Raw genomic sequence first — 57,671 nt, 5'->3', positions numbered from 1 at the left:
CCCATGCAACGATCTTTAACGTTCAGAGCTTTGGTCTGTTTGAGTAGCCTGGCCCCGGCCTCAATGCTATACGCGGCACCGGATCCCCAGGTCGAAATCCTAAAACAAGAACTCATGGAGTTGAAACAGCGTTACGAAGCACAGCAGAACGCGTTGATGGTACTCGAGCAACGCGTTCGTCAAGTCGAAGAAGCACCTGCGACACCGGCTCCCAAACGCCTGACCAAATCCCCCGCCGAACCCGCCAGGGGTGGCCAGGCGGTAGCCGCCGGTGCGCCCGGAACCACCGGAAGCTCATACGGCCAATCGCTCAAGGACGATTCGGAGCCTGCGCAAAGCGTTTCCAACCTGTATGACGAAGCCAGCGGCTTCTTCGGGGGCGGCAAGTTCAGCGTCGAAACCGGCCTGACCTACACGCACTACGATACCCGCGCCTTAACGCTCAACGGATTCCTTGCACTGGACTCGATTTTTCTCGGTAACATCAACCTCGACCGCATCAAGGCCGACAACTGGACCCTGGACCTGACCGCCCGTTACAACGTGGCACAGCGCTGGCAGTTCGACATCAACGTCCCCGTTGTCTATCGCGAATCGACGTATTCCTCCGGTGGCGCTGGTGGCGCAGGCCCGGTGACGTCTGACGCAACCGTTACTCGCGACCCAACCATCGGCGATGTGAACGTTGGCGTGGCCTACAAGTTTCTGGATGAGTCGGCCAACCTGCCCGACGCGGTCGCTACTCTGCGCGTCAAGGCACCGACCGGCAAGGACCCCTACGGCATCAAGCTGGTCGAAGATCCGAACAACGACAACCTCGCGGTACCCGAGGACTTGCCTACCGGTAATGGTGTCTGGTCGATCACCCCGGGTCTTTCGCTGGTCAAGACCTTCGACCCTGCCGTGCTGTTCGGCAGCTTGTCCTACACCTACAACCTGCAGGACTCTTTCAGCGACATCAGCCCTCAGGTCGGTTCCAAGGTGAAAGGGGACGTGAAGCTGGGCGATTCATGGCAGGTCGGCGCCGGTATTGCCTTCGCCTTGAACGAGAAGATGAGTATGTCGTTCTCATTCACCGATCAGTTCGCCCGCAAGAGCAAGATCAGGCCGGACGGTGGTGATTGGCAGTCGATTTCCAACAGTGATTACAACTCGGCCAACTTCAACATCGGCATGACCCTGGCCGCCTCCGATAACCTGACGATCGTTCCCAACCTGGCCATCGGCCTGACCGACGACTCGCCAGACTTCTCCTTCAGCCTGAAATTCCCCTACTACTTCTGATCCACAACAACAAAGCCCCGCTGCGACTTCAATCCCAGCGGGGCTTTTGTGTGTGGAGCATTAAATCTGCCTCTAACGGATCTGATGTTTGTGCAGCAAACGGTAGAAGGTCGGCCTGGATATCCCCAGCACTTTGGCGGCAATGCTCAAATTATCGCTGTGACGGTTGAGTACATCGCACAAGGCTTGGCGTTCAGCGCGGGTCTTGTAGTCTTCGAGCGTGCCCATCGGCGCAGGAATGACGTGCTGGCTGATCAGCCCAAGGTCTCGCGCTTCGATCTGCCTGCCTTCAGCCAGTACCAGCCCACGACGTACCCGGTTGGCCAGCTCGCGAACATTGCCCGGCCAGTCATGCTTGCCCATGGCAATCAAGGCATCGTCGCTGAAGCTGCGAGGGCGGCGGCCGGTTTCATGGCTGTAGAAGTGGGAAAAATGGTTGGCCAACATCGATAAGTCACCATGGCGCTCACGCAGTGGCGCGGTGACGACTTGCAATACGTTAAGGCGGTAGTACAAATCCTCACGAAAGCTTTTTTTCTCGACTGCCGCTTCAAGATCGACGTGAGTGGCCGCCAACACCCGCACGTCCACCGGTATCGGCTGGCTGCCGCCGACATGCTCGATGTGTTTTTCCTGCAGGAAACGCAGTAGATTGGCTTGCAACTCCAGTGGCAGGTCACCGATCTCATCGAGAAACAGTGTGCCGCCATTCGCCGCTTCGATTCGACCGACCTTGCGTTGGTGGGCGCCGGTAAAGGCGCCTTTCTCGTGGCCGAACAGTTCGGACTGGATCAAGTGTTCGGGAATTGCCCCGCAATTGATCGCCACGAACGGTTTGCTGTGACGCTGGGATTGTCGATGGAGCGTGCGGGCGACCAGTTCTTTACCGGTACCGCTTTCACCACGAATCAATACCGGAGACTCCGTGGGCGCCAGCTTGCTCAGTAATTTGCGCAGCTCGCGTATCGGCTTGCTGTCGCCAAGCAGCTCGTGCTCAGGCTGATCGATATGAATCGTGCCCTGCCCACGCAGGCGCGCCATGCCGAACGCCCGGCCCAGCGTGACTTGCACCCGGGAGACGTCAAACGGCAAGGTATGAAAGTCAAAAAACCATTCGCACACAAAATCCCCGACATTTTGCAGGCGCAGGACTTCCTGGTTGAGCACGGCGATCCATTCGGTACCGCTGCGGCTGATCAGTTCTTTGACGGCTTCCGGGCGTTCCAGATGAAAAGGTTGTAATCGCAGGAGGCCAACGTCGCACGTCCGGTCGCCGGCGTTTTCCAGGGAACAGCTGTCAACATCCCAGCCCACAGAGCGAAGACCCGGCAACAGACGATGGCAGTCGTCACAGGGATCCACTACTAACAGACGTCGTAACGCAGGCGTTTCGATCATGACTGTTCCTTGACGCCAAACTTTAGGAAATATTATTAAAAACAGTCGTTTGGCGGATCTGGCTGTAACATTAGCAAGAATTTGACGCACCCTTGTACCTTTTGACTATAGGGACGTTGCATTATTAGTTATAAGAACGAGTTTGTTAGTTACCTAACGAGTTCAACCTTTCATTCAGCTTTCAGCAATCGTCCCTGCATTGAGTATATGAAAGAAAGTTGAAATTTCTTTTGATTGTGTGTGACCTGACCCCCGGTTGAGGGCATCAGTACAAGTAACCAGCCGAACGGTAAGCCCAACCGACGGCCTGTCACTTGATTGGGCATATAGAGAGAAGATCCCATGACCGCCCCGCTCCGTATCAACGAAGCTCTTTTGATTGCCGACCGCGCATTCCAACCTTTTCAATGCGTGGCCTGGGCCCCACAAGACGGCAATGGCGAACTCAGCCTGACCATCATCGACCGCACCAATACCCATATCCGCCGTGCACAGATTCCGTGCAGTGCCTACAAAGACCCGGCGCAACTTGAACTTCTGTTGGAGCAAGCTCGCGCCGAATTGAGCGAGGAAGGTTACACGCTGCAATCGTGGTCGATGCCGCACTAAGAACGCTGGCGGATGACTTAAGTGTCATCCGCCTGTCTTTTAGCGGACTCCTTCGGTAGTCACTGCGCCCCCCCTTCCAACTTGCCCGCCACGAATTACTTGGCAGGCTTTTCAGTGGTTCGAAAAGACACTGTTCTGGCACAAAGCGACCCTCCATCTGTTAGTTGTGACAGTTGTGCAATCGAGCGTTCAAGGATTGAATGTTTTGCACACGCAGTTGTCCTCCCGGCCCCCGGGTTCCGGTCAGCTCGCAAGGAGATGCGCGCATGCCCAACCAGACTGCTTTTGCCCAGCCTGCAGTTCAGTACACGACAGGGCACCTCGATAAAAGCTTCGCCTCCAATGGTAAAACCCAGGTGTATTTCGCCGGCAGTACGTCGAGCATCGCCAACGGCGTGGCGATCGATTCGAGCGGTCGCGTACTGGTGGCAGCCAAAGTCGGCACTCGAGGCGGCCATTGCTTTGGCCTGGCTCGCTTGCTTGAAGACGGCTCGGCAGACCTGGCATTCGGCGCTCATGGCAGCGTCATCGGGCAATTTCAGCGCGGCCATGAGGCCATGGCGGGTAAAGTCCTCGCATTGGCCGACGGGAACATCCTGGTCGCCGGCCTGCACTATGAAGACGCTCACCGGACGCTGCCGGCCTTGGCGCTGTTCGACGCGCAAGGTCACCCGGTCAGGGACTTTGGCGACAATGGATGCTGCGTCATACGCCTGCCGGGGAATCTGTCCCAGGGCGTGCGCGACGCCTGGCTTCCTCCCGGCGTACCGGGGGCCGAAGCTTGCGACGTCCAGGTACAGGCTGACGGCCGAATCCTGCTGCTGGCCAATCACCCTTTCGAACTGGCCGATCATGTGGGCCTGCTGATTCGCCTCACCGACACTGGCGAACTCGATACCTCCTTCAACGGCCGCGGCTTTGTCGTGGTCAGGCATTTGCTGATGAACTCCTGGCTCAGCAGCCTGATGGTGCAGCGGGACGGTCGGATCATGGTGGGCGGATCGATCAATTTCCCCGAAGAAGGCTTGCTGGCGCGCTACCTCCCCGACGGCAGCCTGGATGATCACTTCGCCGTGGATGGTTTCATGACTTTCAGTGTCCAAGGGCACAGCGCTCAGGTCAGCCAGATCGTCCAGCAGGACAATGGCGATTTGCATTGTTTTGGCAGCAGTCGCGACCCGATGCATTGCCTGGCGCTGACACTGCACTGCAACGGTCGCCCGAACACTCATTGCAACAGCGGCCAGCCACACCTGCTGAAGATCGGGCGCAGCGGCTGCCAGTGGAACGCCGCCCAACTCCAACCGGACGGTCGCGTGCTGGCGGTTGGCGCCACGATTGGCGGCGTCGAAGCCGACTTTCTGCTGGCCCGGTATTTACCCGGCGGACAACTCGATCCTGGTTTTGCCGAGGGCACTTGCTGGGTTCGCACCCGTCTGGGCCGCAGCCTGGACACCGCCACGTCAGTGGCCGTTCAGGCGGATGGAGGCATCGTCGTAGGCGGTTATTCGCTGGACGGCAACTACCGCGCGGTTGTGGTGCGCTATCTCGGTTAAGCCAACGACTTTTCCCACACTTGATCTTCCCTTCGGCTTACGGCAAGTTGCGCGCTTCTTAATACAAGGAGTAGCCGATGTCCGGTTCAATGGCCCAGGCTTTCGCGCACAACTTTCTAGGCCACTCCCCCCGCTGGTACAAGGCGAGCATTGTCGGTTTCCTGATTCTCAACGCCCTGGTGTTGTGGACGGTCGGTCCGGTGGCGGCCGGTTGGCTGCTGGTGCTGGAGTTCATCTTCACCCTGGCCATGGCGCTCAAATGTTATCCGCTGATGCCCGGCGGCTTGCTGCTGATTGAAGCGCTGCTGCTGAAAATGACCACACCCCAGGCACTCTATGACGAACTGGTGCACAACTTTCCGGTGATCCTGCTGCTGATGTTCATGGTGGCGGGCATCTACTTCATGAAAGACCTGCTGCTATTTCTGTTCTCGCGCCTGCTGCTGGGGGTTCGCTCCAAGGCCCTACTGGCCTTGATGTTCTGCTTTCTCTCGGCGTTCCTGTCGGCGTTCCTCGATGCCCTGACGGTGACGGCGGTGATCATCAGTGCCGCCGTAGGGTTTTATTCGGTGTATCACCGCGTCGCCTCGGGCAATGATCCGCGTCAGGACAGTGAGTTCAGTGACGACCAGCACCTGCCCACGCTGCACCACGACGACCTCGATCAGTTCCGTGCGTTCCTGCGCAGCCTGCTGATGCACGGCGCCGTGGGCACGGCATTGGGTGGCGTCTGCACGCTGGTCGGCGAACCGCAGAACCTGTTGATCGGCCATGAAATGGGCTGGCACTTCGCCGAGTTTTTCCTGAAGGTTGCCCCGGTGTCGCTGCCAGTGCTCGCAGCAGGCCTTGTAACCTGCGTGCTGTTGGAGAAACTGCGCTGGTTCGGTTACGGCACGCTGCTGCCGGACAACGTGCGCGTGGTGCTGGCAAACTATGCAGCCGAAGACAACGCTGAACGCACCTCGCGCCAACGCGCTGCCCTGATCGTTCAAGGGTTGGCGGCGCTGATTCTGATTGGTTGCCTGGCGTTTCACCTGGCTGAAGTCGGCCTGATCGGCTTGATGGTGATCGTGTTGATCACCGCCTTCACCGGCATCACCGACGAGCACCGCATCGGCAATGCGTTCAAGGACGCCATGCCGTTCACCGCGTTGCTGGTGGTGTTCTTCGCGGTGGTCGCGGTCATCCACGATCAGCAGCTGTTCACGCCGCTGATCCAGTGGGTGCTGGCGCTGCCGGCCGATCAGCAGCCGGGCATGTTGTTCATTGCCAACGGTTTGCTGTCGGCCATCAGCGATAACGTGTTTGTGGCGACCATTTACATCACCGAAGTGAAACAGGCATTCATCTCCGGCCACATGAGCCGCGAGCACTTTGAAACGCTGGCCATTGCGATCAATACCGGCACCAACCTGCCGAGCGTGGCGACACCTAATGGCCAGGCGGCGTTTCTGTTTTTGCTGACGTCGGCGATTGCGCCGCTGATTCGCCTGTCGTATGGGCGAATGGTGTGGATGGCGTTGCCGTACACGGTGGTGATGGGTGTGCTGGGTTGGTACGCCGTGAGTTATTGGCTGTAACCGTAGCCAATGTGGGAGCGAGCTTGCTCGCGATGAGGCCGTGTCAGTCAATATTGATGTTGAATGACACACCGCTATCGCGAGCAAGCTCGCTCCCACAGGGGTTCAGGTGAACTGGCGAGGGAGGATGTATTGCTCGATCGCCTGGGCCGCGCCGTCTTCGGTATTGGCACCTGTCACCACGTCGGCCTGGCGCTTCACCGCTTCTTCCGCCTGCCCCATGGCAATCGACAAGCCGGCGCGATGAAACATCGCGGGGTCATTGCCACCATCGCCCATCGCGGCAGTCTGCTCCAGCGGTACGCCGAGAAACTCCGCCAGTGTCGCCAATGCTGCGCCTTTATTGGCCTGCATCGCCGTCACGTCCAGATACACCGGTTGCGACCTCGAGACTTGTGCCTGGCCTTCAACTTTTGGCAGCAGCTGCGCTTCCAGCTCAATCAACAGTTGCGTGTTGTGGCTGGTGGCAACGATCTTGTCGACGCGCGTCAGATACGGCTCGAAACTCTCGACCACCACCGGCGGATAGCCGAGGCCGTGCTGCTCGCGCGGGACCATCGGCCCGTTCGGGTCCTTCAGCAACCAGTCACCGCCACTGAACACCCAGATTTCAACGTCCGGCTGATCAGCAAACAGCGCCAACGCCGTCAGCGCAGCGGTGGCCGGCAAATAATGCGCGACCAGCAAACTGCCATTCGGATGGACGATGGTGCCGCCATTGAACGCCGCCGTCGGCAGGTCGACACCGAGGGCTTCGATCTGCTGCAGCATGGCTTTCGGTGGACGCCCGGTGGCCAGGCTGAACAGCACGCCGGCCTCGCGTAACGAACGGACGGCCTCGATGGTGCGCTGACTGAGGCTGTGATCGGGCAGTAGCAACGTGCCGTCCATGTCGCTCAATAGAAAACGGATGGGTTGTGGCGTGACGTCACTCATCCGAGGCTGTGCCAGACGCGACCGTCACGGGCCAGGAGTTCATCAGCGGCCTGCGGGCCGTTCTCGCCCGCAGGATAGCGCTGCACGCTTGCGTCCTGCTGCCAGGCATCAAGGAATGGCTGCACGGCGCGCCAGCCGTTCTCGATGTTGTCGGCGCGCTGGAACAGCGTCTGATCGCCGGTCAGGCAGTCGTAGATCAGCGTTTCGTAGCCGGTGGACGGCTGCATTTCGAAGAAATCCTTGTAGGCAAAACCCAATTCGATGTTGGCCATTTTCAGGGCCGGCCCGGGCCGCTTGGCCAACAGGTCGAACCACATGCCTTCGTTGGGCTGAATCTGGATCCGCAGGTAGGTCGGTTGCAGCTCATCGACCTCGGTATCGCGGAACTGCGCGTAGGGCGCAGGCTTGAAGCAGATGACGATCTCGGTGTCACGCACGCTCATACGTTTGCCGGTGCGCAGGTAGAACGGCACGCCGACCCAACGCCAGTTGTCGATCATGACTTTGAGCGCGACGTAGGTTTCGGTGTTGCTGTCGGGCGCGACGTTGGCTTCCTCGCGATAACCGGCCAGGGGTTTGCCATCGGGTTCGCCGGCCGTGTATTGGCCACGCACCGAATTGGCCCGCGCCTCTTCCGTGGTCCACGGGCGTATCGCGCCGACCACTTTGGCTTTCTCGCCACGAACCGCATCGGCGCCAAAGGCTGCCGGCGGTTCCATCGCCACCATCGCCAGCAACTGGAACAGGTGATTGGGCACCATGTCCCGCAGGGCGCCGGTGTGTTCGTAAAAACTGCCACGGGTTTCCACGCCGACAGTTTCGGCGGCGGTGATCTGCACGTGGTCGATGTAATGGTTGTTCCAGAACGCTTCGAACAGGCTGTTGGAGAACCGGCTGATCAGAATGTTCTGCACGGTTTCCTTGCCCAGGTAGTGATCGATCCGGTAGATCTGGTTTTCCGACATGACCTTGAGCAAGCATGCGTTCAACGCTTCAGCGGTGTGCAGATCGGAGCCAAACGGCTTTTCGATCACCACCCTTCTGAAGGCTTCGGGCGTCTCTTGCAGCAAGCCGGCGGCGCCGAGGCGGCGCACCACTTCACTGATGAAACGTGGCGCGGTGGCCAGGTAAAACACCGCGTTGCCCGTGCCGCTGGCGGCGATTTTCGCCGCCAGCGCTTGATACGTGCTGTCGTCCAGGAAGTCGCCCTGGACGTAGCTGATGCCTTTGGCCAGTTTGGCCCACAGCGCCGGGTCAAGGGCTTCATCGCCCTTGCCGACTTTGGTGGCCGCTTCGGTGCGGATGAAATCTTCGAGCTTCTGCGCAAAGGCTTCGTCAGTGATGGCGTTGTGGTCAACGCCGATGATCCGCAGTCCATCGCCTAGCAGACCGTCGCGACTCAGGTTGTACAGCGCCGGCATCAGCAAGCGCTTGACCAGGTCACCATGGGCACCGAACAGAAACAGCGTGGTCGGTGGTGCGGGTTCTGCCTTGGATTTATTGCGGATCAGACGGGTCATTTTTTCGAGGTCTCCACATGGCCGCCGAAGCCGAAGCGTTGGGCCGAGAGAATTTTATCGCCAAAGGTGCCTTGGCCGCGCGAACGGTAGCGCGAGAACAGCGAGTTCGACAGCACCGGTACAGGCACCGATTGCTCCATGGCGGCTTCGATGGTCCAGCGGCCTTCACCGCTGTCAGCCACTGCACCTTCGTACCCATCGAGTTTCGGATCGCTGGCCAGTGCGTCGGCGGTCAGGTCGAGCAACCACGACGACACGACGCTGCCACGGCGCCAGACTTCGGCGATGTCGGCCACGTTCAGGTCAAAACGCTGATCTTCCGGCAAGTTGGTGCTGGCCTTGGTCTTGAGGATGTCGAAGCCTTCGGCAAAGGCCTGCATCATTCCGTACTCGATGCCGTTGTGGATCATCTTCACGAAATGGCCAGAGCCTGCAGGGCCGGCGTGGATGTAACCGCGCTCGGCGCGATCATCTTCCGACTTGCGGTCCTTGGTGCGCGGGATGTCGCCCATGCCAGGGGCCAGGCTGTCGAACAGTGGATCAAGGCGCTTCACCACCTCGGCTTCGCCACCGATCATCATGCAGTACCCGCGTTCCAGACCCCAGACGCCGCCGGATGTACCGACGTCGATGTAGTGAAGGCCTTTTTCCGACAGGGTTTTCGCCCGGCGGATGTCGTCCTTATAGAAGGTGTTGCCGCCGTCGATGATGGTGTCGCCGGCTTCGAGCAAGGTGCTCAGGGAGTCGATAGTGTCTTCGGTCGGCGCGCCGGCCGGCAGCATGACCCACACCGCACGTGGCTTGGCCAGGCCTGCGACCAGCGCCGGCAAGTCGATGACGCCGTTGGCGCCTTCTGCGGCCAGGGTGTCGACGAAGGCGGTATTGCGGTCGTAAACAACGGTGGTATGCCCGTTGAGCATCAGGCGACGCGCAATATTTCCGCCCATGCGGCCCAGTCCAATAATCCCGAGTTGCATGTGCTGATGCTCCCTACTACAAATAATGTGTGTCAAAGGTTATAGCCCAACGCGACTAATGTGGGTTAGTCCAGAGCGTTGGCGTGAAGTTTCCGGGCATTGTGCCCGATCCTGACTGATAACGTCAGAAATCGAACTCAAGACACAACGACCATGAAAAATAAAAAAGTTCCCTTCGGGGGCAAAAGAAATCAAAATTGGCGCCGATAGTAATTCAGCACCCGATGTCGGGGCGGTTTTACAGTTGATGCACGCCATTTGCGAGGTGAGCAATGGGCACAGTACAAGCAGCACGGCCAGCACAAACCCTTTACGTCACGATCCGTCGTGATGAATTGCGCCAGTTGAAAGAAGAGCGCGACCTGTTGAAGCAGGAGCTCGCGCAGCTGCGCTTACTCACACAAAGCTCTTCGGCTCAACCCTTGCCTGTCACTTCGCGCGCGCCACACGCCTGATCTCCACGCTTGATTCGGAAACAGCCCTCTGCTGTTTCCGACACCGCTTCTCCGCCTTGCCGTTTGCGGCAACTCACAAAGTTTTCACATCGAAGTGTTGATAATCAAGGTCATTATGGCCGCTCGGTATCCGCGCGGCTTCCGTTCGTCGGCAACATGGAAGGCTCCCGACGGGTCGACGTGATTTCCTTGCTGGAGCGCTGAATGACGGTGTTTAAACGCAGCACTACGACTGCGAAAGGTTTCGATTGGGCAGGGTTTCTCTGGTTGTTCCTGTTCTTCTGGTATTTTTCCGGCATTACCCAACTGCTGATCCAACTGACGGGCACCTCGGGCTTCAGCGGGTTCCGCCAGGCCTTTGTGATGAGCGCTATCTGGCTCGCGCCGATGCTGCTGTTCCCTAGACAGACACGCGTCATGGCCGCATTGATCGGCGTGGTGTTGTGGGCCTGCTCGATGGCCAGCCTCGGCTACTTCTTCATCTATCAGCAGGAATTTTCCCAGAGCGTCATCTTCATCATGTTCGAATCGAACATCAGTGAAGCGGGCGAGTACATGACCCAGTATTTCGCCTGGTGGATGGTGGCGGCGTTCCTCGCCCACACGCTGTTCTCGTATTTCCTGTGGACTCGCTTGCGCCCGGTGTACATGCCCCGCGGGCGGGCGCTGGTGGCTGCGACGGCCATTTTGGTGGCCGTGGTCGGCTACCCGCTGATCAAGCAAACCGCGCGCACCGGCAGCCTGGCCGGTGGCTTCGAGAAATTCGAAACCCGTATCGAGCCGGCGGTGCCCTGGCAGATGGCCGTGGCGTATCACCGCTACCTCGACACCCTGGCCGGCATGCAAGACATGCTCGACAGCGCGAGCAAGATCCCACCGCTCAAGAACCTCAAGGACACAATGGCCAACCAGCCAGCGACCCTGGTGCTGGTGATCGGCGAGTCCACCAACCGTCAGCGCATGAGCCTCTACGGCTACCCGCGTGAAACCACCCCGGAACTGGACAAGCTCAAGGATCAGATGGCGGTCTTCGACAACGTCATCACCCCGCGCCCTTACACCATCGAGGCGTTGCAGCAGGTACTGACGTTCGCCGACGAAGAAAACCCGGACCTTTACCTGTCCACGCCGTCCCTGGTCAGCATGATGAAACAGGCGGGGTACAAGACCTTCTGGATCACCAACCAGCAAACCATGACCAAGCGCAACACCATGCTCACCACGTTCTCCGAACAGGCCGACGAGCAGGTGTACCTGAACAACAACCGCAACCAGAACGCCGCGCAGTACGATGGCGACGTCATCGCACCGTTCAACAAAGCCCTGGCAGACGCCGCGCCGCGCAAGCTGATCGTGGTGCATTTGCTCGGTACGCACATGAGCTATCAGTACCGGTACCCGCCAAGCTTCAACAAGTTCACCGATCGCAAAGGGGTGCCGGACGGCGTGCGGGACGATCAGGTGCCGACGTACAACAGCTATGACAACGCCGTGCTGTACAACGACTTCGTGGTGTCGAGCCTGATCAAGGACTACGCCAAGTCCGATCCGAACGGCTTTCTGATGTACCTCTCGGACCACGGCGAAGACGTCTTCGACTCCGCGGGCCACAGCACGCTGGGGCGCAATGAAGCCAAACCGACGGCGCCGATGTACACCATTCCATTCATGGCCTGGGCTTCGCCGAAATGGCGTGAAACCCACGACTGGAGTTTTGCCGGTGACCTGGGGCGTCCTTACAGCAGTTCGCAGCTGATCCACACCTGGGCCGACCTGGCGGGTCTGAGTTTCGATGAACTGGACCGCAGCAAAAGCCTGGTCAGCGACAGCTTCAAACCGCGTCCGTTGATGATCGGCAACCCGTATGAGCGTCAGACTCGTCCGTTGATCGACTTCAGCCTGATGAAACCGAAAAGCACGCCGGCCGATCCGACAGTCGCGCATAAGTAATTCTGTCAGGGGCCGGTTCCGGCCCCTTTTGCTGCGTCATTCCCCTGTTTTGTCTCCGTCACATCTTAAAATGACAATAATTCTCGTTTATACCTAAATCCCCTCTCCCCCCTTCGTCTTTGAACAAACGGAATTTTTCCCTCGAAGACAAGGAGTCGGCTGCGATGTTCGCGCCTATCACCCGTTCCATGACCTTTACCCTGGGCTTGTGCAGTGCTGCCCTGAGCCCCGATCTATTGGCTGAATCCACCCCAGATCCAGCGCCAAGCCGCACCCTTGAACTGGGCGCCACCCATGTGACCGCCCAAGGATTGGGCAGCACCACCGAAAACACCGAGTCCTACACCACTGGCGCCATGAGCACCGCGACGCGGCTCAACCTGTCGATCAAGGAAACGCCACAATCGGTGTCCGTGGTCACACGTCAACAAATGGACGACTTCAAACTCGGCACGCTCTCCGAAGCCATGAGCCAGACCACCGGCGTGGTGGTTCAGCACAACGATTCGGACCGTGTCAGCTATTCGTCCCGCGGTTACTCGATCAACAATTTCCAGATCGACGGGATGCTCAACACCTTCAGCTACATGAAGTCCGATTCCGACACCATCATCTACGACCGCATCGAAGTGGTTCGCGGCGCGACCGGCCTGACCACGGGCGCCGGCGACCCTTCTGCGACGATCAACATGGTGCGCAAACGGCCGACTGCACAATGGGAAGCCCAGACCGGTGTCAGCGGCGGCAGCTATGACGATTACTACAGTTACGTCGATGTCGGCGGACCGCTGGCCTTCGACGGCCGCCTGCGCGGTCGCGGTGTGCTGGCTTATCGCGACAGCGGTTCCTACCGAGACAAGTACGCGTTGCAACGGGAAGTCGGCTACGGGATTCTCGAAGCCGACCTGACCGACGACACCGTGCTGGCCGTGGGATACGACTACCAAGACAAACAGGTGCAAGGCACCTCATGGGGCACCGTGCCCTACTGGAATGCTGACGGCAGCAAAGCCAACCTCGGACGCTCCACCAACATGGCCACGCCGTGGAGTTCGTGGCCGCTGAAGGACAAGACCGCGTTTGCCACGCTGGACCAGCAACTGGGCGCCGGTTGGCACCTCAAGGCCGCCTACACCCACCGCGAGAGTGACACCGACGGCAAGATTTACTACGGCGGTGGCGGCTTCCCCGAGGCGGACCGCAGCGGCATGTTCGCCAACGTCAGCCACATGGTCGGCACGCAAAAAATGAAGGCCTATGACTTCAACGTGTCCGGACCTTATTCGCTGTTCGGGCGTGAGCACGAAATGATGATCGGCTATGGCGAAGCCGAACGCAGCGAAGACAACCCTTACACGGTAGACGGCCCACGGTCGCCGGATTACGAGAAAGTCCCCGACTGGAAGTACATGGGCGGCATTCCAAAATTTCCGGACACCGTCACCGGCCTGAAAGGCTCCGATGAAAGCACCCGGCAAAAGGCTGGTTACCTGGCCACGCGCCTGACCCTGACCGACGACCTGCACGCGGTACTCGGCAGTCGTTATGGCAGCTGGAAAATGTCTAAAAAGGCCAATAGTTACGATGGAAATCTGCAACTGACCGCTGTCGAGGACACGAGCCAGGAGCACAACGACATGTGGACGCCCTACGCCGGGGTGCTCTACGACATCACGCCCGAATACACGGCCTACGTCAGCTACACCGACATTTTCAAGCCGCAAGAGGACCGCGACAGCAATCACAAATACCTCGAACCGGTGGTTGGCAGCAACTATGAAGTCGGACTCAAGGGCAGTCTGCTGGAAGAGCGACTCAACCTCGCCACCGCGGTGTTCTGGAGCAAGCAGGATAACGTCGCCGAACTCGACGACTCAGTGCCGCCGGACCCGGTCACCGGTGAGGAATTTTTCAAATCGGGCGGCAAAGGCAACAAGGTCCAGGGTTTCGAAGCCGAGGTCTCAGGTGAAGTGATGGCCGGCTGGAACATGACGGCCGGCTACACCTACACCCACTCGGCCAATGGCCAGAAGCAGCGCAACAACACCAACCAGCCGTTGAACATGTTCCGCTTCTCCACGGCCTATCGCTTGCCCGGTGACTGGCAGGCACTGACCGTGGGCGGCGCGGTGAACTGGCAAAGCGATGTCTACCGCGCCGCCAGACGCCCGGTCGGCCGTGGCGCCGATGGCGAGATCATCACCGCCAGCACCAACATCCGTCAGGAGGCATACACCGTGGTCAAGCTGATGTCGCGTTACGAGTTCGACAAGCACCTGTCGGCGTCGCTGAACGTCGATAACCTGTTCGACAAGAAGTATTACGACAACGTCGGCTTCTACAACGGCGTTTATTGGGGCGACCCGCGCACAGTCACCTTGAGCCTGGACTGGAAGCTCTGACGCAGTAATTCCCAAATAACGGAATCGGCGGATAATGGCCCGGCAACATTGCTTCATGGATGGAAGGCACCCGATATCCGTAGTGGGAGGCAAACCATGAAACGTACCGCGTTGATCCTCGCCAGTCTGATGATGTTCGGTTCGACCGCTGCCTTTGCCGAAGGCGGCGCCGAGCGCATGAGGTATTACTTCGAAACCCTGCATCTCAAACAACAGCAGGCTAACGGCATCGAAACCAGGACTATTGAACTGAGGGTTCCGAACGATCAAACCGCACAAGTGACCGAAACCTATCGGCCGAAATAAACGACGGCAAACGGGCGTCCTGATGGACTAATTGCCGATCAGTTACGATGCAAAACCTGTGGGAGCGAGCTTGCTCGCGATAGCGGACTGGCAGTCGATACACCTGCTGAATGTTAAACCGCTATCGCGAGCAAGCTCGCTCCCACAAGGATTGCGGCGCTCAATACCAAAACTGATCGCATTAGTCCTGATGGACGCCCTTTTTTATGCCTGTTCGGAAGGTCTCACGCGCCGAGCAACACACCGCAAATCCCGCCCAGCAGCACCAGCAACCACGGCGGGCATCGCCAGAACAGCAACGCCATCAACGCCAGGACCGCCAACAGCACATCCAGCGGACTGAGGATCGAAGTGGTCCACAATGGCTGATACAACGCAGCCAGCAACAACCCGACCACCCCCGCATTCACCCCGGCCAGCGCCGCTTGCACTCGGTCATTACCGCGCAAGCGCTGCCAGAACGGCAGGACACCGATCACCAACAGCAGCGACGGCAGGAAAATCGCCAGGACGCCCACCAGCGCACCACTCCAGCCACTGATGGACGCGCCGAGAAAAGCCGCGAACGTGAACAACGGCCCCGGCATCGCTTGCGCGGCGGCGTAACCGGCAAGAAACACGTCATTGCTCAGCAATCCCGTGCTCACCACCTGGCTTTGCAACAACGGCAACACAACGTGGCCACCGCCGAACACCAGCGCCCCCGTGCGGTAGAAGCTGTCGAACAGGCTGGTCAGCGAGTCCGGCCAGTGATGCGCGATGAGCGGCAAACCCAGCAACAGCGCCACGAACATTCCAATCGCCAGCCAGCTTGCCCGTCGACTGACCCGAATCGACAGGCCCTCCCTTTGCGCAGCATTTGTGTTGTGCAGCAACGCCAGGCCGATCACCGCCGCCACGGCCATCACCGTCAACTGCCCGCCAGTCGATGACCAGAGCAACACCCCGGCAGTCGCCACCAGCATGATGCCCACTTGCACCGGACCTCGGCATAACGTGCGGGCCATGCCCCACACGGCCTGGGCAACCACGGCGACGGCGACAATTTTCAGCCCGTGAATCAAACCGGGCGGCAACGCCCAGCCTCCGTGGGTGATGCCGAATGCCAGCAGCGAAAGGATCAGCGCCGAGGGCAAGGTAAACCCTGCCCACGCCGCCAATGCCCCCGAATAGCCGGCGCGGGACAAACCCAGCGCCATGCCCACCTGACTGCTCGCCGGGCCCGGCAAAAACTGGCACAGGGCAATCAATTCGGCGTAAGCGGCTTCGCTCAACCAGCGCCGACGCGCCACAAACTCGTCACGAAAATAGCCCAGATGGGCGACAGGACCGCCAAACGAGGTCAGCCCCAGGCGCAGGAAGATCAGGAAAATCACCCACGGTTTGTCTGTTGTCACGGGTGCCCTGCCCTGCGCGTCACCGAGGCTGTTCATGTGGCGTTAAAGGTCCTTGGTCCAGAACAGCATTTGGCCATGAGCCGGGTCGAACATGCCGGGGGCAAATCCGAACTTGCCATAAGACGCCTGCGCGACGGCATTGCCTTCGAGGACTTCCAGGGTGATCTTGCAGCAGCCGCGTTGCCGGGCTATGTCTTCTACCTTTTGCAGCATTTTCTGACTCAACCCCAGGCCGCGAAACTTCGGCATCACCGCCACATCGTGCACGTTGACCAGCGGCCGACAGGCAAACGTCGAGAAACCTTCAAAGCAATTGACCAGCCCGGCCGGCGCGCCACCGACAAACGCCAATACGCTGAACGCATGAGGACGCTTGGCCAGTTCCGCCGGCAGTTGACGCAGGATGTCTTCGGGCAATGGCTGCCCGCCGCCCATCGGGTCTTCGGCGTAGGCATTGAGCACCACACCGATCGCCTCGGCATGCAACGTGTTGGTATAGCTGGCCTGAAGCACCAGAATTTCTGCGGATTCCATTCCCATCGTCAACGTCCCATCAAGTTGTCCCTGCGCGTCGCTCGCGCCGGGAGGTCGACGGACATTATCGCGAGGCGCAATCGGCGACAACCCGAACCTGCCTCAAACGCCCCAGATCAGCGTTTCGGTCCAGCCCAATTCGGCAAAATCCTCGGCCCTCAGCTGCGATTCACCGGCGCAGAAAAACTCGTCCAGTTGCGGCGGTTTGACTGAGGTGTCGCTGAGCATGGCGTGAACCTGACCGCGATGATGAAGCTGGTGCTCGAACAGGTGCGACAGCAGGCGCAAACGGCTGTCATGTTGCGGCGTGTCCCGGGCAATGGTCACGATTCGCTCCAGGTCGGCGTCGCGCAATTGTTCGCAGTAGGCGATCAGGCGACGATCGACATGCGCTTGTTCACGTTGCAGCTCGACGGCCGCCGCGAACGGTTCGTCCTCGGTGAAAAACACATAACAATCAGGATGCGGATCGTCCCCGCGCAACTCCCGCTCCAGCGCATCCACGTAAAACCAGTCGCACGTCAGGATGTGGTTGAGGGTGGCAATGAGGCTGGGGAAGAAGCTCACTCGCGGTGCCGCCAGTTCCGCCGGGCTCAGCTGATTCCAGGCTTTGGCGAGTCGATAATTCGCCCAGGCATTCTGATACGCCATGGTCAGCAAATGATGAGACAGAGGCTGATTCATATTCGCGGCTCCCAGCCATCAGGCTTCGGCGAAACGTTGCAGCTGCATTTCCTGTAAACGGCTTAAGGTGCGGCGGAACGGGAATTCCAGATAACCCTCGGTGTACAACGCCGCCATCGGCACCTGCGCTTCGAGGTACAGCGGCACCTTGCGGTCGTAGCACTCGTCCACCAGAGCAATGAAACGCCGGACACCGTCGTCATGCACCGACAATTGCGGCAGCTCGCGATCACCGGCCACTACCCGCTCGGCACCGTCTTCCGTGCCTCGGGCGATGCGTCCTTCGCGTTTCTGTGCGCTCAGATTTGGCACTTCACTCAACAGAATAGCGCTGAACGTGTCGCACAGCGCCATGAAGTCCATGGCGGCGAACGGTTGTTCGCACAGGTCGGCGTAACGGCACCAGAGCACCGTCGAACTGGCCTGCACCACGTTAATCGAGCGGTAACCGACCGTGATCGGATCGCTGGACGTGGGCTGGCCTGCGGTCAACGCGTTGAACACGCCACCGAGCGCGCTGGGTTGCCCGGGCGCCGCCACCCAATACCGCTGCAGACCCGCGCCAGGATGCAGGCGATGGTCTTCGCCGCCATCCACCGCGATCACTTGCATGTGCTTTTTGATCGCCTCGATGGCGGGCACGAAACGGTCGCGGTTGAAGCCATCGGCGTACAGCTGGTCCGGCGGTTGATTGGAGGTACAGACCACCACCACGCCCTGCTCGAACATCACCTGAAACAAACGCCCGAGAATGATTGCATCACCGATGTCGTTGACGAACAACTCATCGAAACACAGCACCCGCACTTCTTCGCTCAGCTCACGGGCCAGCGCCTTCAACGGGTCGGCGGTGCCGGTCAGCTGGAACGAGCGCTGATGCACCCAACCCATGAAGTGGTGAAAGTGTTGGCGTCGGGCCGGGACCTTGAGGTTTTGGTAGAACTGGTCCATCAACCAGGTCTTGCCCCGCCCGACCGGCCCCCAAAGGTAAACACCGGTGATCGGCGTGCGCCCTTCATGCAGGGCTTCGTGGCATTTTTGCAGCGCCCACACGGCATGTTCCTGGGCTTCGTCCTGGACGAAGCCCTTCTGTTCGATGGCGTGTTGCCAGGCGCTTAGGGGAGAGTCGACATTCATGCGCGGCAGTATGCCATGCGCTAGGGTTTACAGAGAGATGTCCAGCCGGGCGATCTTGCCCTGCTCATTGAGGCGGAACATGTAGCGCAGTTCCAGCGGACTGCCGGGAAAGGTCCCGGAAATCAGGTTATGCACCAGGACTTTGCCGGTGCGCTGCTGAACGCCGAGCACTTCGACCCGGGGTTCATAACGTTGCGCGGTGTCTTGCATCCACTGGGCGATGGCTTGCGTGCCGATCCGGTGCTGGCCCTCATCGAACACGTTGGCGTCCTCGGCAAAAAAACTGCCGACCCGCGAGGTGTCGCGGGCATTGGCGGCGGCAATGTAGGCGGCGATGGCGGGCGCCAGTGAAGAGGCTGGATTGGACATGGGTGCGGCTCCTTGTTGATCGATTCTGGAGCCATGCTAGAACAGGTCTGTGTCAGTTCTTGTCAGGAGTGAAACGCCCGGCTTCATCCAGTTGCATGTGCTTGCGCCAGGTGCGCAGCAGATCGCTGCGCCGCCCCGGATAACGCTCGCCCTGCTCTTGAGCGGCCGAGATCCGGTCAGTGCGAAACGTGCGGTAGGCACTGCGCAATTCACACCAGGCGACAATGATCCGCACTTCATTGAGAAAGCCCAGCGCCAATGGCCAGATCAGTCGCTGACTGGGCACCTGTTGAGCGTCCGCATAATCGATGTTCAGCTTGGATTGATCGCGAATCGCCTGGCGAAACACGTTCAACGGCACGGCATTTTGCGGATATCCATAGCCGCGCGGGCCCGGCAGCACCGTCGGGTTGCGCAATGCATCCTGAGCTTCAGGGGCCAACACGGCGGCAATCTTCGCCAGGGCATCGGCCGCGGCTTTGCTCAAGACCTCGTCGCCACGCTGATCGACGTAACGCAATCCGAGCACGATGGCTTCGGTTTCGTCGGCATTGAGCATCAAAGGTGGCAGGAACAACCCGCTGCGCAACACGTAGCCGACCCCTGCTTCGCCGAAGATCGGTGCGCCCAGCGCCGTCAACTCGGCGATGTCGCGGTACAGCGTGCGTTCGGAAATCTGCAATTCCCCGGCGAGCGTCGCGGCCGTGGCCGGACGACTTTTACCCCGCAGCACTTGCAACAACGTGAGTAAACGAGTGGTACGCGACACGATCGGCAGGCTCTTTCCTGAAAAGTCGTCGGAGCTTAGCAGAGGCGGCTGTCAGAAATTGGCAGGAGCAAAGCACTGGCTGTCGTCATGCTGTGCGGACACTCCGGCACACCTTTGTGGCGAGGGCGCTTGCTCCCGCTGGGCTGCGTAGCGGTCCCAATATGTAACAACAATGAAGATTTTGTGAATGCTGCGCACTCAAGCGGGAGCAAGCTCCCTCGCCACAGGTAATGGCCCGACTGACCATGTCTAGAGTGAATAACAATGCCCCGGCGGTCGGCCCTTTTGCCCTGAATGAAAAAGCGTCTTGACGGGCCATATTACTCGCATCATATTAAATACATGTTGCTAGACATTTAAATTACCCCCGGCGTCGTTCTTCAGGAGTTACCTCATGCATTACAAAGTCTTCGGCCGCAAAACCGGCTTGCGGGTTTCGGAACTGGCGCTGGGCGCCGGTAATTTCGGCACCGGTTGGGGGCATGGCGCCGAGCGTGATGAAGCCAAGCGCATTTTCGACGGTTACCTGGAAGCCGGCGGCAACTTCATCGACACCGCCAACGGTTATCAGGCCGGCCAGTCGGAAGCCATGCTCAGCGAGTTCATCGCGCCTGAACGCGATCGCCTGGTCATCGCCACCAAATACACCATGGGCACCACGCCAGCCGCGGGCATTTCCCACACCGGCAACAGCCGCAAGAACATGGTTCGTGCCGTAGAGGAAAGCCTGAAACGACTCAACACCGATCACATCGACCTGTTCTGGGCGCACATCAGTGACGGCGTGACACCGATGGAAGAGATCCTGCGTGGCTTCGACGACCTGGTGCGTGCCGGCAAGATTCACTACGCCGGGCTGTCGAACTTCCCAGCGTGGCGCATCGCCCGTGCCGACGTATTGGCCGAAGTCCGTGGTTTTGCGCCGATTGCAGCGATTCAGGCCGAATACAGCCTGGCCGAACGCACCGCCGAACGTGAGTTGCTACCGATGGCCGAAGCATTGGGGCTGGCGGCTACGATCTGGTCGCCGTTAGGTGGCGGGTTTCTCACAGGCAAGTACCGCAGCAATGATGACAACAACCGCGCCGCCAAACTCGGCGTGCTGATCCACACCGAGAAAAGCGCCCACGAAACCGCCCTGCTCGACACCTTGCTCGCAGTGGCGGCGGAGCTTGAAGCTACGCCGACCCACGTGGCCATTGCCTGGCTGCGGGAAAAGGCCAAGCGCTCGACGACGGCGCTGATCCCGATTCTGGGCTCGCGCACTCGTGAGCAACTGGATGCAACATTGGGCGCGTTGACCGTGCAATTGAGCGCGGAGCAATTGTCGCGGCTTGATGGGGTCAGTGACGTGCCGAAGGGTGTGCCGCATGAAACGATTGCCGGTTCGGCGGCGCGGTATACCGGGGCTGAAACCCTCGACCTGCCAATCATTCCAGTGGCCTGACGCTGATCACAATGTGGGAGCGAGCCTGCTCGCGATGAGGTCATTACATTCAGCGATGATGTTGAATGTAAATCCGCTATCGCGAGCAGGCTCGCTCCTACATTTGGGATGGTGTTTTACCGGTCTATTTTGTGTCTGGCCGCATACAGGCACAGCATCTCCATCGCCAATGTCGCCGCTGCCAATGAGGTAATGTCCGCATGGTCGTAGGCCGGCGCGACTTCCACCACGTCCATCCCCACCAGATTGATCCCGCGTAACCCGCCGAGAATCTCCAGCGCCTGCACCGTACTCAAACCACCACACACCGGCGTTCCGGTGCCCGGTGCGAACGCCGGGTCGAGGCAATCGATGTCGAACGTCAGGTACACCGGGTTATCCCCCACTCGCGCACGAATCGCCTCGACAATCGCCTCACACCCTTGTCGATGTACTTGCCGCGCATCCAGTACCTGGAAGCCCTGGTGATCATCATTGGTGGTGCGCAAACCGATCTGCACCGAGCGCGACGGATCCACCAGGCCTTCCTTGGCCGCGTGCCAGAACATCGTCCCGTGGTCGACGCGCTTGCCCTCTTCGTCCGGCCAGGTGTCGCTGTGGGCGTCGAAGTGAATCAACGACAGCGGACCATGTTTGCGCGCATGGGCCTTGAGCAGCGGATAACTGATGAAGTGGTCACCGCCGAAGGTCAGCATCGCGCAACCGCCGTTCAGGATGTGCTCGGCGTGGGCTTCGATACTTTCCGGCACCGAGTGCGGCGAGCCGTAATCGAAGGCGCAATCACCGTAGTCAATGACCGCCAGATGATCGAACGGGTCAAACGTCCATGGCCAGTGACGTTCCCAGGCGATGCCGGTCGACGCGGCACGAATGCCACGCGGGCCGAATCGCGCACCGGGACGGTTACTGGTGGCAGTGTCGAACGGCACACCGCTGACCACCACGTCGACGCCGCGCAAATCACGGCTGTAGCGACGACGCATGAAACTGGTGATACCGGCGTAGGTACTTTCGGCGGCAGTACCAAAGAGGCTGTCGCGGGTCATGGCCTGATCGTTTTGCATCGGGACGTCCATGGATATCTCCTTGTTTTTTATTGGCGGCTACGGAAAGTGGTCCACAGGCGAGTGCGCGAGCGCATGTCCTTGAGGCTCATGCTGCGGTCGGCGTACAGCCGTTCGCGGGTGTCGGCCAGGGGGTAGATGTCCGGGTCGGTCCGCACGGCTTCGTCCACCAGCGGCGTCGCTGCCGCGTTGGCCGTGGCAAAGAACAGGGTGTTGGTCAGCGCCGCGACGGACTCGGGGCGCAGCATGAACTCGATGAACACCCGGGCCGCTTCGGGGTGCGGCGCGTCCTTGGGAATCGCCAGGTTGTCCTGCCAGACCAGCGTGCCTTCCTTCGGAATCCGGTAGGCCACTTCGAAGGGTTTGTTGGCCTTGCGCGCCTGGTCGGCGGCCATGCTGGCGTCGCCGTTGTAGGTCAAGGCGAGGCACACGCTGCCGTTGGCCAGATCACTGATCTGCCGTCCGGTGGCGACGTACAGCACATTGGGCTGCAGTTGATGCAACAACGCCTCGGCGGCGGTCAGATCTGCCTTGTCGGTGCTGTAGGGATCTTTACCGAGATAGTGCAACGCCAGGCCAATCACTTCCTGTGGCGAATCGAGAATCGCGATGCCGCAGTCCTTCAGCTTGCTGGCGTATTGCGGCTTGAACAGCAGGTCCAGGCTGTTGAGCGGCACATCCGGCAAGCGTTTTTGCACCGCCTCGACGTTCATCCCCAGCCCCAGCGTGCCCCAGGTATACGGCACGCCATAACGATTGCCGGGGTCGACGGCCGCCAGTTTTTCCAGAAGGTCCGGGTCAAGGTTGGCGTAGCCCTTGAGCCCTTCGTGAGGAATTTCCTTCAGCGCACCAGCCGCCAGACCACGGGCCAGCACGCTGGAGGACGGCACCACCACGTCATAGCCACTGCCGCCGGTGAGCAGTTTGGTTTCCAGCACTTCCGAGGAGTCGAACGTGTCGTAACGCACGTGAATGCCGGTTTCCTTTTCGAAACGCTGCAAAGTTTCAGGCGCCACGTAATCGGCCCAACTGTAGAGGTTGAGGGTTTTTTCCTCCGCCTGGGCCGACGTGGCCATGGCGATAAACAGCGCGGGTAAACACAGTTTGAATACGGGAGCCATGACGAACACCTGACCAGAGGAAGTGGTTGCAGCGTGCGCCCTCGGATACATTGGCGAAATATCAAGTTTGTTAACCTGACTTTATTGCGGAGTAATGTTTGATGCTCGGTCAACTCCACGACCTCGACCTGCAACTGCTGCGCTTGTTTGTCCGCGTGGTCGAGTGCGGCGGGTTCAGCGCGGCGCAAGGTGAGCTGGGTTTGAGCCAGTCGAGCATCAGCCAGCAAATGGCCAGACTCGAAACCCGGCTCGGCTATCGTTTGTGCAGTCGCGGCAAGGGTGGATTCCGCGTCACGCCCAAGGGCGAACAGCTGCTGAGCGCGACGCGTGGACTGTTTGAATCCATCGAAGCGTTCCGCCATCAATCCAATGGGGTGGCGGGTCGGTTGATCGGCGAAGTGCGCCTGGGCTTGTCCGAAGCCCTCGATCAATCGGTGCTGCAAAAAGTGGCCGATGCGATCCGGCGGTTTCGCGAGCGGGACGAATCGGTGCGCATCGAGTTGATGAGCGCCATGCCCGGCGAAATGGAACGCCTGCTGCTGCAACAACGACTGGATTTGGCGATCGGTTATTTCTCCCAGGTGCAAAGCGCGTTTGACTACCGCGAACTGTTCAGCGAAACCCAGCACCTGTACTGCGCCCCCGGGCATCCGTTGTACACCGACGATGCGCCGGACGATCTGGCATTGCAGGCGTGCGACCGGGTCGATCATCCCTATCGCTTTCTGCGCAGTGACGAGCCGTTTCAAGGCAAATTATGTTCAGCTCGGTCCGAGCAGGTCGAAGGCACCCTCGCCTTCATCCTGTCCGGCAAGCATGTGGGCTATTTGCCCGATCATTTCGCCCGTAGCTGGGAAGAAAAAGGCTTGCTGCGTGCTGTGCGCCGGGATGACCTGAGTTTTGATGTGGCATTTCACCTGGCGCGCCATCGTGCGCAGGTGCCGGGGGATGCGCAGAAAGCCTTTGAAGAAGACCTGCTCGCGGCGTTTGAATGAGCACGCACCGACCTGTGGCGAGAGAGCTTGCTGCCGTTGGGCCGCGAAGCGGACCTCAATTCGGCTGACGCGGTGTTGTGTCTGTCTTGCGACTGTTGCGCAGCCGTGCGGGAGCAAGCTGCCTCGCCACAGGTTCCGTGTGTATCGTTTGCCCTCCGTGCCCGCTGCTGGCATCCTGCGCCTCCATTTTTTGACCCGTCCCCTGGCGCTTTCCTCGTGACCTCATCCGAACACGCAAAACCCCAGCCCCGCTCCGATCTGATCTACGGCCTCAACGATCGTCCTCACCTCACCGCCACAGTCTTCGCCGCCCTGCAACATGTACTGGCGAGTTTTGTCGGCATCATCACGCCCACCCTGATCATGGGCGGGGCACTCGGTCTGCAAAGCGAAGTGCCGTACCTGATCAGCATGGCGCTGTTTGTCTCGGGCCTGGGCACCTTTGTTCAGGCGCGTCGGTTCGGCCCGATCGGTTCGGGCCTGTTGTGCTTGCAAGGCACCAGTTTCTCGTTCATCAGCGTGATCCTCAGCGCCGGGTTCATGGTCAAGGCCCGGGGTGGCGGCACCGATGAAATCCTCTCGACGATCTTCGGCGTGTGCTTTTTCGCGGCGTTTATCGAAGTGGTGTTGAGCCAGTTCATCGGCAAGCTGCGGATGCTGATCACACCCGTGGTGACCGGCACCATCATTACCCTGATGGGCCTTTCGCTGATCAAGGTCGCGATGACCGACATCGCCGGCGGCTTCGGCGCAGCGGACCTGGGCGCGGCCAGTCATCTGACGTTGGCGGCGTTGGTACTCGGCACGATCGTGGTGCTGAACCGGGTCGATGTGCCCTTTCTGCGCCTGGGGGCGATTGTCATTGGCCTGACGCTGGGTTACGTCGTGGCCTGGCTGATGGGCGACGTCAATTTCGCCAGCCTGCCCGACGTGCCGCTGATGAGCGTGCCGGTGCCGTTCAAGTACGGCTTCAATTTCGATTGGGTGGCGTTTGTGCCGGTGGCGGTGATTTTCCTGGTGTCGCCGCTGGAAGCCGCCGGTGACCTGACCGCCAACTCGATGATTTCCCGGCAGCCGGTCAAGGGGCCGATCTACATCCGCCGGATCAAGTCCGGCCTGCTGGCTGACGGCCTGAACTCGGCCATGGCGGCGGTGTTCAACAGCATGCCGATGGTGACCTTCGCGCAAAACAACGGCGTGATCCAACTCACCGGCGTGGCCAGCCGTTACGTGGCATTCTTCATCGCCGGCCTGCTGGTGTTGCTGGGGCTGTTCCCGATGATCGGCGCGGTGCTGCAATTGATGCCCAAACCGGTGCTCGGCGGCGCTGAGCTGGTGATGTTCGGCACCGTGGCGGTGGCCGGCATCAAGATCCTCGCCGAAGCCGGCCTGCATCGGCGCAACATGCTGATCGTGGCGATTTCCATCGGCATGGGGCTGGGTGTCGCGGCGGTGCCAGAAGTGTTGCGCGAGTTGCCGAAGGCGCTGCACAACATCTTCGAATCGCCGATCACCGTCGGGGCGTTGTGCGCTATCGTGCTGAACATCTTCCTGCCCGAGGAGTTCATCGAGCTGGAAGAGGATGATTTCGACCCGGAAGCTTCGATCTTGCAGGTCATGGAAAACCCCGATGTCCCGGCCAAGGGTGAACCCGCACGACCTGCGGCGGTCGCACAGTTGAATCGCTAGAAAGGCTCGAGGGCTGAGCCGGTGGCGGTTCAGCCCTATTCTTTATGAGAGCGTCTACATGCGCAGCGTCCACGCCGTCATCCTTTCCCTGCTGTTGCTCTCCCTGAGCGCCTGCGCCCTCTTCCCCCATCGCGATCCGTTAAACATCAACGTGGTCGGCATCGAGCCGCTGCAAAGCCAGGACATGGAAGTGCGCTTTGCCGTGAAAATCCGCGTGCAGAACCCCAACGAAACGCCGATCGACTACGACGGCGTGGCGCTGGACCTGGAAGTGAATGGCCAGCCGCTGGCGTCTGGCGTCAGCGATCAGTCGGGCTCGATTGCACGCTTTTCCGAAACCGTACTGACCGTGCCGGTGAGCGTCTCGGCGTTCTCGGTGTTACGCCAGACGTTGGGGCTGAGCCAGACACAAACGCTGAATAATCTTCCCTACGTATTACGCGGCAAACTGGCGGGCGGCTTGTTCGGCACGATGCGATTTGTGGACACCGGAAAACTGAGCTTGCCGGGGGCGACCGCCGGAACGCGGTAATACCGAAGGACCAGCAACGCTGAAGATCCCATTGTGGGAGCGAGCTCGCTCGCGATAGCGATGTGTCCAGCGACATCAATGTGGGATGTGCCGGCCTCATCGCGAGCAAGCTCGCTCCCACAGGGTTCCTGGCCGGCCGGGAGATTTGTGATCGACCCCATCGCTCCCGCAGGAGGGTCATGAGGTGAAGCGAACACCCGGTTTAGGCCGTTCATCGACGGTCAACTCGAACACATCGGGGCGCGCGTAGTGACCGACGACATCGAAGTCATACCGCGCGCGGACCAAATCGTCAGTGTCGATTTCAGCGGTGAGCAACCCGGCCTCGTTACGCAGCGGCCCCGCCAGAATGTCTCCCATAGGCCCGACAATCACGCTGCCGCCCGCAATCAGCGGTCGATCCGCCGGCCAGTTGGCAATCTCCACGCCCAAGGCTTGCGGTGAGTCCTGAACCTGACATGCACTGACCACGAAGCAGCGGCCTTCATGGGCGATGTGGCGCATGCTGACCTGCCACATCTCGCGCTCATCCACGGTCGGCGCGCACCAGACCTCGATGCCTTTGGCGTACATCGCAGTGCGCAGCAGCGGCATCATGTTTTCCCAGCACACCACCGCGCCGATTCGCCCGACCTGGCTGTCGATCACCGGCAACGTCGAGCCATCCCCCTTGCCCCAGATCAATCGCTCGGTGCCCGTGGGCATCAGTTTGCGGTGCTTGGCGACCAGCCCGGCCTGCGGATCGAAATACAGCGCCGTGCAATGCAACGTGCTGCCAGCACGCTCGATCACGCCGATTACCAGGTTGGCCCCGGTGCGCGCTGACAGCCCGGCCAGGGCGTCGGTTTCGGCCCCGGGCACGTCGATGGCGTTGGCAAAATAGCGGGCAAACGCTTCGCGACCTTCCGGCAAACGGTAGCCCAGTTGCGTGCCAAAGCCCTCGCCTTTGGGGTAACCACCGAGCAACGCTTCGGGCATGACCACCAGCGCGGCGCCGGATTCGATAATTGCGTTTTCCCAGGCAAGGATCTGTTCAAGGGTCTCGGCCTTGCCGCCGGGCAAGGCGCCGATTTGCAACGCTGCAACAATGGACTTGGGCATGACGGTCACTCCGAAAGCATTGAGGTGTTGCCCATTCTCCTGCGCCACGGGATCATGAATAAAGCCCGACTCACTGCTGAATGATATGAACCAAATGAATATCGCCACCGTTGACCTCAACCTGCTCAAAGTTTTCGAAGCGCTGCATGAAGAGTCCAGCGCCAGCCGTGCGGCGTTGCGCCTGGGCGTGACGCAATCGGCCGTCAGCTCGGCGCTGCGGCGGCTACGCGAGTTGTATGGCGATCAATTGTTCGTGCGCACCGGCCGTGGCCTGGCGCCGACGCTCAAGGCCAATCAGTTGAAACCGGTAGTGAGCGATGCGCTGAACAAATGCCGTCAGAGCCTGGCGATGGTCGATCCGGCGGCCAATCATTACGACGGGCGTTCGGTCACGGTAGGGTTGTCGGATGATTTCGAGGTGGCCTACGGACGGCGATTGATCGAGACGATTGCGCGCAGTGCACCGAAGTTGCGCCTGATCTTTCGGCAAACCCACAGCCAGATCGTCGCCCAGGCGTTGATGGAGCGCAGCATTGATCTGGCAATCACGGCGGGCGGGTTCAGCGAGCGATTGCTCAGTCGTCAGGTGCTGGGTGAAGGCGGTTATCTGTGCCTGGTGGACCCACTCAGCCTGGCCCCGGGGCAACAGAGCCTCACGCTTGAGGAGTTCGTCGCCCGCGAGCACATTCTGGTGTCGTCCGGTGGCTTTATCGGGATCACCGATGAGGGGTTGGCGGCGCTGGGGCTGAGTCGGCGGGTGTGCGCCTCGACCACCCACTTTGCGGCGTTGCCGCACTTGCTCAAGGGCAGCCAGGCGGTGGCGACCATTCCGGCCCACGCCGCTCAAAGCATCGCGGCGCTCTGCGGCCTGGCGCTGCTGCCCTGCCCTTTGGCGTTACCGCGCTACCCGATCGAACTCGGCTGGCGCACCAACACGCAGCTCGATCCGGTGGTATTAAAAGTGCGCGAGGCCATTGTCGCAAGTTTTGCCTGAGGCGGGCCTTACTTGGCGGCCATCAAGCGGTTCACTTCGCTGCGCACCATGTTTGCAAACTCCGGGGGCGACATGCCATCGAGTTCGGCGCGAACCCATTCAGCCCATTTGCCTTTGCGCTTGGCACGTTCGCCAAACAACCGTGCAGCCTCGCCCTTGGATTTGCCAAGGTTGCTTTGCCACAGGTCGAACAGACGGGATTTCTCATCTTCAAGCGCGGCGCGCTCAGCCAGGGGTTTGTCGGCCAGATTGAAGCTCATGGGAATTACCTGCTGCGTAAAATAGGCGACATCTTACACTGTAGGACGAAATGTCCGACTCGGGATTTTTCCTCGGCGTACAGTCAATGCGCAAATTCGCTGCAACTTTTTCAGTCGTCGCAGACTCCATTGTTCACTGCCCATTTACCTGCAAGGAGTACCCAATGGCCCGGAAAACCGCCGCACAAGTTGCCGAAGACCAGATCAAGGATCAGGCATTCAGCGAACTTCAATCCCTGATCGAAGAGTCGGAAAAACTGCTCAAAAGCAGCGCTTCTCTGGTGGGTGAGGAAGCAGAGACCCTTCGCGGGCAAATCGCCCAGAAACTCCAGCAAGCCCGGGATTCGGTCAGCAGTGTTCGTGACCGTACCAAACCGGTGGTCGACGCGACCGAGACCTACATCGGAGGCCATCCATGGCAAACCGTAGCGATCTCTGCCGGATTCGGCCTGGTGGTCGGGTTGTTGCTGGGCCGTCGTTAAACGATCCCGCTTCAACGGCAACACAGCAAAAAGGCGAGCATTGAGCTCGCCTTTTTCATGCCCGCTCCCACAAGAATTGCGGTGTTCACGCCTTAACGGATCGACATCAAGCTTTTTTCATGCCTGTGTTTTGCTCAGGTCTCAGAGCCCTGCCAGTGCTCGCAAGTTCGTCAATGTTTGAGCATTCAGTTCGATACCGTGAGCGTTGGACTGGGCTCGCTGGTGGTGACGTCGATCACCCGGCAGGCGCTTGAGCCCCACGCCGTGCATCTGCCGCACCAGTTCCTGGCTGCGCTCGGCGAAATTCTGCCCGGCGGCCTTGCTCGGGTCGATCACGATCAGCAGCTGGCCGGTCCACGGTGTTTTGGCCCCGGGATGATTCTTCCAATCGAACTCGAAGGAGAAGTTACCGCCCGTCAGGGCCGCTGCCAACAGTTCGACCATCATCGACAATGCTGAACCCTTGTGCCCACCAAACGGCAGCAATGCGCCACCCTCCAGGATCGCCTTCGGATCCTGAGTCGGCTGGCCAAGGCTGTCCACGCCCATGCCCGCCGGCAAGCGCTCACCTTTTTGCGCGGCAATCTGCACATCGCCATGGGCAATGGCGCTGGTGGCCAGGTCAAAGACAATCGGCTCACCGTCAGCCCGGGGTGCGGCGAAGGCGATCGGGTTGGTGCCGAACAGGGGGCGGTCGGCGCCGTGTGGCACCACACAGGTCATGCTGTTGACCACACTCAACGCCACCAGCCCTTCATAGGCAAAAGGCTCGACATCCGGCCATAGCGCCGCGAAATGGTGGGAGTTACGAATCGCCAGCACCGCGATCCCGGCGCTGCGAGCTTTTTCCACCAGCAGAGCCCGGGCGGCCGCAAGCGCGGGTTGGGCAAAACCATTAGCCGCGTCGACCCGGACAAACCCCGAGGCAACGTCCTCGACCACGGGCACGGCCTGGCCATTGACCCAGCCGCTCTTGAGTGTCGAGACGTAACCTGGAATACGAAACACGCCATGGCTGTGGGCGCCATCGCGTTCAGCGCCAGCGCAGTTGAGCGCCAGGGTCTTGGCGACATCGGCGGAGGTGCCGTGGCGCACGAAAATTTGCTCAAGCAATAGAACGAGCGCGTCGAAATCGAGCGATGGGGTGGTCGAACTGACGGCCACTTCGGGCGTTGCGGTCATCTGAAGCTCCAGTTTTATTATTGAATACGGGCACCAGGGGAAACGAGGTTGCTCGGCAACCAACAGCAGACGTCGATTAAGCGCTGTTGTACCGGCGTCCTGTCAAGTCTCGAGCGCCTGTTCGGCTCAAGCAATATGTACCGCACCGAAGCGCTCCGCTGACCTTAATGTTTTTCCTCAACCAATAGCCTGCGATGGCCGCTGATCGCAGCCAATGAGGAAAAACCATGACTGAACCCGTAGAGCCCTATTTTTTCGACGAGGCCGAACGCGCAGCCAATGCCAGGCACCCCGGTGAGCGCGAAAATGCGCTGAACTTTACCCTCGACGACCTGAAATGGCTGAAGCACGTTTATCTGGCCACCAACGCTGCCCGCGTTGCGCAAAAAGAGTCCATGCAGGCCTGCCAACTGTTGCTGAAGGTAACGGGCAAAGCGGACATTCCATTGACGGGTGCCTTTGCCCTGAGCCGGCCAGACGATGGAGAGGTCACGCTCTACACACCGTGGAAGGGTCTGATCAAGTTCGCGGACATGGCCGACCTCAAAAGCAAACTCAAGGAATGGCTGGCGCAGGCCACTGGCAAGCGCGAGCTGCTGCGCTTTCTCTCCATTGAACAACGCTGCGCTTTACCCGCCGCCACCGTTCCTGACATTGCTACGAAAGACATCGAAGGCGCGGTGTTCCAGGACCAGCAACTGACCCTCGATCACAATCAGGAACAGAACATCAAGGCGATGAAGGCTGAGCTGCTCAAGACGCCAACCCTGCAATCGATGCTGGACGACACCCTCAAGCATGCGTTGCACAAGGCATTCCCCACGCTGGACCAGCGCCTGACCCGCCTCAAGAGCTTCGTGAAGACGGTTTCAGCCTTCGACGGCAGCGAAGACCTGCACACGATTTCCTCGATCCCCCTGAGCGATGCACTCCTGCACTTCTACCTGACCAACCATTGGCCGACCGGCGATTCAAGGGTCTTCACCCATCCCGAGCACAGCGTGAGCAGCGACGCTGATAACCAGACGTGGGAAAGCGCAGTGAAAGAAATCGCGCAAAGCTTCACGCCGCACTTGCACAGCCTGCTCGACGTGTTCTGGAACACGCCCATGAGCACAGGCCTCTCCCGCTTTGCCTTTTTCACCGAGGGTTTGCGCGACACCTTTCACCTGAAGCTCCTGCTCCAGCGCCAGAACGGCATTTTAACCACGCAGGAATACCTGCGACTGATGAACGTCAGCCTCCCGCCCGACGCGCACGATCCGCTTCGTATCGAGAAAATACGCGTAACCGCGCCCTTCAGGCATTTTGCCGAGCTGGCCTCGACTCTGATGATCGGGGGCACCAACACCCTGGGTTTTCTGTACTCCCCCTCCCGAGGTATCGAAGCGACGAGCCATCTGTCGGCGGTCAAAAAGATCGTGCTGGAGATGATGAAAGCCGAAGGGCATGAAGACACCTTGCTCAACTTCATGTCGCTGGACGAACGCGCCACCTTTCTTGCGTTGGAGCCGGTTGAGCGCCTGATTGATGGCAAACCGGTGATCGGCCCGGTGTTCACACAGTTGATGGCCGACATCCTTGGCAAGCAACGGGACAACCTGTCCCACGCGCTGAGCCGCTTGCGCGAAAGTGAAGGTACGCTCGACCCCCATGCCTTGCTCGACAGCGCCCTGGATGTCCGGGGATTGATCGATGACCGTCTGCTGGCCTCTGACCCTTCAGGACGCTGGAGTACACGGGTTGATCGGCGCGGCGGCGGGCAACCGGCCACCGTGCGCGCCGAGTCGGCCAAAGAGGAGTTGTCGCTGCTCGATTCTGTCGAGCAGGCACTCGATGAACGCCTTGAAAAACACCCGGCCATCTCCACGGCAACCCGCACGATCGACGATGCGGAACGCGTCCTGGGGTCGTCCGTGGCGAGTTTGCAATCGACGTTTACTCACACGCTGTCAACGGCATTGCGCAGTGAACTGAAGCTGCGAGCCGTATCGCGCACGTTGGGTACGACAGAACAGGTGATCATCAAAACCGTGCTCGATAGCCCGATACATCTGCAAAGAGCGGCATTGAACGGTTTTTTGCCGGACGTGTTTTCCCTGGCGCTGAAAACCGGCGACGCGACGGAGCCGTTGAAACTGGCCAGTTGTTTTGTGCTGACTGAACGAGGCGGCCAGGACCCTGTGCATTCGGGCAAGGCGATTTTGTGGACACCCGCGTTGGGGTTTGAAGCCTTCAAGGCGTTAACCCCGTTGCTGACCGAACTCGGTCGACGCGTTGCCGACGTCAACCATCGCTCAACGCTGCTGGAGAACCTTGGCCGCAACGAGCGCTTGCCTGGCAAGACCTACACGTTGGCGCCCCTGCAGCGGGTTTATGGGCACTTTCTTGATTATCTGCAAAAACCCTATGTGCACCTGAACCCGGCGTTTCTGACCGATGCGCTGGCGACAAAGCTCTCCGTCACGCCGCTGACCCATCTCCTGAACCTCGTCTCGCTGCGAAAGCCAATGACAGGTCTCGACCGCGCCATCGACATTGCGCGGTCACTGACGACCCGACAAAAACTGCCGGCATGGCTGGCCCAGGCGTCCGTCATAGAACTGATTGTGCATGCCGAGCTGCTTGAGCAATACCGCAACAACGTTAAGGACGACCAGGATTACCTGAGCGGCATACGGTCACTGCAACGCACGGCACACCACGAACTTGAAAAACAACTCAAGGCAGACGACTTCAACATCAACCCGGACAACGTCCAGGTGCACGTCAGTGCCCGACCGACATCGGCGGCCCACACTCAAACCCTGACCGACTTTGCCTTGACTCACCTCAAGACGCTGGATCAGCTGCATTTCAAGCTGGTATCGCTTGATAGCACCGTGATTCCCGAGGGCATGGACGAACGCTACATCAAAGACCTGATCCGCAACCTGAAACCGGGCGAGCATCAGCAGAAATTAGTGAGCGAAGCCCTGGCGGACACCCCGGCGAACGCAGACCGCAGGAAGCGTTTCTACACACAATTGCCCTGGCAGTTGATGCACTACGCCCACGGGGAAAAACTCCAGGAGCGTCTGAGCGAGACCGGGTTTGACCTGATCCGGCAAGTCATGGACATGCCTGACGCCATCGCCCGCGTAACGGTCGACGGTGCCCATGCAATCATCCGTCCGCTTGAGTTCCTCGGTATCAAGCAGGACCAATCGATCAAAGTGCCCGGTGTTTATCTGATCGGCTCAACGGCGGATCGCACTGCACCCCAAGTGCTGATTGCGCCTCACAGCCCTGGACACGGGGTCAAAGAGTATGAAAATGAAGTTCAACTGCTGACAGAACTGAAGACCCGCGGACCGCTGCTCGACTGGCTGCTCCTGAATTTGCAGAACCCTGACCGGACGCTGCTGGAAACCCGGATGGCGACCACCCATCACCGCGTTGCCAGTACCGCGTCGTCGAGTACCACCACACTGGCCTCTCATCCGATCAAGGGGAATCTGTTCAAACACCTGCTCAATGACAACGCCGCCTTGCTGGGCCGATTGCTCGGTTGCCAGTCCGATGACCAAAAACAGGGCGAATGGGCAACCATCAAACATGTGCTGGGCGAAGACCTGCACGAGGCCTATACATTTTTCATGGGCAAACTCGCCTACCCGGAAACGGTATGGCGCAGTTACCGCGACATCAAGCAATCCGCCGAAGACCTGCAAACCCATAAATGGGGGGCCGCCATCAAAGAGTTCATCAGCGGCATGGCCGAACTCTCCACGCTGCGCCAAACACTGGGGGATTCAACGCTGCTGTCGTCGACACCGGCCCTACCGGCACCGGAACAACCCGATACCCGGCTCAAATGGCGAGACATCGACGTCACAGGGCCCGAACGCACGCAGCTCAAGCGCCACGAAAGCATCAATGTCGATCTGGGTTCGCTGACATCAGACGCAACGCTTGGGCTGTACACCCACCCGACGACAAAACAACACTACGGGCCGGTTGAGGGAAAGGTGTTTCCAGTCATCAAGCGCGGCAACCGCTGGCGCATCGGCGACACCCACACGCTGGGCCCTCATCTGCGCCAGAACGAATCGAAGCAATGGCTGCTTGATGGGCGAGAATCGGCACCTCGCTTCAGTCTGTTTGGACGGGTCGATACTGCAATATCGGTTTTTGACGGCATGAACGTCGATGCCATGGGCATGTCCCGTATCCGTCGACTGTTTCCGCAGAAGGCCCGTCAGATTGACGAAGCGCTGGACCTGGCCACCACCTATGCCTGGAACAGCTATCGAAACCTGCAACTGCTCAAGTCCTCCGACGATACCGTCACGCCCGTGCATCAACTCATCATGGATTTCCTCGGTGTGCAGCACGTGCTGCCCGCGCATGTCGAGCAGATTGAAAAAGTCATCGGCGACCTTTTTGCAGCGTTGCTGGAGCCATCACTGAGGAAGCCGAAGTCCAGTCGTTTTGCCGTCGGCAGGCTGACCGAAGACGCACAAAACACCTTCGCCTTCATCGTGGCGAACGACACAAACCGGAGAATTCACCTTGCAGAAAAATTCTTCAATCCTGGATTCGACCACTACCGCCAACACCTGACCGACGCGGCCTTTCCGATCGACACCCATGCACGGGCGGTGACTTTGATTCATGAGTTGTCGCACATGGCCTGTCATACCGAGGACATTTCTTATCTCGACCCCGGCAGACCGTTCACCGATCTGATTGGAACAGCCTCCCCCCTCGCGGCTGAACTCAAACGCGCCTTGGCCAACGTGCAGAAAACGGCGCTCTCGATCCAGACCCCCTATACCCGGCTGTTCATGAGCCAGGATCCTGATACCGGTGTGTGGGAAGATCCGGGCAGCACCTCCTACGAGGAATCCGATCGCATAAAGGACCGTATTCTGGCGTTGACCGGCGCGGAAAACCTGAGCGGAGCCCGCGAAACGTTCAAGAAAAACCCGCTGGTCAGGCTGACCGTACAGTTGGGTAACGCCGACAGCGTGGCCTGGCTGGTCAGTCATCTGGGCCGTGAATTGCACGTCAGCACGCCCTGACGTCAAAAATAATTCTCATTTGATGGTTAATTGCCATGACGGCTGTTCTCGCAGGCTTCCCCTCAAGGTTAGAATGCAGGAAATCAGGATGAGTCAATGACCGACAACTCTCTCTCGCAAGCCGAATATGACGCCATCACCGATGCCGCTGCGCACTGGTGCATGCGTCTGCACGCCGTCGACTGCACCGCCGAAGAGCGGATCGCCTTCGAACATTGGCGTGATGTTCATCCGCTGCATGCGTTCGAGTACGAAGCCATGCTCGAGATCTGGGTCGTCGCGGGGGATTTGCCGCGTCCCGAAGCCGTTACATCGGTGGCTCGCTTCAAACCGGCCACGCCTTGGCGCGCGGTCGGCATCGCCGCCGCCGTGTGCGCCCTCGCGTTGCCGCTGGCGGCGTACAGCGGGTGGAACATGGGCTGGCTACCGAATTCGTATCAGCATTTCGAAGCGAGTGACACGGTCCGTCAGGTCACCCTGAGCGATGGCAGCCAGGTGGAATTGAACCTGGGCAGCGAGCTGACCTTCAGCAACTACAAGGATCAGCGCCGGGTCACGCTGGAAAAAGGCGAAGCCTTCTTCAGCGTCAGCCACGACCTGGCTCACCCTTTTGTTGTCAGGGCAGCGGACGGCAGGATTCGCGTCACCGGGACCAAGTTCAACGTCTGGATGTACGAGGATCAGGTACGCGTGAACCTGATTGAAGGCTCGGTTCTGGTCAGCAGCAACGATGACCTTCCGGGGGATGGCTTGCGCCTGGGGCCGGCGATGCAGGCGCGTTATAAACACGGCGACTTCACCCCGCAGATCAATCAGACCTACCCCAACGACAATTCCCTGGCGTGGCGCAGTGGCAAACTGGTGCTCGATGATCTGGCGCTGAACGATGCCCTGCCGTTGATCAACCGGTACCTGAGCAAACCGATCATGGTCGCTGACCACAGCACCGGCACGATTCGCCTGGGTGGCATCTACAACATCAAGGAACTGAACAACCTGGTGGCTTCCCTGCCCAAGGTACTGCCGGTCTACCTGACCCGTAACAAGGAAGGTAATCCGGTACTCAATGCGATCCCGCAACAAGCCCCTAAAAGCTGAAAAGGCCGCAACCCTCAAGGGGATGCGGCCTTTTTTACGGTTTGAATCGCCCTCTTACTGAGCGGCCACCTTCCCGGCTTTTTCATCCTGCTCGCGGATCGTCTGCGCCTGGTACTGCGGATCTGACGTGATCTGTTGCTCGGTAAACGGCAACGGGCTCAGCTGCTTCTTCGAAAAGGCAACGGTCTGATCCCGTGAATACTTCGACGTCGGGTCGCTGGACAACGAGAATGCCAGCAGGCCTTGGGCGTGCGGCCCTTTGTCATCAAAGGTCACCACTTGCAAATAGCTGGTGCCGCTGATGACTTCGAGTTTGCCATCGCTTCTCGGCACGCTTTGAATGGCGTTGTACACGCCCAGCGTGCCTGGCCCGCCGTGGATCGGTGTCTGTTGCCCGCCGCTGCTGACCACCTGAATATCACCCCAACGGCTGCCATCCTTGAGTCCCCGTTTTGTGACCTGCTCCACCGACGCCAGCATCGCCTCGCGAATCGCCTGGGTGACCTGCGGATTATCGAGCGCCAAGCCACGCGGCGTGTGCTGCGGATCTTTCGGATCGAACGCCACTCGCCAGATGTCCGGGACTTGCTGCAACGGTTCCATGACGTTCTGGAAGTGTACAAAGCCGAGTCCGCTGTCCAGATTCGCGCTGCGGTCCCACGCCTTGAGACTGGCACACAACGGAGCGAGCGTGGCGGCATCGGCGCCCAGAGCGCTGGCGCAAAATTGCAGCAGGTCCGGCATCACTTGCCCGGCCTGGTACACCTGATCGTCCATCACCATCCGTTGCAGATCCGCCGCCGAGACCGGGCCTGCCTTGCTCAGCGTGCTCAAGCGGTCCAGGGCGAACCGCGAGCGCAGCCCCAGCGGCTGGCCTTCCTGACTGATCAGGGGTGAGAAACCGGTGAGCGGTTGCGCCGGGTTGGCCATCCATGCCGAATCGTTGGAGTGCTGGACGTAGTCTTTACGCTGCAGTTGCGGCAACTTGTCCGCCGCATAAATGCCTTTTTGCGCGGCGTTCGGGTCGATGTCCCAGGCGCAGGCGCTGTTAGAACCGTCGAGCACGATCAACTGCAACCCGACGCGCGGGTCGCTGCACTTGGCGAGTTTGTCGGCACTGACGTTCGGCACCACCGACAGGTTCATGTACAGCGTCTGCCCCTGATCATCCACCGCCAGGGTGTTGACCCACGGGATGCCCTGAGTCTTGTGCACCGAGGCCTGCAAATCCTTGAGGCTGGTGGCCTGATTCATGGCGTACCACTGCTGCAACACTCGGTCGTTTTCCAGGTTGGCATCGCGCAGGCTGTAAGCGTACTTATTGTCCCAGTCGAGTTTTCCGGGCCACTGCACGATCGGTCCGAACTGCGAGCTGTAGACCACGTGGGACACCGCTTTGGTCTGGCCGTCGGACTGTTTCACGTTCACCGTCACGGTCTGCTTGTTCATCGGCAGCGACTTGCCGTCGAGCAGATAACGGGTCGAATCCTTGGGATCAAGTTGCAGGCGATACAGGGTGAAGTGCTTGGACGTGTCCACGGTGTGGGTCCACGCCAGGTGCTGGTTGAAGCCGATATTGATCATCGGTAGCCCCGGCAACGCCGCGCCCATCACGTCCAGCTTGCCGGGAATGGTCAGGTGCATCTGGTAGAAACGCATCCCGCCAATCCACGGGAAATGCGGATTGGCCAGCAACATCCCGCGGCCATTGAACGAGCGCTCGCTGCCGACCGCCACCGCGTTGCTGCCGCGATCCAGCGCGAACCGTTGCATGCGCGTAGCCGCCAGCTGAAACGACGCCCCCTCGCCCACTGCCCGAGCAACGGCCTTGGGTGGCGTCGCCCCCGCCAGCGCTTCGGCGAACTGCCCTACTCCACCTTCGACCAACAGACGGCGAGTCAACTTGACCAGGTCCTGCGAGGTGATGTCACGTACCCATTCACCCTGGCACTGCTGCGGCAAACCTTGTGCATGGCGCTCGGCCAGCGCGCGGTTGTACCCGGCGACATAACCTTCGACCAGATCACGCACTGGCGGGGTTTGCGCCTTCCAGAACGCGGCGACGGCTTCAGGGGTATTGAGCCAGGTGAAGAACAGGTCGCTGACCTGGTTCTCGCGTTCCTCGACCGTCAGCTGGTCCGGGCCGAAATAGCGTGAACGCTCGCCATTGACGGTGACAATCTCATTGGCCAGCAGGCACAGGTTGTCCTGGGCGTAGGCGTAACCGATGCCATAGCCGAGCCCACGCTCGTTTTCGGCACGAATATGCGGCACACCAAAACTGGTGCGGCGAATGTCGGCGCTGGCCTGCTCCGGCGCACTGCGTGCATTTGCCGCAAGACTCAGTCCCACCAACATGCCCGCAAGGCTCAACCTGGTTAATTGCCTGGAAATAATCACGCTCGCTCCTGATCGAAAAGACAAACACCCTGCGTCAAACACGCATCGCGCCTTCCCCTAGGAACGAAACCCACAACAAAAATTTAGGCCGCAAAAGGCACTTTATCCCGCCTTCTCACAGGGCAATGACATGACGGTGACGAATTTTCTACATTCGAGCCTTCATTATTTGCGGTGCTCATACGTCTTATTGAATGAGAGCACCCATCACATTTCCTGGCCGGCTCGGAAAAGGAGTTTTTGCATGTACAACTCGCAACTGCCAATGGACGGTAGTCACGCGCCAAAAGGCTCAGCCATGGGCTCTGGCGTTTTCAGTCAACGAGGCGAGCGCAATGGTAACGAACGGATCAGATTGCTGCTCAAGAGCTATGGTCTGCGAACCAGCCTGATTCGCCTCAAGGTTATCGACGCCTTGCTGAGCGCCGCCGAAAGTGAGCGCAGCCTGGGTGTTCGCGGCGTGCACAGCCATTTGCTGGACCTGGATATTCCCCTGTCCTTCCTCAGTGTGCGAGAGGTGTTGAAACGCTTGTGCAGCGAAGGCGTGATCACACTCAATGCGGATAAAAGCTACAGCCTGCACCCGCACGCTGTAGCCATGCTCCATCGCGACTGATCAGCTCAAGGTGCGTCGATCAAGGCTTGACCTTGCGACGCATCACGCCATTGACCACCACCACGATCACCGCGACGCCGATGGCGATGTACTGAAACAGCTTCTCGCTGATGACGCCTGTGTTTTGCAGATACGAAAGGCCGAACATGATCCCCAAGACCACCAGGGAGATCAGAATCGAGTATTTCAAACGTTGCGACTGAGTCATTGCGAATTCCTGAACCTGAAAAATGTGTCCGGTTTGTATCCGAAAGCATGCCAAGCCCCTACCTTTGTGCGGGAATGGGACGCTGCAAACGGGGTCTCATGTTACAGCCGATGAAGAGATTTGGCTTTATTGCGGCGATAACCATGAGGATTTTCAAATGTTCCGTCGAATCACACGGTTGATTCCCCTGCTCGCGCTGCTGACGCTGAGCGGCTGCATCGTTTTCCCCCACGGCGGCTGGCACGGCGACCACCATTACGATCGCGGTGGACCGGGTTATTACCAGCATCGATAACGTATGACGCGTACGTAATTGAACATCCACTTGTAGGAAAAATGCATATCCCGTTCACGGCTTAACCAATGCCCGCCCCGTTGCGGGCATTTTTCGTACATACACTTTCACTTGTTTTTTACTGCCCGCCCCCCCATCGAAACCTGGCGAAAACTATTGAAGCTTTCAGTCTTAATAGTCCGTTTGAGGTATCCATACTCGCTTGATTAATCTTGGCGCATCGCAATAAGACCCGCTATTTAACTTCACGAAGAAGAACAGGGATGCCATGCACCAACCGCTCATAAACATCAGGCCCTATCAGGTATTAGGCTTTTGCCTTGCCATCACTTTTTTTGAACTTCTGACGTATATGGCCAGCGACATGATCATGCCGGCCATGTTGACCGTTACTTATGAATTGAATGCCAGCGGGAGTCACGTCCCCTATGCCTTCAATCTCTATCTGGCGGGCGGCATTCTTCTGCAATGGCTTATTGGTCCACTGTCGGACCGGTTCGGTCGCCGACCGATGTTGCTCATCGGTTGTGCGTTATTCGCCCTGGCCTGTGCCGCGGCATTCAGCGTGCACAGCATTTATGCGTTCAACGGCTTGCGGCTGATTCAGGGCATGGGGCTGGGATTTGTCATCGCGGTCAGCTATCCCGCCTTGCAGGAAGTGTTCTGCGAAGCCGACGCGGTAAAAATCATGGCGTTGCTGGGCAACGTTGCATTGCTCTCTCCGCTGCTGGGGCCGTTGCTCGGCAGTCTGCTGCTGGAGTGGTTGTCCTGGCGGGAGCTGTTTTTACTGCTGGGTATCGGCGGCCTGTTCGTCTGGCTCGGGCTTTACCTGTTCATGCCGGAAACCGTGGGCACCTTGCGTCATGACGGTCAGCAACTGGCGGCGGTGCCGTTCGAATGGCGCGGCACCGTGCGCCGTTATGCCGCGTTGCTCGGCAATCCGCGATTCCTCAGCGCCTCGGTCGCGCTGGGGGTCATGAGCCTGCCCTTGATTGCGTGGATAGGGCTGGCGCCGCTCCTGTTAATTCACAATCAGGGCCTTTCACCCTTGCAGTACGGCCTGTGGCAGATCCCGGTGTTTGCGGCCGTCATTCTCGGCAACTTGATACTCAATCGATTGATTGCCGACACTGAATTGCCGCAACTGATTCGATATGCGTTGTGGCCGTTTTGCGGCGGGCTCATCGCCTTGCTCGCCAGCAGTTTCTACGGTGCCTCCACGCCTTTGCTGATCAGCGTCCTGGCCTTTTACGCCGTCGGCCTTGGCATGAGCAATGCCGCACTGTACCGGCTCGCGCTGTTTTCAAGCGACGACAGCAAGGGCCTGGTCTCGGCCATGATCGGCATGATCTCGATCGCTGTCATGGGCGGTGGCGGCTCGCTGATTGCGGCGGCCGGCGCCGGTGACAGCCACGAGTCCTTCGCCCTGATGGCGGCTATTGCAGGGCTCATGAGCCTGCTGCCCTTGCGCCTGTTTCTGCGGCGCTCCCACCTCCCGCTTGCTGCCTGACTCCACCCGATAGGTCCTTTGATGATTCATTTACCCCACACCGATGCGCTTTGCGCGTTAACGCAACCCTATTGCCTGGATTCCGTGCCTGAAGGCCTTTTCGACCGGGCCATGGGGGAAATCAGCCTGTTTCATTGTCACCACACGCCTGGCTATGAGCGCTGGCTCAACAGCAACGGGCTGGTCGCTCAAGACCTGGAAACACTGGATGACTGGTCAAGACTGCCGCCGATTTTCGCTCACTATTTCAAACGTCACCTGTTGTTCGGCCCCACGGGTGAAGGCGCGCTGGAGCTGACATCGTCCGGCACCAGCGGCCAGAAAAGTCGCCTGCGCTATGACCAGCGCAGCATGGCCGCCGCCCAAGGCATGGTGAGCCACATTTTTCGCCATTACGGCTGGGACACTCCGGACAGTCCCTGCAACTACTTGCTGCTGAGCTATGAACCCAAGGCTGCGATCACCTTGGGCACCGCCTACACCGACCAGTTTCTGTGCAGCTATGCGCCGGTCAACCGCATCGCCTATGGATTGCGCCTGACGGGTAATGGTCACGCGTTCGATGTGTTTGGGGTGATCCGCGCCTTGCAGGAATTCGCCGAAGAAGGATTGCCGGTGCGCATTCTCGGCTTCCCGGCGTTCCTGTCCCACGCGTTGCGGCACATGGAAGACACCGGCGTCGCGAATCTGCAGCTACCGGCCGAGTCACTGGTGTTTCTCGGCGGTGGTTGGAAAACCCAGGCCGCAGAGGAAATTCCTTTGTCGCAATTGTATGCACGCATCCACCGCCAATTGGGCATCGACCTGTCCCGCTGCCGGGACGGTTACGGCGCTGTCGAGCATGCCGTGCCCTACATCCAGTGTGCCCGGCAGCATTTCCATGTGCCGGTTTACTCGAAGGTCTTTGTGCGCAATCCATCCAATTTCACTGTTCAACCCTACGGTCAGCGCGGCTTGCTGGAGTTCGTGTCGCCGTACATTTCTTCCAGCCCCGCGCACGCCGTGGTCATGGGGGACCTGGCGACGCTGCACCCCGGTGCCAGCTGCGGATGCGGCTTGCAGACCGACTGGTTTGAACTGCATGGACGCGCCGGTACGACCGCCAGCCGAAGCTGCGCAATGGCCGCATCTGAACTGATTGGAGGAGCCTGACATGTACTTGATCAACGGAGAACTGCGCGACGATGTCACCCTCGAGACAGCCCTCGAGCAACTGCACCCACAACTGCCGCGACTGCTGAATGCACCGATCGACAGCGACACCGTCATCGACGCAGCGGCCCGATTTGCCCTGCAATTGCAAGCTGGCAGGCTGGATGTGCCCCTCGACAACGATCAACGATCGGGGCTTGTCGACTTCTGCCAGCGCAGCAACCTCATCACCAAACTTGAACGTGAGTTGGGTGTGCAACCGCGCTCGTTGCGACGTATCGATTACCGGCAAGCCTGTTTCGAAAGCTGGCATCCGCTGGGACTGGTGGTGCACATCACGCCGGGCAATGCGCCGATGCTGGCGTTCTGCGCGGTCCTGGAAAGCCTGTTGGCCGGCAACATCAACTGGTTGCGTCCCAGCTCCAGCGATGAAGGATTGACCGCGCAGTTACTCGCGGCGCTGGTGCATTGCGACACCCGTGGCCAGTTGGCTGATTTCATCGCGGTGCTGCCGGTCAGCACGGCTCAGATAGCGCAACTCTGCACCCGCGCCGATGGCGTCGCCGCTTGGGGCGGCGAACAAGCACTCAAGGCGATTCGCCAGCAGATCCCGGTCGGGTGTCGCTGGATCGATTGGGGCCACAGGATCAGCTTCGCTTATCTGTCGCCCGACGCGGCGAGTGCTTCGACGCTGGACGCGCTGGTGGATGAAGTGTGCAGTCTGGATCAACAAGCGTGTTCCAGCCCGCAATGGCTGTTGGTGGACAGCAACGATCCGGCGGTTTTGCGGGACCTGGGTGAACGCCTGGCCGAGGCCTTCACACGTCGCGCCTCACACTGGCCGGCGCTGATTCCTACCGACCAGGAGGCTTCGGAAATCACCACCCGCACCGCCATGGCGAGGCTGGAACACTGCTTTGCGCAGCGGACCGGTCAGGTCTGGACCGGCCCGGGATGGAACGTCATCTGGGATCACCACCAGACGCTCGCGCCCTCGCCGCTGTTTCGTACCCTGCTGCTCAAACCGGTGCCGCAACACTTGATCGCCGAGACGCTATTGCCTTGGCGCGCCGTCCTGCAAAGCTGCGTGTTGATGTGTTCTCCAGCGCAGACGCCGGGGCTGGTGCGCACGCTGGTCAATGCCGGCGTCACGCGTATCGCCCCGTGCGGGCTGATTCATGACGGCTACCCCGGAGAGCCCCATGACGGCGTCTACGCGCTGTCGCGCTTCAGTCGTCGCCTGTCGGTGAGTCTGTCGCCTGAGACAGTGCCTGGCCGGACAACGCTCGACGCGCTGCCGACCGCTGCGGATACATACCATGAGCCGATCATGGACAAAAACACATTCATGACCCAACCGGTCAACGCCATGGCACAGCTGTTTTTCCGCTCAGGGGGCAGCAGCGGCATGCCTGCCCTGGCCGGGTTCAGCTATCAGGACTTCCAACGGCAGATGCGCGCCGCGGCTGACGGCCTGTTCGCCGCCGGTCTCGACCCGTCATCGGATCGGGTGATGAACCTGTTTTACGGCGGCAGCCTGTATGGGGGCTTCTCCAGCTTCACCAAGGTTCTGGAATTGATGGGCGTTACGCATTTCCCCATGGGGGCGCCGCACGATGATGACTTCAGCGAAATCGCTCGAATGATCGTGGATCACCGCATCACCGTGCTGATCGGCATGCCGAGTACGTTGCATCGCTTGTTTTTCAACGAACAGAGCCAGCTCCGCGCGTACTCGGGCATCAACAAAGTGTTCCTAGGCGGTGAGCACCCCAGCCAGGCCAGCCTGCGCCTGATGGAAAGCTGCGGAGTCTCGACGATTCGCTCCGCGATCTATGGCTCTGTCGACGCCGGCCCGCTGGGGCATGCCTGCTCGGCAACGGCAGACGGCATCTTTCATTTGATGTGCGATACCCAGCATCTGGAAATCGTGCATCTCGAACACGATTACCCGGTGCAAGCCAATGAGATCGGCCGGCTGCTGTTCACCTCCCGGGCCCGGCAAGGCCAGGCCGTTCGCCGGTATGACGTGGGAGACACCGGTCGCTGGATAACCGGAGCCTGCCCTTGCGGGCTCGAGTCACCGCGATTCGAATTGCTGCAGCGCCACGGCAAGTTGATACGGATGGGCACGGAATTCATTTCACCGTCGGCGCTGCAGGGCAGCCTCGGCCTGCCTGTTCAATTTGTGCTGGACCACGCCTGCGATGGCAGCGAACGGCTGAAGGTTTTAGTGAACCTGAAGGCCGAAAAGGCTTATGAAAAGTTATTCACCCACGCCGCACTGACCAATGCCGTGAACGCCGCGCTCATCACGGTAGACGTTCACGAGTGTGCCGAATCCGAATTCACCAAAAACAAACACAGCGGAAAAATACCGTTGGTTATCGACAACAGACATTAAACATATCGTTTGATTTTTAATTCTCACAACGCCTGATAAAAAAGAGAACCCAGTGAAAACACCTTATTCGCTTGAACAACTGTTGCCTTATATAAGGCAACACTCAAACTTTTACCGCACCCGCCTGAACCACTTACCGGCAGAAGGTATTACTTTAAAAGACCTGCCGCTGACCAATGTGGCCGACTATTGGGCTGACAGTAACGACCTGAATCATTGGCCTGTGTTGACCGGGGACATCGAAGACGCGTTGGTGTTTAAAACCGGCGGATCCACCAGCCAGGGCAAACTGACGGTTTACTCGACCGGCGAGTGGCAAGCCTTGGTCAGTACATTTGGAAACAGTGTTTCCTCTCAGCTGAAGGACGGTGACAGGGTCGCCAACCTGTTCTTTTCCGGCGATCTCTACGCCAGCTTTCTGTTCATTCATGACTCGCTGGCGCACGTCAAACGGTCCATCTGTGAGTTTCCGTTCACCGGCGAAGTCAGCATGGATGTCCTGGCGGATGCGCTCGATCAGCACCGGATCAACGTGCTGGTCGGCGTACCGGCGCAGTTGTTGCGATTCGCGGCGTACCTGACCCAGCATCAGCGGGTGCTGTGTGGGGTTGATACGTTGCTGTACGGCGGTGAAAGCCTGTTCGGCCCGCAATTGGCCATCCTTACCCAGGTATTTCCCAACGTGCGCATCGCCTCAATCGGCTATGCCAGCGTCGATGCGGGCCTGATCGGCGCTACGAGCCGCGACTGTGCCTTGGGCGAGCATCGGGTATTTGAACCCCAGACCCTGCTGGAAATCGTCGATGAACTGACCGGTGAAGTCATTGAAGAATGCGACCGCACCGGATTATTGGTGGTGACCAACCTGACCCGCCGACTCATGCCGCTGCTGCGTTATCCGGTGGGCGACCGCGCCTGCTGGTGTGAGCCCGGCAACACCCCGATGCGCAAATTCGCCCTCAAGGGACGTAGCGCCCATAGTCAGCGGGTTCGTGTGGGGTCGGCGTCGTTGTTGATCGACGAAATGCTGCAGATTGTCCAGCGCGTTGCTGGCACCGACCAATGGCAATTGCGCCTCGAACATGACGGATACAAGGACATCGTCAGTGTGAAATGGGTGCCTGACACTAACGCCGTGGCCACCGCACCGCGATGCCAGGCGCTGTGTGAAGCGCTTGTGGCCCATTACCCCGCGCTCGAGCATCTGAATCGCGAAGGGCTGCTGGAGTTGCGAGTGCTGTCCTGCAACGTCACCGACCTGAAGCTGCACCCACGTTCCGGCAAGCAGATGCGGGTTCTGGATTTGCGCACCTATGACGCGCCATCGCCGGAGACTGCGTGATGCCTCATCTGATTTTTCGACGCTACCGCCCTTCCGATGCCCGCTCTGTGAGTCAATTGTTTCGCGAGGTTTATGGCGATCATTACGTTCAACCGGATGTTTACCTACCGGACATGATCAGTCAGCACACCGCCGACGGTCGCTGGAAATCAATGCTGGCGGTGGATGATGTACGCGTTCTGGGGCATGCCGCGTTGTGCCACGAATCGTCCCCGCAGAACGCGGAACTGGCTCTCAGCGTGGTGCATCCCGCCGCGCAGGGGCAAAGTATCGCGACTCGCCTGGGCCGGGAGTTACTGTTGCAGGCCGGAGCACTGGGCTTCAAGAGCGTCTTGATCAAGCAAGTGACCCACCATCCGTACACGCAACGCATGGCCGCAAACATCGGCTTCCACAGCACGGGAGTGCTGCCCGACTACGTTCCTTCGCCCTTCGCCGAACCGCACCCGGAAACCATTGTGATGGGTTGCCACGTGGTCGAAGGACAGGCGCGCCCACTTCCCGACATCCCCTGGCCCGAACGCTACCGGGGGTTTATGCAGCACCTGAGTTCGCTGTTCGGCACCCATCCAGAAATGACAACACCGCCTTCGATACCCTTGCAGATCAAGCAACACCATCACCGCTTCGACATGGTCATTCACCGCTTGACCAAACGTCTGCTCGACCAGATCCGGCAATTGCCCGGTCACTGGATGATCTCGACCCGACTGGCGTTGTCGCGACACTTCGCCGAAGACTTGCGCAGTTTGACGACGCTTGGCTTCACGTTCACCGGGTTGATGCCTGCTCCTGGCAGTCATGGATGGTTTGCCCTGTTTCATCGAGGCGCGCGGCCTCGGTCCCTCAATCTGCATTGCCACTACATGCAACAGTTGCACGACGACTTGCAGCGAAACACCGAAGCACAGGGTAGCGCTCGCTCAGCCGCTTGAGTCTTTTCGGTAAAACTCATTGCCCGGCTGCGCGCAAAGCTCCACCAGCCAGTCGACAAACACCCTCACCCGTCGAGACAACTGGCGGTGTGGGGGATAGAGCGCCGTCAGCGGCATCCCGGGGGGCGGCGTCGCTTTCAATACTTCGCACAAACGCCCTTCCTTCAATTGGCGGGCGACGTGGTAGTACGGCGTCTGGATCAGTCCATAACCCGCCTCACAAGCGGCCAGGTAACCGTCGGCACTGTTGACCGATACGTGCTTGGGCAGGTCAATCAACCTGACTTGATCGTCGACCATGAACTCCAGCCCGAAGGATGGTCACCGAAGCGCGGGGCAATTGCAGGCTGTCTGCCGCTTTGGCAAAGCCGCCCAGCTCGACGATTCGGGTGAACACGCGCATGGCGTTAAAACGGTCCATTGTCAGGCTTTCCGGCTGATTATTTAGATATTGCGAACAGTGATAGCAGTTTTAGCCGGTTTATCTGGGTTCTGTCGAGGTCAACACTAGGGGCTTACACCACAGGGAGTTGATTTCATGCAAACACGTCAATTGGGCAAAAACGGCCCGCAGGTTTCTGCCATCGGGTTGGGCTGCATGGGCATGACCGATTTCTATACGACCGGTGTCGATACCCGCGAAGCCATCGCCACCTTGCATCGGGCGCTGGAATTGGGGATCAACCTGCTCGACACCGCTGACATGTACGGCCCGCACACCAATGAAGAATTGATCGGCAAGGCCATCATCGGCAAGCGCGAGCAGGTGTTCCTGGCCAGCAAGTTCGGCATCGTCCGCGATCCGTCCAACCCCGGTGCCCGGGGCGTCAACGGCCGACCGGACTACATTCGCGCGTCGATCGACGGCACGCTCAAACGACTGGGCGTTGAAACCCTGGATTTGTACTACCAGCACCGGATCGACCCGCAGGTGGCCATCGAGGAAACCGTCGGCGCCATGGCCGATTTGGTCAAAGCCGGCAAGGTGCGTTTTCTGGGTTTGAGTGAGGCGTCAGTGGCCACGCTGGAACGGGCGCACAAGGTTCATCCGATCAGCGCCCTGCAAAGTGAGTATTCGCTGTGGAGTCGCGATCAGGAAGAGAACGGTTGCCTGGCCGCGTGCCAGCGCCTGGGCGTTGCCTTCGTCCCTTACAGTCCATTGGGACGCGGTTTTCTGACGGGAGCACTGACAAGCCCGGATGACTTCGCCGCCGATGATTACCGTCGCTTCAGCCCGCGTTTTCAAGGGGAAAATTTTGCAAAAAACCTGTTGCTGGTGCAGCAAGTGCAGGCCTTGGCAGCCGACAAAGGCGTGACGGCAGGTCAATTGGCGTTGGCCTGGGTGCTGGCGCAGGGTGACTACCTGATTCCGATTCCAGGAACCAAACAGCGTAAATACCTTGAAGAGAATGTCGCCGCACTTGAGGTGAAGCTCAGCCGCGACGAATTGCACGCGCTGGAAGCGATCTTCCCGGCCAATGCCACCGCAGGCTTGCGCTATCCAGAGGAAGTGATGAAGTTGCTTGACCGATAACCGACGCCTGGCCCACCCGCGCTGAGTGGGCCAGCACTACCGAGCGTCAGGCCTTGGAGCTGACGCCACCATCGGTAGGAGGCACCGTCGTCCCATTGCCCTTGCCGTAAGTCTGCAAGTTCTGCAATACGTAGATCGCTGTCTTGTACTCCGGGATCAGGCCAGTGGCGTACTTGTCGCCTCTGATGCTGTTGTTCTGGATGGTGTCCAGTTGCGTGGCGAAATACTCCAGCGCATTGAATTTTGCATCCGGGTCATTCTGAACCCCGAACCGGTCAAACTTGTCACCGGCATTCATTAACGTCATCCACGTGGTATCGGAAATCAGGCCTTTACCTCTAAGGAAGGCACTGAGGTTGCCCAGTTGTTTGGCGGAGACATTTTCCGGGTCGAAACCTTTTACGTTTCGGTGGATTTTCATTGCATCCATTTTCGCCGTGCTCAGCGCGTTTGGATTGGTCCCCACCAGGGCCAGCATCTGCTTGATCCTGGCGCTTTGTTTTATGGGCTTGCCGCTGCCCGTATCCTGAACCAGTAAACCTGCCTTGGACGTCCAAGCCCCGGCATAGCCGATAGTCATGACTGCGCTCCCGACTGCGTGAACATAAATAACTCCTTGTTTAACTCGAATTCAGAGCGCGCAAGTATCGGCGTGGCAACTAGCCATACCTACAACTATTTCCGGTTTTTACAATTTTCGTACATTTAAGATACAAAGCACTAAGCTCCCTGTTTCATTGGCCTAGACCAACTTTTCACTCTAAGTCTGCACAACTAATCTGGTTCATCGTGCGTGCTGGTCCGTGCATTTGTATCGACATTGAGACCTTTCAAGACCTGACCGTCCGTCACTCTCCCCCCTTTTTGGACGTTCGTACCTAAAGCTCGCCTGTTGCAGGCCGATAGCCCTTCGAAGCGCCGATCTTTTGATCGAAAACCACAATAAAAACGCTGCACAAGGACCGGTCCCATGCCCGCATTCCGTACCATCCAGGCTCGCTACACGCTGTTTCTGGTCCTGTTTATCCTGCTGTTGTTCATCCTGACGGTGGTCGGCATCAGCCAGTTGGTTGCCCCTAAACTTCGCCATACCGAAGAACAAGTAGCCCTCAACCGCATCGCCGAAGTCGCCGAGCAGATCCAGGGCGAATTGAACAAGGTTCAAGCGCAACAGCGCAGCATCACCCAAACCATTCCGTTGCTCGACAGCGCCGCCATCGACACGGTGCTGCCAGGCCTGGTCGATCAGTACGGCGAGTTGAAAGTGTTCGGAGGCGGTATCTGGCCGTTACCCGGCCAGCGTGAGGCCGGGCGCAACAAGTTCAGCACCTTCTGGCACCGCGACGCCTCGGGCAAGCTGGCGGTCAATACGTTCTGGAACAGTGACGCCGCTCCCAACTATTACGACCAGACCTGGTACAAGGGCGGCATGCAAACCCCGCGCGGCCAATGCGCCTGGGCCGCTGCCTATAAAGATGACGCCAGCGCCGAGCCACGGACCAACTGCGCCATGGCCATTCAGAAAAATGGCTCGGCGTATGGCGTCTCGACCATCGACGTGACCTTGGGCTTCTTCAATGACTTGATCGCGCGCAAGGAAAAAGACCTCGGCGCCGAAATGCTGATCGTCGAAGCCGACGGCAAGATCATCAGCAACAGCTCGCGGATCAGTGGGCCGATCGTGCTGAAGAACATCAGTGAGCTGGCCGGCAACTCGCCGTTCGCCAGTCAAGTGAAGGCCGGCCTGCAAAACCGTGATCAGTCGCAGCGGGTCGAGTTCGACAACAACGGTGAAGCCAACACCTTCTTCATGCGCCCGATCGAAGGCACGCCATGGTTCCTAGCCACGGCCCTGCCGACCACGCTGATCACCGCCCAACGTGACGATGTGCTCAGCACACTGAGCCTGCTGCAAATCCCGATGGTGATCCTGCTGGTGTTGCTGCAGATCTACGCGATTCGCCAACTGATCCAGCGGATGAAAATCCTCAAAGCCAACATCGACGCCCTGTCCGCTGGCGATGCCGACCTGACCAAGCGCATCACCATCCGCGCCGAAGACGAACTGGGCGCCATCGGCCACTCGGTCAACGCCTTCATCATTTACCTGCAGAACATGATCGGCGAAGTCACCCAGGCCACCGGAGCCATGGCGTCCAGCCTGGACAACCTGCAGCGGACTTCCGCCCACACCAGCCAGATTCTGGTGCGTCATGCGTCTGAAACCGATCAGACGGTCACGGCGATCACCGAAATGAGTTCGACCGCCGACAGCGTCGCGCAGAACGCCGCTGAAACGGCGGCTTTCACTCAGCGCGCCAATGAAAACGCCGACCGTTCACGGGTCGTGGTCGGTGAGGCGTCCAGCAGCGTGATCGCCTTGATCGATGAAGTGGCAAGCGCCACCCATAAAGTCGAAAGCATGCAGGAGGATGCGCAACGCATCACCGAGATTCTCGGGGTGATTGGCGCCATTGCCGGGCAGACCAACTTGCTGGCGCTCAACGCCGCGATCGAAGCGGCCCGGGCCGGTGAGCAAGGTCGCGGTTTCGCAGTCGTCGCCGATGAAGTCCGCGCCCTCGCCGCCCGCACGCAGGCCAGCACTTCGCAAATCAATGAAATGCTCAAGCGCCTGACCCAAGGCGTGAGTTCGTCTGTCACCGCGATGGAAAATACCCAGGCCAGTTGCCAGTCTGCGGCCGATGCCACGGCGCGGGTCAACACGGGGCTGGATGAGATGGCCGGCTCGGTCAGCCATATCAACAGCCTGAGTACACAGATCGCTACCGCCGCCGAGCAGCAAAGCGCGGTGACCGAAGAGATCAACCGCAGCATGGTGCAGATCCGGCACATGGTGGATGAGCTGGTGAAGAGCGGCCAGGCCAGCGAGCTCAATACCCAACAACTGCTGCAAGCCAATGCGCGTGTCAGCTCGATCATGGGGCGGTTCAAGGTGCGTTGACCGCTGCTGAATGACACAAGCTCCCTGTGGCGGGGAGCTTGATCTGTGAGGAGCTTTTGTGGCGAGGGGGCTTGGCGTACCTGTATTACTTCGAAACAACCTCGTATCTCTTCGCCGCAAAAAATGGTCAAAATGCATCTTTTTGGCCGCAACCCGAGACGAGATTCCCCATGCGAAACCACCTGCGTCTGGTCGCCCTGAGCGCCCTTTTTATCTCCTCCCTGGCTCAGGCCGCCGACCTGGTCCCGATCGAAGTCCACCGTGACGCCAACTGCGGTTGCTGCAAAAAATGGATCAGCCACCTCGAGGCCAACGGCTTCAAGGTTGAAGACCACGTCGAATCCAACATGAGCGAATTCAAGCAGCAGCACGGCGTGCCTCCACGCCTGGCGTCCTGCCACACCGGCCTGATCAACGGCAAATTCGTCGAAGGCCATGTTCCAGCGGATCAGGTGCTGGCCTTGAGCAAACGTGATGACTTGCTGGGTGTTGCGGCGCCGGGTATGCCCATGGGTTCGCCCGGCATGGAAATGGACGGCATGAGCGATGCCTGGCAAGTGATCGGCCTGAAAAAGGACGGCACTGACGTGGTGGTGGCGGACTACCCGGCCCATTGATCGGCGGCGCCTACATCGGGCTGTTTTTCGCGGCATTTGGTGCCGCGACCCTGCTGCCGTTGCAATCCGAAGCGTTGCTCGTCGGGCTGTTGCTCAGCGAACAGTATTGGCTATGGTTGCTGCTGGCCGTCGCGACGCTGGGTAATGTCCTCGGTTCAGTGGTGAATTGGTGGCTCGGCTGTCGCATCGAGCGGTTTCGAGACCGCCGCTGGTTTCCGGTCAGCCCGCGCCATCTGGAACAGGCCCGAAAACACTATCAACGCTATGGTCATTGGTCATTGCTGCTGAGTTGGGTGCCGATCATCGGTGACCCGCTGACGCTGGTGGCCGGCGTCATGCGCGAGCCGCTTGGGCGGTTCCTGCTGATCGTGACCCTCGCCAAAGGTGCACGTTATGGCGTGCTGGCCCTGGCCACGCTGGGCTGGATCGGTTGAACGATCGGCGGCGGCGATTGCCTGTGTTTAATGTCGCCCTAATCATGCCGATCCAGCATCGGCGGGTTTTCTATGGAGTTCCCCCATGTCCCTTCCCCTTTCCCGCTGGCTGCCCGGCCTGTTTCTGACCGCTGCACTGCCTGTTCTGGCTCATGCCGAAGGCCCGGAATACGGGCCGGAACTGCAAGGGTTCGAGTACCCCTATACGGTCAAGCATTTCGCGTTCGAGTCCCAGGGAAAATCCCTGCAAATGGGTTACATGGACGTCGCCGCCCACGGCAAGGCCAACGGGCGCAGCGTGGTGTTGATGCACGGCAAAAACTTCTGCGGCGCCACGTGGGACAGTTCGATCAAAGCCCTGAGCGAAGCCGGTTACCGGGTGATTGCGCCGGACCAGATCGGTTTCTGCACCTCCAGTAAACCGGACAACTATCAGTACACGTTCCAGCAACTGGCGACCAATACCCAGCAACTGCTCAAAGCCCTTGGCATCCAGAAGTCCAGCGTGCTCGGGCACTCCACCGGCGGCATGCTCGCCACGCGCTATGCGCTGCAATACCCCGATCAGGTCGAACAACTGGCGCTGGTCAATCCCATTGGCCTGGAAGACTGGAAAGCCCTTGGCGTGCCCTATCGCACCGTCGATCAATGGTACGAGCGCGAACTCAAGCTCAGCGCCGACGGCATCCGCACCTATGAACGCAACACCTATTACGGTGGCCGCTGGAAGCCTGAATTCGACCGTTGGGTCGATATGCTTGCCGGCCTGAACAAAGGCCCGGGGCACACGCAAGTGGCCTGGAACTCAGCGTTGATCTACGACATGATCTTCACCCAGCCGGTGTACTACGAGTTCAAGGACTTGAAGATGCCGACGCTGTTGCTGATCGGCACGTCCGACACCACGGCCATCGGCAGTGACATTGCCTCCCCGGAGGCCAAGGCCAGGCTCGGTCATTACGACGTGCTCGGCAAGCAAGTGGCAAAACTGATTCCGCAGTCCACACTGGTTGAATTCCCCGGCATGGGCCACGCGCCGCAGATGGAAGAACCGGCGAAATTCCACCAGGCATTGCTCGACTGGCTGAACAAAACCAATCCCGTGCGTTGATGAGGTAAGGCTGATGGCGGTGCAGATTGCGGTGATCGATGATTGGCAGGACGTGGCCCGTGACGTGGTCGACTGGTCCGTGCTGGACAGCCTCGGCGAGGTGAGCTTTATCCATGATTACCCCGCCGACAACGCAACCTTGGCGGAGCGTCTGGGTAAATTCGAAGTGATCTGTGTGATGCGCGAACGCACCCGGTTCGATGAAGACCTGCTGCGCCAGTTGCCGACTCTCAAGCTGCTGGTCACCGGCGGCATGCGCAATGCCGCGCTGGACCTCAAGGCCGCTGCAGCACTGGGCATCCAGGTCAGTGGCACCGACAGCTACAAGCACGCCGCACCGGAACTGACCTGGGCGTTGATTATGGCGGCGACCCGCAATCTCGTGGTCGAAGCCAATGCCTTGCGCGCCGGGAAATGGCAGCAAGGCCTGGGTGGCGACTTGCACGGCAAGACGCTGGCGATCCTCGGCCTTGGCAGCATCGGCCAACGTGTCGCGCAGTTCGGTCAGGTGTTCGGGATGCGCGTGATCGCGTGGAGCGAAAACCTCACCGCCGAACGTGCCGCAGAAGTAGGCGTGACCTATGTCAGCAAGCAGGAACTGTTCGAGCAGGCCGATGTGCTGTCGGTTCATCTGGTGCTCAGCGATCGCAGCCGGGGATTGGTCGACGCCCAGGCGCTGGACTTGATGAAACCCACGGCGCTGCTGGTCAACACCGCTCGCGGACCGATTGTCGATGAGGCTGCGCTGATCAAGGCGTTGCAGAAGAATCGGCTGGCGGGGGCGGCGCTGGATGTGTTCGACGTGGAACCACTGCCGCTAAATCATCCGTTCAGAACGCTGGACAACGTGTTGGCGACGCCGCATGTCGGGTATGTCAGTCAACAGAACTACCATCAGTTCTTTTCGCAAATGATCGAGGACATTCAAGCGTGGTCGGCGGGTGAGCCGATGCGCCTTCTGAGCTAGGATTACAGCGCCGTTCTCTCACCCGATCGATGTTGATCAGTTAGTCAATACTGAACGCGAAAACCACGTATCCTCTGCGCCCGTTTCACGTCCAACCTCGCGAGGGCAGTTTGTCTAAAGGTATCGCTTTATCGGTCTCGGCCTCGGTGCTGTTTGCCGTCATGTATTACTACACCTCGCTGCTCACCCCCTTGAGCGGCGTGGAGATTTTCGGCTGGCGCATGCTGCTGACCGTACCGTGCATGACCGTGTTCATGGTCGCTTCAGGTGAATGGAAACGCGTGGTCGAGATTTTTCGGCGCATCGCCGGGAATCGGAAACTGATCGCCGGCCTGATCGCCTCCTCCGCCCTGCTCGGCGTGCAGCTTTGGCTGTTCATGTGGGCGCCGCTCAACGGCTACAGCCTGGATGTGTCGCTCGGCTATTTCCTGTTGCCGCTGACCATGGTGCTGACCGGGCGGATCGCCTATGGCGAGCGCCTCTCGTATCTGCAAAAAATCGCCGTGGTACTGGCCTGTCTTGGCGTGATCAACGAGGTGTATCAGGTCGGTGGTTTTTCCTGGGCAACCTTGCTGGTCTGCATCGGCTATCCGCTGTATTTCATCCTGCGCAAGCGCCTGGCCGCCGACAACCTTGGCGGTTTATGGCTGGACATGGCGTTGACGCTGCCGGTGGCGTTCTGGTTCGTGCAGAGTGGCGAACAGGGTTTCGGCGTGTTTGATCAACACCCGTGGCTGTCGCTGCTGATCCCGATACTCGGGGTGATCAGCGCGTCGGCGCTGGTGGTCTACATCATCGCCAGCCGATTGTTGCCGTTCAGTCTGTTCGGGCTGTTGAGTTATGTAGAACCGGTGTTGTTGCTGGGCGTTGCGTTGCTGCTTGGGGAAAGCATCAAGCCCGGGGAATGGTTGACCTATATTCCGATCTGGCTGGCGGTGGTTGTATTGGTGTTTGAAGGGTTCAAGCACCTGGTCCGGCATCGCAAACCTTAAGCCCTACACAAAACCAAATGTGGGAGCGGGCTTGCTCGCGAAGGCGTCGTTTCAGTCAACTCAGATGTTGAAAGAACAATTGCATTCGCGAGCAAGCCCGCTCCCACAGGTGTAGCGGCTTACTCGGTGGCGAGTACGCCACGACGAACCTGATCACGCTCGATCGATTCGAACAGTGCCTTGAAGTTGCCTTCGCCGAAACCATCGTCGCCTTTACGCTGGATGAATTCGAAGAACACCGGGCCCATCAGGGTTTCCGAGAAGATCTGCAGCAGCAGACGCTTGTCGCCCGACTCGGACGAACCGTCCAGCAGGATCCCACGCGATTGCAGCTGATCGACCGGCTCGCCGTGGTTCGGCAGGCGGCCTTCGAGCATTTCGTAGTAGGTTTCCGGTGGTGCGGTCATGAAGCGCATGCCGATGCTTTTCAGGTGATCCCAGGTCTTGATCAGGTCATCGCTGAGGAAGGCCACGTGCTGGATGCCCTCACCGTTGAACTGCATCAGGAACTCTTCGATCTGCCCGGCGCCCTTGGACGACTCTTCGTTCAGCGGGATGCGGATCATGCCGTCCGGCGCAGTCATGGCCTTGGAGGTCAGGCCGGTGTATTCGCCTTTGATGTCGAAGTAACGGATCTCACGGAAGTTGAACAGCTTCTCGTAGAAGTTGGCCCAGTACGCCATGCGACCGCGATACACGTTGTGGGTCAGGTGATCGATGATTTTCAGACCGGCGCCAACCGGGTTGCGGTCAACGCCTTCGATGAACACGAAGTCGATGTCGTAGATCGAGCTGCCTTCGCCAAAACGGTCGATCAGGTACAGCGGCGCGCCGCCAATGCCTTTGATCGCCGGCAGGTTCAGTTCCATCGGCCCGGTTTCGATGTGGATCGGCTGGGCGCCGATTTCCAGCGCACGCTTGTAGGCCAGTTGCGAATCCTTGACGCGGAACGCCATGCCACACACCGACGGGCCATGCTCGGCCGCGAAGTACGAAGCAACACTGTGCGGTTCGTTGTTGAGGATCAGGTTGATCTGGCCCTGGCGATACAGGTGCACGTCTTTGGAGCGGTGGGTCGCGACCTTGGTGAAGCCCATGATCTCGAAGATCGGCTCCAGGGTGTTCGGGGTCGGCGATGCAAGCTCGATGAATTCAAAGCCCATCAGGCCCATTGGGTTTTCGTATAAATCTGCCATTTTGGCGCCTCATCATTTTTTAGAATTAACGGAACGTTAGTTGCTAAGAATGCTGAAGCCGGCGGGTGGCGCGCAGGAGATGCCCCGCACGCTGCGGGCGAG

Annotated in this window: 49 protein-coding genes and 3 pseudogenes; 31 read left to right on the top strand and 21 right to left on the bottom strand. The window is 59.5% G+C overall.

The features are described from left to right. Positions 1-3: 3 nt before the first annotated feature. The gene (locus K0F88_RS03585) at positions 4-1,284 is read left to right on the top strand and encodes a hypothetical protein (protein WP_219094027.1); all 1,281 of its coding nucleotides are present in this window, start codon (positions 4-6) and stop codon (positions 1,282-1,284) included. A 72-nt stretch (positions 1,285-1,356) separates the two neighbouring features. On the opposite strand, the gene K0F88_RS03580 is transcribed toward K0F88_RS03585, so the two are convergent. Beyond that, positions 1,357-2,682: a sigma-54 dependent transcriptional regulator gene (locus K0F88_RS03580; protein WP_219094025.1), complete on the bottom strand. Its 1,326-nt coding sequence runs from the start codon at positions 2,680-2,682 to the stop codon at positions 1,357-1,359. A 342-nt stretch (positions 2,683-3,024) separates the two neighbouring features. Between K0F88_RS03580 and K0F88_RS03575 the strand changes: the two genes are divergently transcribed. From K0F88_RS03575 to nhaB, 3 genes are all read left to right on the top strand, one after another. Then, positions 3,025-3,291 carry a hypothetical protein gene (locus K0F88_RS03575; protein WP_094467364.1) on the top strand — a complete coding sequence of 89 codons (267 nt, stop codon included), beginning with the start codon at positions 3,025-3,027 and terminating at the stop codon, positions 3,289-3,291. Positions 3,292-3,557: 266 nt separating this feature from the next. Then, the gene (locus K0F88_RS03570) at positions 3,558-4,847 is read left to right on the top strand and encodes a hypothetical protein (protein ID WP_094467363.1); all 1,290 of its coding nucleotides are present in this window, start codon (positions 3,558-3,560) and stop codon (positions 4,845-4,847) included. A 77-nt stretch (positions 4,848-4,924) separates the two neighbouring features. Beyond that, positions 4,925-6,427, top strand: a complete 1,503-nt coding sequence (gene nhaB, locus K0F88_RS03565; RefSeq protein WP_094467362.1) for a sodium/proton antiporter NhaB — start codon at positions 4,925-4,927, stop codon at positions 6,425-6,427. Between the two features lie 105 nt (positions 6,428-6,532). Here nhaB and K0F88_RS03560 read toward each other — a convergent pair whose 3' ends face one another. Genes K0F88_RS03560 through gnd form a run of 3 tightly spaced genes read right to left on the bottom strand, consistent with a single transcriptional unit; the run spans position 6,533 to position 9,860 of the window. Further along, complete coding sequence (locus K0F88_RS03560) at positions 6,533-7,363, bottom strand: HAD family hydrolase (protein ID WP_219094023.1); 831 nt, start codon at positions 7,361-7,363, stop codon at positions 6,533-6,535. Next, positions 7,360-8,883, bottom strand: coding sequence for a glucose-6-phosphate dehydrogenase (gene zwf, locus K0F88_RS03555; protein ID WP_219094021.1), 1,524 nt, complete (start codon positions 8,881-8,883; stop codon positions 7,360-7,362). Before zwf ends, K0F88_RS03560 begins: the two co-directional genes overlap by 4 nt. Continuing rightward, entirely contained in the window at positions 8,880-9,860 is a 981-nt protein-coding gene (gene gnd / locus K0F88_RS03550; RefSeq protein ID WP_219094019.1) for a phosphogluconate dehydrogenase (NAD(+)-dependent, decarboxylating), read from the bottom strand. The genes zwf and gnd overlap by 4 nt, the downstream gene beginning before the upstream one ends. Positions 9,861-10,132: 272 nt before the next feature. Between gnd and K0F88_RS03545 the strand changes: the two genes are divergently transcribed. From K0F88_RS03545 to K0F88_RS03530, 4 genes are all read left to right on the top strand, one after another. Continuing rightward, on the top strand, positions 10,133-10,315 hold the full coding sequence (locus K0F88_RS03545) for a DUF6026 family protein (protein ID WP_094467358.1): 183 nt from the start codon (positions 10,133-10,135) through the stop codon (positions 10,313-10,315). A 204-nt stretch (positions 10,316-10,519) separates the two neighbouring features. After that, a complete protein-coding gene (locus K0F88_RS03540) occupies positions 10,520-12,265 on the top strand; it encodes a phosphoethanolamine transferase CptA (protein ID WP_219094017.1) in 1,746 nt (581 codons plus the stop codon). Positions 12,266-12,429: 164 nt separating this feature from the next. Continuing rightward, complete coding sequence (locus K0F88_RS03535) at positions 12,430-14,667, top strand: TonB-dependent siderophore receptor (RefSeq protein ID WP_094467356.1); 2,238 nt, start codon at positions 12,430-12,432, stop codon at positions 14,665-14,667. 96 nt (positions 14,668-14,763) lie between these two features. Then, the gene (locus tag K0F88_RS03530) at positions 14,764-14,973 is read left to right on the top strand and encodes a hypothetical protein (protein WP_094467355.1); all 210 of its coding nucleotides are present in this window, start codon (positions 14,764-14,766) and stop codon (positions 14,971-14,973) included. A gap of 224 nt (positions 14,974-15,197) precedes the next feature. Here K0F88_RS03530 and chrA read toward each other — a convergent pair whose 3' ends face one another. The 6 genes from chrA to K0F88_RS03500 all read right to left on the bottom strand — a co-directional run bounded on the left by chrA (position 15,198) and on the right by K0F88_RS03500 (position 19,863). Next, positions 15,198-16,406, bottom strand: a complete 1,209-nt coding sequence (gene chrA, locus K0F88_RS03525) for a chromate efflux transporter (RefSeq protein WP_094467354.1) — start codon at positions 16,404-16,406, stop codon at positions 15,198-15,200. Between the two features lie 6 nt (positions 16,407-16,412). After that, positions 16,413-16,904 carry a GNAT family N-acetyltransferase gene (locus K0F88_RS03520; protein WP_219094014.1) on the bottom strand — a complete coding sequence of 164 codons (492 nt, stop codon included), beginning with the start codon at positions 16,902-16,904 and terminating at the stop codon, positions 16,413-16,415. 102 nt (positions 16,905-17,006) lie between these two features. Continuing rightward, a complete protein-coding gene (locus K0F88_RS03515) occupies positions 17,007-17,588 on the bottom strand; it encodes a DinB family protein (protein WP_094467352.1) in 582 nt (193 codons plus the stop codon). Positions 17,589-17,606: 18 nt separating this feature from the next. Next, positions 17,607-18,725, bottom strand: coding sequence for a cell division protein ZapE (gene zapE, locus K0F88_RS03510; protein WP_219094012.1), 1,119 nt, complete (start codon positions 18,723-18,725; stop codon positions 17,607-17,609). A gap of 27 nt (positions 18,726-18,752) precedes the next feature. Then, the gene (locus K0F88_RS03505; protein ID WP_094467350.1) at positions 18,753-19,094 is read right to left on the bottom strand and encodes a nuclear transport factor 2 family protein; all 342 of its coding nucleotides are present in this window, start codon (positions 19,092-19,094) and stop codon (positions 18,753-18,755) included. 52 nt (positions 19,095-19,146) lie between these two features. Then, positions 19,147-19,863: a YafY family protein gene (locus tag K0F88_RS03500; protein ID WP_219094010.1), complete on the bottom strand. Its 717-nt coding sequence runs from the start codon at positions 19,861-19,863 to the stop codon at positions 19,147-19,149. A gap of 394 nt (positions 19,864-20,257) precedes the next feature. On the opposite strand from K0F88_RS03500, the gene K0F88_RS03495 reads away from it, so the two are divergent. After that, complete coding sequence (locus K0F88_RS03495; RefSeq protein ID WP_094467348.1) at positions 20,258-21,310, top strand: aldo/keto reductase; 1,053 nt, start codon at positions 20,258-20,260, stop codon at positions 21,308-21,310. Positions 21,311-21,426: 116 nt separating this feature from the next. On the opposite strand, the gene speB is transcribed toward K0F88_RS03495, so the two are convergent. Both speB and K0F88_RS03485 read right to left on the bottom strand, forming a co-directional pair. Then, positions 21,427-22,386 (bottom strand): agmatinase, encoded by a 960-nt coding sequence (speB, locus tag K0F88_RS03490; protein ID WP_094467347.1) that lies wholly within the window; start codon positions 22,384-22,386, stop codon positions 21,427-21,429. A 17-nt stretch (positions 22,387-22,403) separates the two neighbouring features. Next, the gene (locus K0F88_RS03485; protein WP_094467346.1) at positions 22,404-23,495 is read right to left on the bottom strand and encodes a polyamine ABC transporter substrate-binding protein; all 1,092 of its coding nucleotides are present in this window, start codon (positions 23,493-23,495) and stop codon (positions 22,404-22,406) included. A 101-nt stretch (positions 23,496-23,596) separates the two neighbouring features. Between K0F88_RS03485 and K0F88_RS03480 the strand changes: the two genes are divergently transcribed. The 3 genes from K0F88_RS03480 to K0F88_RS03470 all read left to right on the top strand — a co-directional run bounded on the left by K0F88_RS03480 (position 23,597) and on the right by K0F88_RS03470 (position 26,711). Beyond that, on the top strand, positions 23,597-24,490 hold the full coding sequence (locus K0F88_RS03480) for a LysR family transcriptional regulator (RefSeq protein ID WP_094467345.1): 894 nt from the start codon (positions 23,597-23,599) through the stop codon (positions 24,488-24,490). 216 nt (positions 24,491-24,706) lie between these two features. Beyond that, positions 24,707-26,179, top strand: coding sequence for a nucleobase:cation symporter-2 family protein (locus K0F88_RS03475; protein WP_219094008.1), 1,473 nt, complete (start codon positions 24,707-24,709; stop codon positions 26,177-26,179). A gap of 58 nt (positions 26,180-26,237) precedes the next feature. Next, positions 26,238-26,711 carry an LEA type 2 family protein gene (locus K0F88_RS03470; RefSeq protein ID WP_219094006.1) on the top strand — a complete coding sequence of 158 codons (474 nt, stop codon included), beginning with the start codon at positions 26,238-26,240 and terminating at the stop codon, positions 26,709-26,711. Between the two features lie 177 nt (positions 26,712-26,888). On the opposite strand, the gene K0F88_RS03465 is transcribed toward K0F88_RS03470, so the two are convergent. Next, the gene (locus K0F88_RS03465) at positions 26,889-27,812 is read right to left on the bottom strand and encodes a carbon-nitrogen hydrolase family protein (protein WP_219094004.1); all 924 of its coding nucleotides are present in this window, start codon (positions 27,810-27,812) and stop codon (positions 26,889-26,891) included. Positions 27,813-27,897: 85 nt separating this feature from the next. Here K0F88_RS03465 and K0F88_RS03460 point away from each other — a divergent pair, with 85 nt between their 5' ends. Next, a complete protein-coding gene (locus K0F88_RS03460) occupies positions 27,898-28,806 on the top strand; it encodes a LysR family transcriptional regulator (protein WP_219094002.1) in 909 nt (302 codons plus the stop codon). Between the two features lie 8 nt (positions 28,807-28,814). On the opposite strand, the gene K0F88_RS03455 is transcribed toward K0F88_RS03460, so the two are convergent. Further along, the gene (locus K0F88_RS03455) at positions 28,815-29,066 is read right to left on the bottom strand and encodes a hypothetical protein (RefSeq protein WP_008155229.1); all 252 of its coding nucleotides are present in this window, start codon (positions 29,064-29,066) and stop codon (positions 28,815-28,817) included. A gap of 164 nt (positions 29,067-29,230) precedes the next feature. Between K0F88_RS03455 and K0F88_RS03450 the strand changes: the two genes are divergently transcribed. After that, positions 29,231-29,548, top strand: a complete 318-nt coding sequence (locus tag K0F88_RS03450) for a YqjD family protein (RefSeq protein WP_094467336.1) — start codon at positions 29,231-29,233, stop codon at positions 29,546-29,548. A gap of 141 nt (positions 29,549-29,689) precedes the next feature. On the opposite strand, the gene K0F88_RS03445 is transcribed toward K0F88_RS03450, so the two are convergent. Next, positions 29,690-30,730, bottom strand: coding sequence for an Ldh family oxidoreductase (locus K0F88_RS03445; protein WP_219094000.1), 1,041 nt, complete (start codon positions 30,728-30,730; stop codon positions 29,690-29,692). Positions 30,731-30,957: 227 nt separating this feature from the next. Here K0F88_RS03445 and K0F88_RS03440 point away from each other — a divergent pair, with 227 nt between their 5' ends. Further along, positions 30,958-35,796, top strand: coding sequence for a dermonecrotic toxin domain-containing protein (locus tag K0F88_RS03440; protein WP_094467334.1), 4,839 nt, complete (start codon positions 30,958-30,960; stop codon positions 35,794-35,796). Positions 35,797-35,892: 96 nt separating this feature from the next. Next, entirely contained in the window at positions 35,893-36,894 is a 1,002-nt protein-coding gene (locus K0F88_RS03435; RefSeq protein ID WP_094467333.1) for a FecR family protein, read from the top strand. Positions 36,895-36,948: 54 nt separating this feature from the next. Here the strand turns inward: K0F88_RS03435 and K0F88_RS03430 are convergent, their stop codons facing one another. Continuing rightward, a complete protein-coding gene (locus K0F88_RS03430) occupies positions 36,949-39,294 on the bottom strand; it encodes an acylase (protein WP_219093998.1) in 2,346 nt (781 codons plus the stop codon). A gap of 244 nt (positions 39,295-39,538) precedes the next feature. On the opposite strand from K0F88_RS03430, the gene K0F88_RS03425 reads away from it, so the two are divergent. Next, positions 39,539-39,910, top strand: a complete 372-nt coding sequence (locus K0F88_RS03425) for a fe2+ zn2+ uptake regulation protein (RefSeq protein ID WP_219093996.1) — start codon at positions 39,539-39,541, stop codon at positions 39,908-39,910. A 19-nt stretch (positions 39,911-39,929) separates the two neighbouring features. Here K0F88_RS03425 and K0F88_RS03420 read toward each other — a convergent pair whose 3' ends face one another. Then, complete coding sequence (locus K0F88_RS03420) at positions 39,930-40,118, bottom strand: hypothetical protein (RefSeq protein WP_059405111.1); 189 nt, start codon at positions 40,116-40,118, stop codon at positions 39,930-39,932. Between the two features lie 157 nt (positions 40,119-40,275). Between K0F88_RS03420 and K0F88_RS03415 the strand changes: the two genes are divergently transcribed. The 6 genes from K0F88_RS03415 (at position 40,276) to K0F88_RS03390 (ending at position 47,756) form a co-directional block, all read left to right on the top strand. Further along, positions 40,276-40,413, top strand: coding sequence for a hypothetical protein (locus tag K0F88_RS03415; protein WP_176457653.1), 138 nt, complete (start codon positions 40,276-40,278; stop codon positions 40,411-40,413). Between the two features lie 268 nt (positions 40,414-40,681). Beyond that, the gene (locus tag K0F88_RS03410; RefSeq protein WP_094467330.1) at positions 40,682-41,923 is read left to right on the top strand and encodes an MdfA family multidrug efflux MFS transporter; all 1,242 of its coding nucleotides are present in this window, start codon (positions 40,682-40,684) and stop codon (positions 41,921-41,923) included. 21 nt (positions 41,924-41,944) lie between these two features. Then, a complete protein-coding gene (locus K0F88_RS03405) occupies positions 41,945-43,075 on the top strand; it encodes an acyl-protein synthase (protein ID WP_094467329.1) in 1,131 nt (376 codons plus the stop codon). A gap of 1 nt (position 43,076) precedes the next feature. Then, the gene (locus K0F88_RS03400; RefSeq protein ID WP_094467328.1) at positions 43,077-45,479 is read left to right on the top strand and encodes an aldehyde dehydrogenase family protein; all 2,403 of its coding nucleotides are present in this window, start codon (positions 43,077-43,079) and stop codon (positions 45,477-45,479) included. Between the two features lie 52 nt (positions 45,480-45,531). Continuing rightward, complete coding sequence (locus K0F88_RS03395) at positions 45,532-46,821, top strand: AMP-binding protein (protein ID WP_094467327.1); 1,290 nt, start codon at positions 45,532-45,534, stop codon at positions 46,819-46,821. Beyond that, positions 46,821-47,756: a GNAT family N-acetyltransferase gene (locus tag K0F88_RS03390; protein ID WP_094467326.1), complete on the top strand. Its 936-nt coding sequence runs from the start codon at positions 46,821-46,823 to the stop codon at positions 47,754-47,756. Before K0F88_RS03395 ends, K0F88_RS03390 begins: the two co-directional genes overlap by 1 nt. Here K0F88_RS03390 and K0F88_RS03385 read toward each other — a convergent pair. Together K0F88_RS03385 and K0F88_RS32215 are read right to left on the bottom strand one after the other, a co-directional pair. After that, a pseudogene (locus K0F88_RS03385) lies at positions 47,745-48,071 on the bottom strand (LysR substrate-binding domain-containing protein); the annotation flags it as partial. The gene K0F88_RS03390 and the pseudogene K0F88_RS03385 sit on opposite strands and share 12 nt — an antisense overlap. After that, positions 48,028-48,177 (bottom strand): hypothetical protein, encoded by a 150-nt coding sequence (locus K0F88_RS32215; RefSeq protein ID WP_374039701.1) that lies wholly within the window; start codon positions 48,175-48,177, stop codon positions 48,028-48,030. The gene K0F88_RS32215 and the pseudogene K0F88_RS03385, both read right to left, overlap by 44 nt. A gap of 117 nt (positions 48,178-48,294) precedes the next feature. Between K0F88_RS32215 and K0F88_RS03380 the strand changes: the two genes are divergently transcribed. Next, positions 48,295-49,290 carry an aldo/keto reductase gene (locus K0F88_RS03380; RefSeq protein WP_219093994.1) on the top strand — a complete coding sequence of 332 codons (996 nt, stop codon included), beginning with the start codon at positions 48,295-48,297 and terminating at the stop codon, positions 49,288-49,290. A gap of 46 nt (positions 49,291-49,336) precedes the next feature. On the opposite strand, the gene K0F88_RS03375 is transcribed toward K0F88_RS03380, so the two are convergent. Continuing rightward, positions 49,337-49,870, bottom strand: a complete 534-nt coding sequence (locus tag K0F88_RS03375; RefSeq protein WP_094467324.1) for a hypothetical protein — start codon at positions 49,868-49,870, stop codon at positions 49,337-49,339. A 390-nt stretch (positions 49,871-50,260) separates the two neighbouring features. Between K0F88_RS03375 and K0F88_RS32920 the strand changes: the two are divergent. The 7 genes and pseudogenes from K0F88_RS32920 to rarD form a co-directional block, all read left to right on the top strand. Then, positions 50,261-51,388, top strand: a pseudogene (locus K0F88_RS32920) (cache and HAMP domain-containing protein); the annotation flags it as partial. A gap of 339 nt (positions 51,389-51,727) precedes the next feature. Then, positions 51,728-52,252, top strand: a pseudogene (locus K0F88_RS32915) (methyl-accepting chemotaxis protein); the annotation flags it as partial. A gap of 170 nt (positions 52,253-52,422) precedes the next feature. Continuing rightward, positions 52,423-52,869 (top strand): DUF411 domain-containing protein, encoded by a 447-nt coding sequence (locus tag K0F88_RS03365; RefSeq protein ID WP_219093990.1) that lies wholly within the window; start codon positions 52,423-52,425, stop codon positions 52,867-52,869. Then, a complete protein-coding gene (locus tag K0F88_RS03360; protein WP_077747751.1) occupies positions 52,869-53,303 on the top strand; it encodes a YqaA family protein in 435 nt (144 codons plus the stop codon). Before K0F88_RS03365 ends, K0F88_RS03360 begins: the two co-directional genes overlap by 1 nt. Before the next feature lie 85 nt (positions 53,304-53,388). After that, positions 53,389-54,414: an alpha/beta fold hydrolase gene (locus K0F88_RS03355; RefSeq protein ID WP_219093988.1), complete on the top strand. Its 1,026-nt coding sequence runs from the start codon at positions 53,389-53,391 to the stop codon at positions 54,412-54,414. 13 nt (positions 54,415-54,427) lie between these two features. Then, the gene (locus K0F88_RS03350) at positions 54,428-55,381 is read left to right on the top strand and encodes a D-2-hydroxyacid dehydrogenase family protein (protein WP_219093985.1); all 954 of its coding nucleotides are present in this window, start codon (positions 54,428-54,430) and stop codon (positions 55,379-55,381) included. Between the two features lie 110 nt (positions 55,382-55,491). Then, the gene (rarD, locus tag K0F88_RS03345) at positions 55,492-56,373 is read left to right on the top strand and encodes an EamA family transporter RarD (RefSeq protein ID WP_094467319.1); all 882 of its coding nucleotides are present in this window, start codon (positions 55,492-55,494) and stop codon (positions 56,371-56,373) included. A 119-nt stretch (positions 56,374-56,492) separates the two neighbouring features. Here rarD and hppD read toward each other — a convergent pair whose 3' ends face one another. Beyond that, positions 56,493-57,569 carry a 4-hydroxyphenylpyruvate dioxygenase gene (hppD, locus tag K0F88_RS03340; protein ID WP_219093983.1) on the bottom strand — a complete coding sequence of 359 codons (1,077 nt, stop codon included), beginning with the start codon at positions 57,567-57,569 and terminating at the stop codon, positions 56,493-56,495. Between the last annotated feature and the right edge of the window lie 102 nt (positions 57,570-57,671).

The sequence above is a fragment of the Pseudomonas sp. UMAB-40 genome (genome assembly GCF_900095275.1).
Lineage (GTDB): Bacteria > Pseudomonadota > Gammaproteobacteria > Pseudomonadales > Pseudomonadaceae > Aquipseudomonas > Aquipseudomonas mandelii_B.
Note: the sequence above shows the minus strand (reverse complement) of the source record. Positions and strands in the feature narration are given on the sequence as shown.

Excerpts from the sequence above, each read along its gene's own strand:
- K0F88_RS03585 (WP_219094027.1), top strand. The coding sequence starts at position 4 with ATGCAACGATCTTTAACGTTCAGAGCTTTGGTCTGTTTGAGTAGCCTG.
- K0F88_RS03580 (WP_219094025.1), bottom strand. The coding sequence starts at position 2,682 with ATGATCGAAACGCCTGCGTTACGACGTCTGTTAGTAGTGGATCCCTGT.
- K0F88_RS03575 (WP_094467364.1), top strand. The coding sequence starts at position 3,025 with ATGACCGCCCCGCTCCGTATCAACGAAGCTCTTTTGATTGCCGACCGC.
- K0F88_RS03570 (WP_094467363.1), top strand. The coding sequence starts at position 3,558 with ATGCCCAACCAGACTGCTTTTGCCCAGCCTGCAGTTCAGTACACGACA.
- nhaB (WP_094467362.1), top strand. The coding sequence starts at position 4,925 with ATGTCCGGTTCAATGGCCCAGGCTTTCGCGCACAACTTTCTAGGCCAC.
- K0F88_RS03560 (WP_219094023.1), bottom strand. The coding sequence starts at position 7,363 with ATGAGTGACGTCACGCCACAACCCATCCGTTTTCTATTGAGCGACATG.
- zwf (WP_219094021.1), bottom strand. The coding sequence starts at position 8,883 with ATGACCCGTCTGATCCGCAATAAATCCAAGGCAGAACCCGCACCACCG.
- gnd (WP_219094019.1), bottom strand. The coding sequence starts at position 9,860 with ATGCAACTCGGGATTATTGGACTGGGCCGCATGGGCGGAAATATTGCG.
- K0F88_RS03545 (WP_094467358.1), top strand. The coding sequence starts at position 10,133 with ATGGGCACAGTACAAGCAGCACGGCCAGCACAAACCCTTTACGTCACG.
- K0F88_RS03540 (WP_219094017.1), top strand. The coding sequence starts at position 10,520 with ATGACGGTGTTTAAACGCAGCACTACGACTGCGAAAGGTTTCGATTGG.
- K0F88_RS03535 (WP_094467356.1), top strand. The coding sequence starts at position 12,430 with ATGTTCGCGCCTATCACCCGTTCCATGACCTTTACCCTGGGCTTGTGC.
- K0F88_RS03530 (WP_094467355.1), top strand. The coding sequence starts at position 14,764 with ATGAAACGTACCGCGTTGATCCTCGCCAGTCTGATGATGTTCGGTTCG.
- chrA (WP_094467354.1), bottom strand. The coding sequence starts at position 16,406 with ATGAACAGCCTCGGTGACGCGCAGGGCAGGGCACCCGTGACAACAGAC.
- K0F88_RS03520 (WP_219094014.1), bottom strand. The coding sequence starts at position 16,904 with ATGGAATCCGCAGAAATTCTGGTGCTTCAGGCCAGCTATACCAACACG.
- K0F88_RS03515 (WP_094467352.1), bottom strand. The coding sequence starts at position 17,588 with ATGAATCAGCCTCTGTCTCATCATTTGCTGACCATGGCGTATCAGAAT.
- zapE (WP_219094012.1), bottom strand. The coding sequence starts at position 18,725 with ATGAATGTCGACTCTCCCCTAAGCGCCTGGCAACACGCCATCGAACAG.
- K0F88_RS03505 (WP_094467350.1), bottom strand. The coding sequence starts at position 19,094 with ATGTCCAATCCAGCCTCTTCACTGGCGCCCGCCATCGCCGCCTACATT.
- K0F88_RS03495 (WP_094467348.1), top strand. The coding sequence starts at position 20,258 with ATGCATTACAAAGTCTTCGGCCGCAAAACCGGCTTGCGGGTTTCGGAA.
- speB (WP_094467347.1), bottom strand. The coding sequence starts at position 22,386 with ATGGACGTCCCGATGCAAAACGATCAGGCCATGACCCGCGACAGCCTC.
- K0F88_RS03485 (WP_094467346.1), bottom strand. The coding sequence starts at position 23,495 with ATGGCTCCCGTATTCAAACTGTGTTTACCCGCGCTGTTTATCGCCATG.
- K0F88_RS03480 (WP_094467345.1), top strand. The coding sequence starts at position 23,597 with ATGCTCGGTCAACTCCACGACCTCGACCTGCAACTGCTGCGCTTGTTT.
- K0F88_RS03470 (WP_219094006.1), top strand. The coding sequence starts at position 26,238 with ATGCGCAGCGTCCACGCCGTCATCCTTTCCCTGCTGTTGCTCTCCCTG.
- K0F88_RS03465 (WP_219094004.1), bottom strand. The coding sequence starts at position 27,812 with ATGCCCAAGTCCATTGTTGCAGCGTTGCAAATCGGCGCCTTGCCCGGC.
- K0F88_RS03460 (WP_219094002.1), top strand. The coding sequence starts at position 27,898 with ATGAACCAAATGAATATCGCCACCGTTGACCTCAACCTGCTCAAAGTT.
- K0F88_RS03455 (WP_008155229.1), bottom strand. The coding sequence starts at position 29,066 with ATGAGCTTCAATCTGGCCGACAAACCCCTGGCTGAGCGCGCCGCGCTT.
- K0F88_RS03450 (WP_094467336.1), top strand. The coding sequence starts at position 29,231 with ATGGCCCGGAAAACCGCCGCACAAGTTGCCGAAGACCAGATCAAGGAT.
- K0F88_RS03445 (WP_219094000.1), bottom strand. The coding sequence starts at position 30,730 with ATGACCGCAACGCCCGAAGTGGCCGTCAGTTCGACCACCCCATCGCTC.
- K0F88_RS03440 (WP_094467334.1), top strand. The coding sequence starts at position 30,958 with ATGACTGAACCCGTAGAGCCCTATTTTTTCGACGAGGCCGAACGCGCA.
- K0F88_RS03435 (WP_094467333.1), top strand. The coding sequence starts at position 35,893 with ATGACCGACAACTCTCTCTCGCAAGCCGAATATGACGCCATCACCGAT.
- K0F88_RS03425 (WP_219093996.1), top strand. The coding sequence starts at position 39,539 with ATGTACAACTCGCAACTGCCAATGGACGGTAGTCACGCGCCAAAAGGC.
- K0F88_RS03420 (WP_059405111.1), bottom strand. The coding sequence starts at position 40,118 with ATGACTCAGTCGCAACGTTTGAAATACTCGATTCTGATCTCCCTGGTG.
- K0F88_RS03415 (WP_176457653.1), top strand. The coding sequence starts at position 40,276 with ATGTTCCGTCGAATCACACGGTTGATTCCCCTGCTCGCGCTGCTGACG.
- K0F88_RS03410 (WP_094467330.1), top strand. The coding sequence starts at position 40,682 with ATGCACCAACCGCTCATAAACATCAGGCCCTATCAGGTATTAGGCTTT.
- K0F88_RS03405 (WP_094467329.1), top strand. The coding sequence starts at position 41,945 with ATGATTCATTTACCCCACACCGATGCGCTTTGCGCGTTAACGCAACCC.
- K0F88_RS03400 (WP_094467328.1), top strand. The coding sequence starts at position 43,077 with ATGTACTTGATCAACGGAGAACTGCGCGACGATGTCACCCTCGAGACA.
- K0F88_RS03390 (WP_094467326.1), top strand. The coding sequence starts at position 46,821 with ATGCCTCATCTGATTTTTCGACGCTACCGCCCTTCCGATGCCCGCTCT.
- K0F88_RS32215 (WP_374039701.1), bottom strand. The coding sequence starts at position 48,177 with ATGGACCGTTTTAACGCCATGCGCGTGTTCACCCGAATCGTCGAGCTG.
- K0F88_RS03380 (WP_219093994.1), top strand. The coding sequence starts at position 48,295 with ATGCAAACACGTCAATTGGGCAAAAACGGCCCGCAGGTTTCTGCCATC.
- K0F88_RS03375 (WP_094467324.1), bottom strand. The coding sequence starts at position 49,870 with ATGACTATCGGCTATGCCGGGGCTTGGACGTCCAAGGCAGGTTTACTG.
- K0F88_RS03365 (WP_219093990.1), top strand. The coding sequence starts at position 52,423 with ATGCGAAACCACCTGCGTCTGGTCGCCCTGAGCGCCCTTTTTATCTCC.
- K0F88_RS03355 (WP_219093988.1), top strand. The coding sequence starts at position 53,389 with ATGTCCCTTCCCCTTTCCCGCTGGCTGCCCGGCCTGTTTCTGACCGCT.
- K0F88_RS03350 (WP_219093985.1), top strand. The coding sequence starts at position 54,428 with ATGGCGGTGCAGATTGCGGTGATCGATGATTGGCAGGACGTGGCCCGT.
- hppD (WP_219093983.1), bottom strand. The coding sequence starts at position 57,569 with ATGGCAGATTTATACGAAAACCCAATGGGCCTGATGGGCTTTGAATTC.